54 protein-coding genes, 2 pseudogenes and 1 riboswitch (2 of these 57 cut by a window edge) are annotated in these 56069 nt (G+C 62.9%); of the genes and pseudogenes, 22 read left to right on the top strand and 34 right to left on the bottom strand.

Translation table 11 applies throughout. The features are described from left to right. Together F759_RS0107750 and pdxR are read right to left on the bottom strand one after the other, a co-directional pair. Positions 1 to 87: the beginning of a polysaccharide biosynthesis tyrosine autokinase gene (locus F759_RS0107750; protein WP_027799341.1), read on the bottom strand. The gene continues 2157 nt to the left of window position 1, outside the view; 87 of the gene's 2244 nt are visible here — the first part of the coding sequence; the start codon lies at positions 85 to 87; its stop codon lies off the left edge, out of view. Between the two features lie 311 nt (positions 88 to 398). Next, positions 399 to 1973, bottom strand: a complete 1575-nt coding sequence (gene pdxR / locus F759_RS37435; RefSeq protein ID WP_063829651.1) for a MocR-like pyridoxine biosynthesis transcription factor PdxR — start codon at positions 1971 to 1973, stop codon at positions 399 to 401. A gap of 89 nt (positions 1974 to 2062) precedes the next feature. Between pdxR and F759_RS0107760 the strand changes: the two genes are divergently transcribed. From F759_RS0107760 to F759_RS43990, 3 genes are all read left to right on the top strand, one after another. Further along, complete coding sequence (locus tag F759_RS0107760) at positions 2063 to 2695, top strand: FMN-binding negative transcriptional regulator (RefSeq protein ID WP_027799342.1); 633 nt, start codon at positions 2063 to 2065, stop codon at positions 2693 to 2695. Between the two features lie 113 nt (positions 2696 to 2808). Beyond that, positions 2809 to 3030 carry a hypothetical protein gene (locus F759_RS42045; RefSeq protein ID WP_152530607.1) on the top strand — a complete coding sequence of 74 codons (222 nt, stop codon included), beginning with the start codon at positions 2809 to 2811 and terminating at the stop codon, positions 3028 to 3030. Further along, complete coding sequence (locus F759_RS43990; protein ID WP_027799343.1) at positions 3006 to 3626, top strand: hypothetical protein; 621 nt, start codon at positions 3006 to 3008, stop codon at positions 3624 to 3626. The genes F759_RS42045 and F759_RS43990 overlap by 25 nt, the downstream gene beginning before the upstream one ends. A gap of 333 nt (positions 3627 to 3959) precedes the next feature. Here the strand turns inward: F759_RS43990 and F759_RS0107770 are convergent, their stop codons facing one another. The 8 genes and pseudogenes from F759_RS0107770 to F759_RS0107805 form a co-directional block, all read right to left on the bottom strand. Further along, positions 3960 to 5099: a polysaccharide biosynthesis/export family protein gene (locus tag F759_RS0107770; protein WP_027799344.1), complete on the bottom strand. Its 1140-nt coding sequence runs from the start codon at positions 5097 to 5099 to the stop codon at positions 3960 to 3962. 68 nt (positions 5100 to 5167) lie between these two features. Beyond that, positions 5168 to 5400 (bottom strand): annotated as a pseudogene (locus F759_RS0107775) (sugar transferase); the annotation flags it as partial. A 139-nt stretch (positions 5401 to 5539) separates the two neighbouring features. Continuing rightward, complete coding sequence (locus F759_RS0107780) at positions 5540 to 7108, bottom strand: mannose-1-phosphate guanylyltransferase/mannose-6-phosphate isomerase (RefSeq protein ID WP_027799346.1); 1569 nt, start codon at positions 7106 to 7108, stop codon at positions 5540 to 5542. An 87-nt stretch (positions 7109 to 7195) separates the two neighbouring features. Continuing rightward, complete coding sequence (locus tag F759_RS0107785; protein WP_027799347.1) at positions 7196 to 8176, bottom strand: helix-turn-helix domain-containing protein; 981 nt, start codon at positions 8174 to 8176, stop codon at positions 7196 to 7198. Positions 8177 to 9035: 859 nt separating this feature from the next. Next, positions 9036 to 10517, bottom strand: coding sequence for an MFS transporter (locus F759_RS0107790; protein ID WP_027799348.1), 1482 nt, complete (start codon positions 10515 to 10517; stop codon positions 9036 to 9038). Positions 10518 to 10665: 148 nt separating this feature from the next. Continuing rightward, a complete protein-coding gene (locus F759_RS0107795; protein ID WP_027799349.1) occupies positions 10666 to 11904 on the bottom strand; it encodes a CaiB/BaiF CoA transferase family protein in 1239 nt (412 codons plus the stop codon). Continuing rightward, complete coding sequence (locus tag F759_RS0107800) at positions 11901 to 12884, bottom strand: hydroxymethylglutaryl-CoA lyase (protein ID WP_027799350.1); 984 nt, start codon at positions 12882 to 12884, stop codon at positions 11901 to 11903. The genes F759_RS0107795 and F759_RS0107800 overlap by 4 nt, the downstream gene beginning before the upstream one ends. 306 nt (positions 12885 to 13190) lie before the next feature. After that, entirely contained in the window at positions 13191 to 14084 is an 894-nt protein-coding gene (locus F759_RS0107805; RefSeq protein WP_027799351.1) for a LysR substrate-binding domain-containing protein, read from the bottom strand. Positions 14085 to 14420: 336 nt separating this feature from the next. Here F759_RS0107805 and F759_RS0107810 point away from each other — a divergent pair, with 336 nt between their 5' ends. Both F759_RS0107810 and F759_RS0107815 read left to right on the top strand, forming a co-directional pair. Continuing rightward, positions 14421 to 15086: a LysE family translocator gene (locus F759_RS0107810; protein WP_027799352.1), complete on the top strand. Its 666-nt coding sequence runs from the start codon at positions 14421 to 14423 to the stop codon at positions 15084 to 15086. A gap of 203 nt (positions 15087 to 15289) precedes the next feature. Then, positions 15290 to 16078, top strand: a complete 789-nt coding sequence (locus F759_RS0107815) for a sulfite exporter TauE/SafE family protein (protein ID WP_027799353.1) — start codon at positions 15290 to 15292, stop codon at positions 16076 to 16078. Between the two features lie 77 nt (positions 16079 to 16155). Here F759_RS0107815 and F759_RS0107820 read toward each other — a convergent pair whose 3' ends face one another. The 6 genes from F759_RS0107820 to F759_RS0107850 all read right to left on the bottom strand — a co-directional run bounded on the left by F759_RS0107820 (position 16156) and on the right by F759_RS0107850 (position 20315). After that, positions 16156 to 16404 (bottom strand): hypothetical protein, encoded by a 249-nt coding sequence (locus tag F759_RS0107820; protein ID WP_027799354.1) that lies wholly within the window; start codon positions 16402 to 16404, stop codon positions 16156 to 16158. A gap of 401 nt (positions 16405 to 16805) precedes the next feature. After that, positions 16806 to 17600 (bottom strand): ArsC/Spx/MgsR family protein, encoded by a 795-nt coding sequence (locus tag F759_RS44815; protein ID WP_274533469.1) that lies wholly within the window; start codon positions 17598 to 17600, stop codon positions 16806 to 16808. A gap of 58 nt (positions 17601 to 17658) precedes the next feature. After that, positions 17659 to 18729 (bottom strand): ACR3 family arsenite efflux transporter, encoded by a 1071-nt coding sequence (gene arsB, locus F759_RS0107835; protein WP_027799355.1) that lies wholly within the window; start codon positions 18727 to 18729, stop codon positions 17659 to 17661. Beyond that, on the bottom strand, positions 18726 to 19184 hold the full coding sequence (locus F759_RS0107840) for an ArsI/CadI family heavy metal resistance metalloenzyme (RefSeq protein ID WP_027799356.1): 459 nt from the start codon (positions 19182 to 19184) through the stop codon (positions 18726 to 18728). The genes arsB and F759_RS0107840 overlap by 4 nt, the downstream gene beginning before the upstream one ends. Then, the gene (locus tag F759_RS0107845) at positions 19181 to 19513 is read right to left on the bottom strand and encodes an ArsR/SmtB family transcription factor (protein WP_027799357.1); all 333 of its coding nucleotides are present in this window, start codon (positions 19511 to 19513) and stop codon (positions 19181 to 19183) included. The genes F759_RS0107840 and F759_RS0107845 overlap by 4 nt, the downstream gene beginning before the upstream one ends. 448 nt (positions 19514 to 19961) lie before the next feature. After that, on the bottom strand, positions 19962 to 20315 hold the full coding sequence (locus F759_RS0107850; RefSeq protein WP_027799358.1) for a BON domain-containing protein: 354 nt from the start codon (positions 20313 to 20315) through the stop codon (positions 19962 to 19964). 756 nt (positions 20316 to 21071) lie between these two features. Between F759_RS0107850 and F759_RS0107855 the strand changes: the two genes are divergently transcribed. The 3 genes from F759_RS0107855 (at position 21072) to F759_RS0107865 (ending at position 24487) form a co-directional block, all read left to right on the top strand. Continuing rightward, positions 21072 to 22571 carry a TAXI family TRAP transporter solute-binding subunit gene (locus F759_RS0107855; protein WP_027799359.1) on the top strand — a complete coding sequence of 500 codons (1500 nt, stop codon included), beginning with the start codon at positions 21072 to 21074 and terminating at the stop codon, positions 22569 to 22571. Between the two features lie 99 nt (positions 22572 to 22670). Then, positions 22671 to 23315: a 2-hydroxychromene-2-carboxylate isomerase gene (locus F759_RS0107860; RefSeq protein WP_027799360.1), complete on the top strand. Its 645-nt coding sequence runs from the start codon at positions 22671 to 22673 to the stop codon at positions 23313 to 23315. Positions 23316 to 23521: 206 nt separating this feature from the next. After that, a complete protein-coding gene (locus F759_RS0107865) occupies positions 23522 to 24487 on the top strand; it encodes a LysR substrate-binding domain-containing protein (RefSeq protein WP_027799361.1) in 966 nt (321 codons plus the stop codon). A gap of 120 nt (positions 24488 to 24607) precedes the next feature. Here F759_RS0107865 and xdhC read toward each other — a convergent pair whose 3' ends face one another. Genes xdhC through xdhA form a run of 3 tightly spaced genes read right to left on the bottom strand, consistent with a single transcriptional unit; the run spans position 24608 to position 29174 of the window. Next, positions 24608 to 25231, bottom strand: coding sequence for a xanthine dehydrogenase accessory protein XdhC (gene xdhC / locus F759_RS0107870; protein WP_244438803.1), 624 nt, complete (start codon positions 25229 to 25231; stop codon positions 24608 to 24610). Continuing rightward, positions 25204 to 27579, bottom strand: coding sequence for a xanthine dehydrogenase molybdopterin binding subunit (gene xdhB / locus F759_RS0107875; protein WP_027799363.1), 2376 nt, complete (start codon positions 27577 to 27579; stop codon positions 25204 to 25206). The genes xdhC and xdhB overlap by 28 nt, the downstream gene beginning before the upstream one ends. 41 nt (positions 27580 to 27620) lie before the next feature. After that, entirely contained in the window at positions 27621 to 29174 is a 1554-nt protein-coding gene (xdhA, locus tag F759_RS0107880) for a xanthine dehydrogenase small subunit (RefSeq protein WP_027799364.1), read from the bottom strand. 376 nt (positions 29175 to 29550) lie between these two features. Between xdhA and F759_RS0107885 the strand changes: the two genes are divergently transcribed. After that, the gene (locus F759_RS0107885; RefSeq protein ID WP_027799365.1) at positions 29551 to 30762 is read left to right on the top strand and encodes an MFS transporter; all 1212 of its coding nucleotides are present in this window, start codon (positions 29551 to 29553) and stop codon (positions 30760 to 30762) included. Between the two features lie 215 nt (positions 30763 to 30977). Here F759_RS0107885 and F759_RS0107890 read toward each other — a convergent pair whose 3' ends face one another. Both F759_RS0107890 and F759_RS0107895 read right to left on the bottom strand, forming a co-directional pair. Next, positions 30978 to 32201, bottom strand: coding sequence for a pyridoxal-phosphate-dependent aminotransferase family protein (locus tag F759_RS0107890; protein WP_027799366.1), 1224 nt, complete (start codon positions 32199 to 32201; stop codon positions 30978 to 30980). A 158-nt stretch (positions 32202 to 32359) separates the two neighbouring features. Next, positions 32360 to 32704 (bottom strand): annotated as a pseudogene (locus F759_RS0107895) (bifunctional aspartate transaminase/aspartate 4-decarboxylase); the annotation flags it as partial. 79 nt (positions 32705 to 32783) lie between these two features. Here F759_RS0107895 and F759_RS0107900 point away from each other — a divergent pair. Next, positions 32784 to 33788, top strand: coding sequence for a 2-hydroxyacid dehydrogenase (locus F759_RS0107900; protein WP_027799368.1), 1005 nt, complete (start codon positions 32784 to 32786; stop codon positions 33786 to 33788). Here the strand turns inward: F759_RS0107900 and F759_RS0107905 are convergent. Continuing rightward, complete coding sequence (locus F759_RS0107905) at positions 33785 to 34399, bottom strand: plasmid fertility inhibition factor family protein (protein ID WP_027799369.1); 615 nt, start codon at positions 34397 to 34399, stop codon at positions 33785 to 33787. The two genes, F759_RS0107900 and F759_RS0107905, sit on opposite strands and share 4 nt — an antisense overlap. A gap of 111 nt (positions 34400 to 34510) precedes the next feature. Here F759_RS0107905 and F759_RS0107910 point away from each other — a divergent pair, with 111 nt between their 5' ends. Together F759_RS0107910 and F759_RS0107915 are read left to right on the top strand one after the other, a co-directional pair. Beyond that, positions 34511 to 35335 carry a crotonase/enoyl-CoA hydratase family protein gene (locus tag F759_RS0107910; RefSeq protein ID WP_027799370.1) on the top strand — a complete coding sequence of 275 codons (825 nt, stop codon included), beginning with the start codon at positions 34511 to 34513 and terminating at the stop codon, positions 35333 to 35335. Positions 35336 to 35588: 253 nt separating this feature from the next. Beyond that, complete coding sequence (locus F759_RS0107915) at positions 35589 to 36755, top strand: MFS transporter (RefSeq protein ID WP_027799371.1); 1167 nt, start codon at positions 35589 to 35591, stop codon at positions 36753 to 36755. 156 nt (positions 36756 to 36911) lie between these two features. Here F759_RS0107915 and fahA read toward each other — a convergent pair whose 3' ends face one another. The 3 genes from fahA to F759_RS0107930 are packed head-to-tail and all read right to left on the bottom strand — an operon-like array spanning position 36912 to position 40950. Then, positions 36912 to 38213: a fumarylacetoacetase gene (gene fahA / locus F759_RS0107920; RefSeq protein ID WP_027799372.1), complete on the bottom strand. Its 1302-nt coding sequence runs from the start codon at positions 38211 to 38213 to the stop codon at positions 36912 to 36914. After that, the gene (gene hmgA, locus F759_RS0107925; protein WP_036023843.1) at positions 38210 to 39556 is read right to left on the bottom strand and encodes a homogentisate 1,2-dioxygenase; all 1347 of its coding nucleotides are present in this window, start codon (positions 39554 to 39556) and stop codon (positions 38210 to 38212) included. Before hmgA ends, fahA begins: the two co-directional genes overlap by 4 nt. Positions 39557 to 39585: 29 nt before the next feature. Further along, positions 39586 to 40950 (bottom strand): MFS transporter, encoded by a 1365-nt coding sequence (locus F759_RS0107930; protein WP_027799374.1) that lies wholly within the window; start codon positions 40948 to 40950, stop codon positions 39586 to 39588. Positions 40951 to 41280: 330 nt separating this feature from the next. On the opposite strand from F759_RS0107930, the gene F759_RS0107940 reads away from it, so the two are divergent. Further along, positions 41281 to 42114 (top strand): EAL domain-containing protein, encoded by an 834-nt coding sequence (locus F759_RS0107940; RefSeq protein ID WP_027799375.1) that lies wholly within the window; start codon positions 41281 to 41283, stop codon positions 42112 to 42114. 422 nt (positions 42115 to 42536) lie between these two features. On the opposite strand, the gene F759_RS0107945 is transcribed toward F759_RS0107940, so the two are convergent. Further along, the gene (locus F759_RS0107945) at positions 42537 to 43322 is read right to left on the bottom strand and encodes an IclR family transcriptional regulator (RefSeq protein WP_027799376.1); all 786 of its coding nucleotides are present in this window, start codon (positions 43320 to 43322) and stop codon (positions 42537 to 42539) included. 94 nt (positions 43323 to 43416) lie between these two features. On the opposite strand from F759_RS0107945, the gene F759_RS0107950 reads away from it, so the two are divergent. Beyond that, a complete protein-coding gene (locus tag F759_RS0107950; RefSeq protein WP_027799377.1) occupies positions 43417 to 44607 on the top strand; it encodes an acyl-CoA dehydrogenase in 1191 nt (396 codons plus the stop codon). A gap of 172 nt (positions 44608 to 44779) precedes the next feature. On the opposite strand, the gene F759_RS0107955 is transcribed toward F759_RS0107950, so the two are convergent. Next, entirely contained in the window at positions 44780 to 45418 is a 639-nt protein-coding gene (locus F759_RS0107955; RefSeq protein ID WP_027799378.1) for a peroxiredoxin, read from the bottom strand. A 341-nt stretch (positions 45419 to 45759) separates the two neighbouring features. On the opposite strand from F759_RS0107955, the gene F759_RS0107960 reads away from it, so the two are divergent. The 3 genes from F759_RS0107960 to F759_RS0107970 all read left to right on the top strand — a co-directional run bounded on the left by F759_RS0107960 (position 45760) and on the right by F759_RS0107970 (position 47204). Beyond that, positions 45760 to 46062 carry a DUF883 family protein gene (locus F759_RS0107960; protein ID WP_027799379.1) on the top strand — a complete coding sequence of 101 codons (303 nt, stop codon included), beginning with the start codon at positions 45760 to 45762 and terminating at the stop codon, positions 46060 to 46062. Positions 46063 to 46201: 139 nt separating this feature from the next. Next, complete coding sequence (locus F759_RS0107965) at positions 46202 to 46588, top strand: phage holin family protein (protein WP_027799380.1); 387 nt, start codon at positions 46202 to 46204, stop codon at positions 46586 to 46588. Between the two features lie 151 nt (positions 46589 to 46739). Then, positions 46740 to 47204, top strand: coding sequence for a DUF3318 domain-containing protein (locus F759_RS0107970; RefSeq protein ID WP_027799381.1), 465 nt, complete (start codon positions 46740 to 46742; stop codon positions 47202 to 47204). 97 nt (positions 47205 to 47301) lie between these two features. Here F759_RS0107970 and F759_RS0107975 read toward each other — a convergent pair whose 3' ends face one another. From F759_RS0107975 to glyA, 7 genes are all read right to left on the bottom strand, one after another. Continuing rightward, a complete protein-coding gene (locus F759_RS0107975) occupies positions 47302 to 47733 on the bottom strand; it encodes a type IV pilin protein (RefSeq protein WP_027799382.1) in 432 nt (143 codons plus the stop codon). 10 nt (positions 47734 to 47743) lie between these two features. Then, a complete protein-coding gene (locus F759_RS0107980) occupies positions 47744 to 48190 on the bottom strand; it encodes a pilus assembly PilX family protein (protein WP_209440479.1) in 447 nt (148 codons plus the stop codon). A 173-nt stretch (positions 48191 to 48363) separates the two neighbouring features. Continuing rightward, on the bottom strand, positions 48364 to 49176 hold the full coding sequence (locus F759_RS0107985) for a type IV pilus assembly protein (protein ID WP_027799384.1): 813 nt from the start codon (positions 49174 to 49176) through the stop codon (positions 48364 to 48366). Beyond that, positions 49173 to 49544 carry a type IV pilus modification PilV family protein gene (locus tag F759_RS0107990; RefSeq protein WP_209440480.1) on the bottom strand — a complete coding sequence of 124 codons (372 nt, stop codon included), beginning with the start codon at positions 49542 to 49544 and terminating at the stop codon, positions 49173 to 49175. The genes F759_RS0107985 and F759_RS0107990 overlap by 4 nt, the downstream gene beginning before the upstream one ends. A gap of 83 nt (positions 49545 to 49627) precedes the next feature. After that, positions 49628 to 50188: a GspH/FimT family pseudopilin gene (locus F759_RS0107995; protein ID WP_027799386.1), complete on the bottom strand. Its 561-nt coding sequence runs from the start codon at positions 50186 to 50188 to the stop codon at positions 49628 to 49630. Positions 50189 to 50392: 204 nt separating this feature from the next. Next, positions 50393 to 50875: a transcriptional regulator NrdR gene (gene nrdR, locus F759_RS0108000; RefSeq protein ID WP_027799387.1), complete on the bottom strand. Its 483-nt coding sequence runs from the start codon at positions 50873 to 50875 to the stop codon at positions 50393 to 50395. Positions 50876 to 50881: 6 nt separating this feature from the next. Continuing rightward, a complete protein-coding gene (gene glyA / locus F759_RS0108005; RefSeq protein WP_027799388.1) occupies positions 50882 to 52129 on the bottom strand; it encodes a serine hydroxymethyltransferase in 1248 nt (415 codons plus the stop codon). A 166-nt stretch (positions 52130 to 52295) separates the two neighbouring features. Beyond that, a riboswitch (ZMP/ZTP riboswitch) is annotated at positions 52296 to 52404 on the bottom strand. A gap of 238 nt (positions 52405 to 52642) precedes the next feature. On the opposite strand from glyA, the gene ydfG reads away from it, so the two are divergent. The 5 genes from ydfG to tolA form a co-directional block, all read left to right on the top strand. Further along, complete coding sequence (ydfG, locus tag F759_RS0108010) at positions 52643 to 53389, top strand: bifunctional NADP-dependent 3-hydroxy acid dehydrogenase/3-hydroxypropionate dehydrogenase YdfG (protein ID WP_027799389.1); 747 nt, start codon at positions 52643 to 52645, stop codon at positions 53387 to 53389. A 59-nt stretch (positions 53390 to 53448) separates the two neighbouring features. Beyond that, complete coding sequence (gene ybgC, locus F759_RS0108015; RefSeq protein WP_027799390.1) at positions 53449 to 53928, top strand: tol-pal system-associated acyl-CoA thioesterase; 480 nt, start codon at positions 53449 to 53451, stop codon at positions 53926 to 53928. 157 nt (positions 53929 to 54085) lie between these two features. Next, the gene (gene tolQ, locus F759_RS0108020) at positions 54086 to 54763 is read left to right on the top strand and encodes a protein TolQ (protein ID WP_006047860.1); all 678 of its coding nucleotides are present in this window, start codon (positions 54086 to 54088) and stop codon (positions 54761 to 54763) included. A 10-nt stretch (positions 54764 to 54773) separates the two neighbouring features. Continuing rightward, entirely contained in the window at positions 54774 to 55220 is a 447-nt protein-coding gene (gene tolR / locus F759_RS0108025; protein ID WP_025601528.1) for a protein TolR, read from the top strand. Next, on the top strand, positions 55217 to 56069 hold the 5' portion of the coding sequence (gene tolA / locus F759_RS0108030) for a cell envelope integrity protein TolA (protein ID WP_027799391.1). Its footprint extends 149 nt past the window's final position; only the first 853 of its 1002 coding nucleotides appear in the window; the start codon lies at positions 55217 to 55219; the stop codon falls past the right edge of the window. The genes tolR and tolA overlap by 4 nt, the downstream gene beginning before the upstream one ends.

Here is a 56069-nt window from a genome sequence, read left to right on the forward strand (position 1 = left end):
ATTGATTAACGTGTCGATAATCGATCCGAGATCGAATTCATCGTTACGTTCAAATGATCTCTCTAGCGCTAGATTTTTGTGTTTCATATGCACGTCTCGTCATCAGGTTTCTTTGACTGCGTAGGCACTGGAATGCGAACGAGCGGGAACGTGCGATTTAGTTTTTAATCGTCCTTTTCCCTGGGTGCAACAGTACGTCACGAGGGCGCGCCAGGTATGCGCGCTAGTGCACACAAATGATCCGCGCTCTATTCGTTGCGAGCGGGCAGGGTCTGTGGCGGTGAAAGGGCCGGCCACGATATGTGATTGGCGAAAGACTGAAAGCTCGATGAATATGTCGATATCTGCGGTGCGCGAGGCCCGGATTGTCCGGCCGGCAATGCGGCCGTGCTAATCGATCAACGGCCGCCTTGTAGCCGCTTCCTGCCTTTCTGTGCTGCTGCGGCGGCGGGCTTTTCGGCGTCCGTCCTCATGCCCGAGTGCGCCGCCTCAACGATGGCGGCCGCGAGACGCCGCGCCGCATCTTCCATCTGATCGTTGCTGAACCCGCCGAACCCGAGGACGAGCCCAGGCCGCCCGTTCCCCGCCGAAAACATCGGCGACACTGCGCGCGCCGCAACGCCGGCTTTCGCAGCCGACGCGACGATTTCACGATCGTCGAGATTCCCGGCGAGCCAGAGGACGATATGCATGCCCTGGTCGCCGGGCTGCACCCATGCGATTTCTCGTGGCAGTAGCCTCTCGAGCGCGGCGATCAACTGCGTCCGATGATTGGCATAGACATTTCTGACCCGTCTGATGTGCCGTTCGAGATGCCCCTCTGCCATGAACGCCGCGAGCACGTGCTGATCTGCGCTCGGTGGATGCCGGTCCATCAGCACACGTGCGCCGCAAAACGCATCGGCCAGATCTTTCGGCGGGATCACATAACCGAGCCGCAACGACGGAAACAGAATCTTGCTGAAGGTGCCGAGATAGATCACGCGGTCGGCGTCCGAACTCTGCAGCGACGGAAACGGATAGCCCTCATAGCGAAACTCGCTGTCGTAGTCATCCTCCACGACTCTTGCGTCGTTGCTGCGCGCCCAGTTCAGGAGCGCGCCGCGTCTCGCCATGCTGAGCGGCATGCCGAGCGGATATTGATGCGACGGCGTGACGAACGCTACTTTCGCGTGGGGCGCCTTGCGGATTCCGGCTTCCACATCCAGTCCCTCGGCGTCCACCGGCACGCGAATCATTGCACTGCCCCGCCCGTTATTCTCGAGGATGGCGGTAATGCCGCGGTACGCGGGATCTTCGACCCATGCCTGATCTTCCGCGCCGAGCAATACCTGACTCGCGAGATACAAGCCCTGCTGCGTCCCACTGGTGATGATCACCTGGTCGGCCTCGCAATGGACCGAGCGCGACTTGCGCACGTACGCAGCAATCGCCTGACGAAGCGGCAGCGCGCCTTTTGGATCGTCGTAACCGGCGGGCGCGCCCGGGCCTCTTGCGCGCAGACGATTGCCGAGCCGCCGCCAGACGTCGGCAGGCGCCGTCAGGCCGAGAGGAACCGAGATGGCAAACGGCACAGGCGGCAGCGGACTGAATTCGCTCGCCAGCCTTGCGAAGCGCGCGGCCGGTTCCGGCAAGCCAGTCCCCGACGATTGGCGGCGGACGGCGGCTGCCTTGCGAACTCGCGTGACGGCCCTGGCGCTCGACAACGCCTCTGCAACCCGCGTGGCCGCGCCTCGTTGCGACGTGAGAAAGCCTTCGGCGATCAGTTGCTCGTAAGCCTCCACCACCGTTCCCCGTGCGATCTGCAACGAAGCGGCGAGAAGCCGCGTCGACGGCAACGCGTCACCGGGTGCGAGTTCTCTGCTGCGCACCGCCTCCCGGAGCAACTCGGCCAGGCGGGCAGACACGTTTCCTGCCCCACGGTCGAGTGTGCCGAGCGCGGGGATGTTCAATACGCGGGCGGTTCTCGCCATGATTCTGGTTCAATGAAAATTGTTCAAACTGGCTCTACAGAATAAACCAGTTTCGGCGCACACTGCGCGCAGAAACAATCGGAGCAACCATGTACGTAGCCGCCCATTTCAACGAGCCGCACAAAGACGTGCTGCATTCGCTCATCGTGCAAAATCCTTTCGGCACGCTGATTACCTGTGGCAAGAGCGGCCTGGACGCGAATCACATTCCGCTCGAGCTGGCACCGGACGAAGGCGACCTCGGCGTGCTGCACGCGCATGTCGCACGGAGCAATCCGTTGTGGCAGGACGTGGTCGACGGCGACGAAGTGCTCGTCGTCTTCCGTGCGGGCGACGCCTACATTTCTCCGACGTGGTATCCGAGCAAGCACGAAACGCACAGGCAGGTGCCGACGTGGAATTACGTCGTGGTTCACGCGCATGGGCGAATCAGGATTCGCGACGATGAAAAATATGTGCGTGGCGTGATCGCACGTCTCACCCGGACGCATGAGGCAACGCAGCCCGCGCCCTGGAAGATGGGGGATGCGCCGGGCGAGTACATCGACACGCTGGTCAAATCGATTGTCGGCGTGCAGATCGACATCACTCGCCTCGTCGGCAAGAGCAAGCTCAGCCAGAACAAGGATGCCCGCGATATGCAGGGCGCAGGAGAAGCGCTGAAAGCGCGCGGCAACCGCATCGGCGATGCCATGCTCGAGCGCGCAGCGCAGAAGTCGTAGTGGAGCCCAGCCGACGCGGTTGCTGGGGCAAGGCGAGCGCGGATCGCCGGCGCCCTTCAATCGCACGGCAGCCGCAGTTTTCTACGGCGCGTTGGGTTGCACAGGTGTCCGGCATGTCCTCATTCGACGGCATGATGGCGTTTTCTCGCGTTACGCAGCGCACTGAACTCAATAGCCGCAGTGGTACGCTGGAGAGAGCAGCCTTCGCGGGCAGTGAGCCGCCGCTTTGCGGCGCAATCAAAGCGATCAGAATGCACCGCGAAGCACAATTGCCGGCGAACGGCTCAACATCGCTGCGGGAGCGACTGCGATGGGATACAAAACCTATACCCTGATGACCTTGATGGCGGTTAGCAACGTGGCATTCGCGTGGCAGCCGCTCGCCTATCCGATTCGAAGCCAAGGACCTTACCAGCGCAGCATCGACAGCGCGATGTGCTACGCGACGGCCAACAGGCAAACGAAGATCAACATCGCGCGCGAACCGCAAATACCACCGCGTAAGCCGGCCGGGACTAAAACGTCCTCGACCGGCGCGCCGTCACGCCCGCCACTGCCGCCCAGCACTTTCTCCGCGGCTCCGGTCGGCGCAAGCATGCCTGGAGGCGCGGCTCCGGCAGCGCCCAACCCGGCGTCGGCAGGAAAGCCCGCCACCGCCGCTGCAAGCAATGCGGCGTCAACGACACCCGCTACCGGAACAGCGGCACCGACGGCCAATGCAGGACATGCAGCTTCGGCAACGCTGCCGGCGTCCGCGGCGATCGCCGACCAAAGCGCCTCTGAGCCGACGACGGCGGCAAGCGCGGCCGGCGCCTCACAGGCGGGTATGGCGGCATTGCCGCCACTGCCTGCACCGGAGCCGCCAATGACACAGTATTGGGCCGCATGGGGCGCCTGCATGCAGGCGCGGGGTTACGTCGTCGCGCAGTAGCGCGGCCGTTGGCCGTTGGTAGTCTCGCTGCGGCGCCTGCGGTCTCGCTGCGGCGCCGCGCGCTTTTGCTACGTCGACGACATGGGACGCCGTCTGCTGCTTGAGAATGGCGACGTCGATCCACGCTGCGGCGACTTGAAGCCGCCAGGCCGCTTCACAAGTGCACGACGAAGCGGCCGAGAACCGCCATATCATGCGGTCGGCCGTCATCTCGGGAACGAAGCTTCTTGACGGTTTGTGTCCGTCACCAGAGCCACGTTCGTCAGCTCGGAATTCCGCCGCCGTCGCCGGTGCCGCCACCGGACATGCCGGCGAGCGGCGGCAGGAAATCCGCTATTTCGCCAGCACCGCGCCGGTCACAGCCGCGTTGATCGCCGGCAGCAGCAGGTTCAACACACGGTTGAAGCGAACCAGTCCGCCCTGACCCACGTACACGACGTCCTTCGGCTGCAACTCGAATTGATTCGCGAGAATCATCGAGACCGGCGACGTCGCGTCGAGGTGGAAGACCTGCGGCGACTCGCCGGTCGAATTGCGAATCACGAACAGTTGACGCGCTTCGGCTGTGCTCTGGTCGAAACTGCCGCTGTCCGAAATGGCCTGCGAGAGGGTCAACGAGCCGTTGCGCATCGGCAGGATGGTTGCCGGCTTGTTCACCTCGCCCATCACATAGACACCGCTATCTTCTCGCGAGGCCACACGCACGATGTCGCCCGATTGCAGATAGATGTTGGACGGATTCTGGCCGCGTTTGAGCAGGTCGTCGATGTTGAGCGGGTACGTGACGCCATTACGGATCAACTCGACGCGACTGCGGTCGGCGTTCGGGCTGAAGCCGCCGCCCTGATTGATCGCGCTCATGAGCGACATCGAGATGTCATTGAGCGACTGCGCACCAGGCGTTCTGACTTCGCCGTCCAGATACACCTGCGAGTTGCGGAAAGACGCCACCCGCACCGTCACTTCCGGCTTCTGATAGACGACGCTCAGCTTGCGGTGCAATTCCTTCTGGATCGCGCTGACATCCTTGCCGGCTACGTGCAAATTGCCCGCATACGGAAACTGAATGTCACCGCTTTCGTCGATCAGAAAGCCCGGCGCCGCATCGGTTGCCTTCCCGCCGGCCGCGGGCTGACCGAGCGCCGCTGCGAGTTCGGGGTGATCCCATACGACGATCTGCAGCACGTCGCCGGGGCCGACCTTATAGGGCGTCGGCTTGCCGAAGAGCGCGAGCGTCTGCGGGGGCAGCGGCGCACTTGCCTGCTCCGTATGCATCTTGCGCAGTAGTTGCAGATTGATATCAGTAATCGGAATCGTCTGCTGTTGCGATGCCTCAGTGCTGAAATCCCCCCCCGTCTCCTGAACCGTGGCCGGCGTGACCATCCGCTGGCCGGGCGCGGCAGCGCAGCCCGCCAGCAATGCGGCGATAGCGAAAACCGTGAGACTTCCCGTGCGTGTACCAAGCGAGTTCATAGCGTTTCCTCCTTGCGCGAAAGCGAATGTCCTCGGACGAGGCAACGCCTTGCGTGTTTTGTTAACAACTAGTAAGCGTTTCGATGCACTGATCCGGAAACGATCGTCGCGCCGATAATCCGCATGACGAGCGCAAACGACCCATGCTCCATGTCATACAGGTCATGTTCGACGCCGCGCCCATCTTCCCGATGCGGTCCATCTCGCCACGAAAGCCCTTGAACTGCGCCCAACCCGTGACGCCCGGCTTGATCCGATAGCGATTGATGCAGCTCGCGACCCCTTTCCGACGGAGATCGTCGAAGCGATTTTGCGACACCGCCGCAGCACCCGAGAGCACCGACGCGGCATCGACGATTCGCGCGTGTAAATCCTGAAACTTGCGCATTCTGCTTACCTCGTAATGGCCGTTCCCGTCCCGAACCGGTTCGACATACGGCCTATGTGCATCGGCCGTAGTTGTCGTCGAATCGCACGATGTCGTCTTCGCCGAGATAGGAGCCTGACTGGATTTCAATAATCTCGAGCGGGACCTTCCCCGGGTTCTCCAGGCGGTGCCGGATGCCGAGCGGGATATAAGTCGACTCGTTCTCGCTCAGCAGGAACTGCTCTTCGCCTCGGGTGACGAGGGCTGTACCGCGCACCACGACCCAATGTTCCGCGCGATGGTGATGCAGTTGCAGCGAAAGTTGCGCGCCCGGCGTAACGACGATGCGCTTGACCTGAAACCGGTCGCCGCGGTCGATGGAATCGTAAAAGCCCCACGGACGGCGCACCTTGCGATGCGCGTCGGCCTCCGGCGCGTGTTGCGCCTTCATGCGCGACACGAGTCCCTTCACGTCCTGCACATGGGAGCGATCGACCACGAGCACGGCGTCGGCGGTTTCGACGACCATGACGTTCGTCGTGCCGACACACGCGACGAGACGCCCTTCCGAATGCGCATAGCTCGACGTTGCGCGCTCGAACGTCACGCGGCCACGCCCAGCGTTGCCACTGGCGTCTTTTTCCACCGCGGCCCACACCGCGTCCCACGAACCGAGGTCGGACCAGCCGGCTTCCAGTCGGACAACCACACCTGTTGCCAATGTCCCGTTCGTGCGGCTGACCGCATGCCCGGCATCGGCGGAGCTAACGTCATGCGTGGCCGGCGTTTCGCTCAGGCGCTCCATCACGGCATAGTCGATCGAATCCGCCGGCGCGCTGAGGAACGCCTCGTCGAGCGGGCGGAAATGCGCGCCTTGCGTGCGGCCGCTGCTGAACGCGCGTTCGCACGCGGCATGCATCTCAGGTTGCAGCCGCTTCAGCGTATCCAGCCACACGCTCGCGCGCACGATGAAGATGCCGCTGTTCCACCAATACGTCCCTGCCGCAACATACCGCGCGGCGACTTCTTCCACAGGCTTTTCGACGAACCCGTCGATCGCATGTGCACCGTCCGGCAACGCGGCGCCAATTCGGATATAACCAAAGCCCGTATCCGGACGCGTAGGCGGCACACCTAGCGTCGCGATCGCGCCTTGTTCGGCGTAGTGTGCCGCGGTTGCCACCGCGCACTGCAACGCTCCTACGTCCGCGATAGAGTGATCGGCCGGCATCACGACGAGAATCGCGTCTTCTCCGTCCGCGCAAGCAAGCGATGCCGCGAGCGTGAGCGCGGGCGCGGTATCGCGGCGCGCAGGCTCCACGATCAGGCGTGCTTCGGTGCCGTTCTGATGAAGCTGTTCGGCAATCACGAAGCGGTGCTCCTCCCCGCATACGATGATCGGAGACGCATCGACTTTCCAGTTCGCGGAAAAGCCGTCCATACGGCGCGCGGTGGCCTGCAGCAGAGAATCGGAGCCCACCACATCGATAAGTTGCTTAGGATAGTTCTCGCGCGACACGGGCCACAGCCGCGAACCGGAGCCGCCGGCGAGAATCACCGGGACAATGCGCGTACAACGCGCGCCGACCGCCTCGTCAGCCGAATCGGACGACGCGTCGCTTGATGCTCCCTTAGTCAGCATACTCATCTTCCTTCTGATTCTTCAGCCGGTGAAAACGGACGCCGCTGGCGGCATGGAGGCAGCGGCCTTCAACCGACCCTCTCGTGGCTATTGCCCTACCATGCGGCGGCTTTGTATCCGGAACTCGGTGGGCGAAATTCGCATCCGCTTCCGAAATACTTTGGCGAGCCGGTCACCGTTGCCCATGCCGGTGCGGCGCGCAATTTTGTCGACCGGCAATTCCGAGTCGGTCAGCAGGCTGCACGTGGCAGCAAGACGTTCGTGCAACAAAAAATTCGACGGCGTGATGCCCATTTCCATCTTGAAGCGCCGCAGAAAGTTGCGCTCGCTCATTGCCACGAACTGCGCGGCGTCCGCAATCGAAATCGACTGCTGGCAGTTTTCCTGCAGCCAACGGGCAGCCGCGCGCACCTTGTCGCCCGGTGTCAGCGCGCCGTCGTCGTGGAGCAGTGGCGCAAGATTCGAGCACGGATCGGCGAGCAGACGCTCGGCTACTGCACGCGCGGTGGCCGCACCGAGATCGCGCTTGATCATCGCGAGCGAACTCCTCATCGATTCGAGACGATCGCCTGTGTCGGCGGCCTGCCCGGGTTCGTGCGACGGTGTCGACGGATTGCGCAGTGCAGTGCCGTTGATCGTGTCAGGCACGTAGGCCGCGTCGAGCAAAGCTCGCCCTTCGGCGATCGGCCGGATCGTGCCGGTGTTGCGTCGAATCCGCCGTAGCCAGGCGAGGAGCCGCTCGTCTTTCGCGGCGGCCACGGCGCCCTTGCCGCCCGCCACATACAACGCGTCGAAGCCGCCGTAATGTCTTGCGTCCAGTCCATCGGTCCACACGCGCAGCGACGACGACGACGTCACCATGCCGCCATCGGCCGACAGGAAACATATGTCGTAAGAGCAGCCGCCGGAGCCCGAAGCCAGTTCATTCGCTGCCTGAAACACTTCCGCGACGACGCCCGCCCCTGGCAGCGAGCAGTCGTTGAACAGCAGTATCGCAATGCGACGCATTGCGCCGTTCGGTGCGTGCGCCCAACGCAGCATTGCAGACTCGAGATTTGCGCAGGTCATAGCTATCCTCAACTAGAACGGATCCACTTCACCCGAACCGCAGCGCAGGCACCGCTCTGTGCAGTGCATCATAGCCACCACGCCTCAAGCATTTAGCCGCCATGACCGATAGTGCTGACATGTTGGCGCGTTGCTAGGGGTCGGCGTCCCGGCGAACTTCTGAAATCCAGGCCAGAACCGCGGATCACAGAGAATGAATTGCCGATTCGGCATATCAATGAATTGGCATTGTGCGAATATTAGTGGAAACGAAAAGCCCAATTCGTTCGGAAGCGCACATTCGATTTGCTATTCACAAAGGGCCATTCGTCCTGCTGGGTCGACTAGCGGCAAACGAGGTGATTTCTGCCAAAAATGGTGCCATCACCAAACCAGTTTTCCGCCGTGCGCCGCTTACAGCGTGAAGTGTCGCCGCAGTCCGTCGACGGTCAACACTGCGTACTCAAAAAAGCAAAGCCTTATCTAATGTATCCGCCTGCCGCAGCGAAACAATTAATTACGTTTACTCTTATTCGTTACATCTGTGCCGATTAATGTTTCAGACGTGAAACACGCCAATCGCATTCATTAAGATTTTGGAAGGCAATTGACAGACCCTCTCTCCTGGCAACGGCCCGAAGATCGCCGGAATCGGCCACCACACCCGGAAATGCGCTATGCGGTTTCCGCAATGGATGGCAACGAAAACTAGACCGAAGCGTCTCTGACCTGGTGATCTAGCAATTTGCCGACGCGCGCGCACTCGATTTCGACAGGGCAATGCATGCAGGCCGGATGCAAAACAAACACCGTCAGCCGGCTCACGGGCCGGCTGTCGGTGTCGTTGCGGTTCGTCCGCCTCGCAATGCGCGAAGCGACGCTACTTCGAAATATCTTCCAACGCGACATCGCGCGTTTTCGGTCCCAATGTGCCGATAGCGAGCATCACGATTGCCATTGCACCGGAAATAAACACGAACACACCATTCACGCCGAAGCGGCTCAGGCATCCAGCGATTACGAATGCGGAGAACATCGCCGACAGTCGGCTCCACGAATAAACGAAGCCCACTGCACGTGCACGGATACTCGTTGGAAAGAGCTCTGCCTGATACGCGTGATAGCTGTATGAAATGATGTTGCCGGCGAGCACGAGACACACGCCGAGACTCACGAGCAGCACCGTCTCGCGTGCCTGGCTGAACAGCAGCCCGCACACCACGTTCACCGCCGCCATGCAGATGATCACCGTCTTGCGCTCGAAACGGTCGGCAATCAGCAAGCCGAGCAAGGGCCCAAGCGGCGCCGCGACCGCGATGATGCTTGCGTACATCAGGCTCGTCGTCACCGTGATGCCTTGCTTGATCAGCAGCGTGGGAATCCAGTTGGCGAAGCCGTAATAGCCCATCGTCTGGAATACGTGAAAGATGATGAGCATCAGCGTGCGCTTGCGATAGGGCGGCACCAGCAGATCGCGGAACGCCGCGCGTGCGCGAACCGGCTCTGGTAATACGGGCTGCGGCAGCGGCCGTCCGTATTCGCGTTCGACTCGCGCCTCGAGCCGCGTCATGATCGCGTCCGCTTCGTCGATCCGGCCTTTTTGCGCGAGCCAACGTGGACTCTCCGGCAAACCAAGGCGGATCCACCACACGACAATAGCGCCTACTACGCCGGTCAACACCACGAGGCGCCAGCCGTCGAGACCGAAATACCGATGCGGCACCAGCAGATACGAGAGAAACGCAACAATTGGCACCGCGCAGAAGCCAACCGCCTGCGAACACGCGGACGCACGGCCGCGCACATGCCTCGGCACGAGTTCGGAGATATAGGTGCCGATCGTCACTATCTCCACGCCTATGCCGATGCCCGCGATGAAACGCCACAGATTGAGCCCGAGCGCCGTGTCCTGAAACGCCATGATGACGTTAGCGGCCGTGTACCACAGCAACGACCACGTGAAAATGGCGCGCCGCCCGAAGCGGTCGGCGAGAAAGCCGCATGCCGCCGTGCCGATGAAAAGTCCCGCGAACAACGCCGCGATGAAGCTCGCCACACCGCTCGTGCCAAAGAGGCCATGCGTGGTCGCCGTGAGAATGCCGCTGCGTACGAGTCCCGGTGCGATATAGCCCGAGAACATCAGATCGTACAGTTCGAAGAAGAGCCCCAGGCTCAACAGCATCACCAGCTTCCAGATGGAGCGCGTGGCCGGCAAACGGTCGAGCCGCGCCGAAATGCGCGCACCGCCTAGCGCTATCTCTTCGGCACGGCTACCCGCCGATGCACCCGCGCCTGAAGGCAAGCCGAGGGCGCCGGCATCGCCGACCGCTGTCGCATACACCGCCTGATTCGACGATTTCATCGTCTGTCTCCTTGAATGCCGGTCTGCGCCGGATAAGCCTGATTGACTAGCCGCGCCGCATTGAAGCAGCACGAATGACCTGCATCGATGAACTTCGGCATGCTTATGATTATGGCAACGTTGAACGAAGCATCGCGTGAATAGCAGATTACGCGGCCTCGCGCGGCGCCTGGTTCGAGCCGCTGTTCAACTGCGCGATCTGCGCTTCGTCATAACCCAGCGCGCGTAACACTTCGGCCGTGTGCTCGCCGATCTTCGCGATGGGCTGGCGCGGCTGCAAACGCGCGCCGTCGATTGAAATCGGCAGCAGGGGCATTGCGGTCTCGCTGCCGTCGTCGAGCGTAAGGCGCGCAAGGCCGCCGCTTTCGTTCAGATGCGGATCGTCGAATAGTTCTTCGGGCTTCACAATCGACGCGAACGGAATGTGGTCGCGTTCGAATTGCGGCACGAGCGCCGTGCCTTCGAAACGGCTCAAGGTTTCGCCAAGCGTCTGCAGCAGCCACGAGCGCGCGAGTACGCGGTCGTTGTTGGTCGCGAGGCGCGGGTCGGAGAGCAGATCGCCGCGACCGAGAATCCCGCACAACGCGCGCCATTGACCGTCGCCGGTCGCGGCAATGAACATCTGCTCATTGTTCGCGAGCGTGAAGACGTCGTAGACGGCCCATGCGCTGATGCGCTCCGGCATCGGCGCTGGCGGCACGCCGGTCGCCGCGTACTGCTGCATGTGCTGCGCGGACAGCAGCACACAGTTCTCGAAGAGCGCACTTTGCACTTCCTTGCCGCGCCCGCTCGCATGCCGTTCGTGCAATGCGGCGAGCACGCCGATCGCGCCGAACATGCCGCCCATGATGTCGTTGACCGAGCTGCCCGCCCGCAGCGGACGACCTACCGGACCTGTCATGTACGCGAGACCGGCCATCATCTGGACGACTTCGTCGAGGGCAAGGCGGTGCTCATAGGGGCCATTCAGAAAGCCTTTATGCGAAACGTAGATCAGCTTCCGGTTGCGCTCGTGCAGCGACGCATAGTCGAGACCCAGGCTCGCCATGCGGCCCGGCTTGAAGTTTTCGACGAACACATCGGCGGTATCGACGAGCTTGTGCAGCGCGGCCAGCCCCGCTTCGCTATCGAGATCGAGCGCGACGCTCTTCTTGTTGCGATTGAACGTGCGGAAAAAGCCCGCGCCGGTGCCGAGCAAACGGCGCGTGCCGTCGCCACGCGGCGGCTCGACTTTGATGACTTCTGCGCCGAGGTCGCCGAGAATCATCCCGCACGTCGGGCCCATCACCATATGCGACAACTCGACCACCCGAATGCCCGCGAGCGGCAATGCGCTCTGCTGCGGCGACTCATTGGCGCAACGGGTGGTAGACGAATAGGCGTTCATTGCAGCACCTGTGAGCAAAACGATTGTGAAGATTCGATGCATCGGGAAGCCGCGAACTGCTTCGGCAAACCGGCGCGCGCGAGATAGCCGTAAAGCGGCTCACCAGGCAATGCATCGGCGAGCACTGCACGCGACGCGATCAAACGCGTGAGATCGATGCCGGTCTCATAGCCCATGCTGTCGAGCATGAACACGAGGTCTTCGGTGTTGACGTTGCCGGTCGCGCCAGGCGCATGCGGGCAACCGCCCAGTCCGCCGAGCGACGCGTCGAATTCGCGGATGCCGTGTTGCAGCGCGATCAGCGTATTCGCGAGCGCAAGGCCGCGCGTGTCGTGCAGATGCAGCGAGCGCAGCGTGTCGCCCGCCACGCCGCGCACGAGTTCGATGATCTCGCCGACCTGGCGCGGTGTGGCTTCGCCGGTCGTATCGCCGAGTGCGATCACATCGGCGCCTGCACGCACGGCGTCGCGCGCAATTGCCGCGACGTCCGCATAAGGCACCGCGCCTTGCAGCGTGCAGCCGAACACCGTCGACAAACCGGCGATCAACTCGACGCGCCGCGTGCTTGCGCCCGGCGCGCTGTCGATCGCCTCGCGCATCGCCGCGAATGCGTCGATCATTTCGGCTGGCGTCTTGCGCACGTTCGCGAGGCTGTGCGCGGCGCTCACCGAGATCGGCGCTACGATCCGATGCACACCCGATTCGAGCGCACGCAGCGCGCCCTTCAGGTTCGGCACGAGCGCGGTCACGATCAGATCGTCATAACTGAGCGCGTGGGCGATGACCTCGTCGGCGTCGGCCATTTGCGGCAGCAGCTTCGCCGGCACGAAAGAAGCCACCTCCATATGCCGCACACCGGCGGCATACGCGGCATCGATCCAGCGGCGTTTGAATTTGGTAGGCATGGTTCGCGCGATGCTTTGCAGACCGTCGCGCATGCCGACTTCGGTCACCACGACGCGCTCCCTGATATCACTCATGTTCTGAATCCTGCGGAAAATGCGGGGAAATGAAGCACGGATCAGAGCGTGCCTGCGCGAAGCCGCGAGGCAAAGTCTGCGTTGACGAAGCACTCCATCGCCGTTGACGATGGCCGGTGAGGCAAGCGGGACGGGCGTGCGCCGTTGCAAAGGGGAAACCCTTAAGGGCTTTTCAGAGGATGGGCGGCACGGACTCGCGCGGGCCTGCGCGTCGTTTGCATCGCATATTGAGCAGTGCTTGCCCGGCAGCACGCGGTTGAGATCGAGCGCCAGACCTGGCCTTGATGCCTGGCGTCGATCCTTGCCTTAGACCGTGCGCAGCAAATGCTCCAGCAGATGCGACGCGGCAAGCGTCAGCGCAGTGCGGTCGCGCACACAGATCACGAAGCGGCGCTCAGCCCATGCTTCGCGCAGCGGCACGGCGACGATGCCGTATTCGTCGGCGGCATGACGGGGGAGCGCCTCGCCCGGCAGAATGGCTACCGCGAGGCCGGCCTGGATGAAACGGTAAGCGGCGTCGAACGTCGACACGTAAGTGCGGTAGTTGAGCTCACGCCCTTTCCCGGCCGCGATACGCTGCATCAGCGCATTGACCGACGCGTTCGACGAGAGCCCGAGGTGGTCGAACGCAAGCGTCTGCTCGAAGCCGATGCCTGCCTCGCCGGCAAGCGGATGACCGCGCGGCACGATCAGCGCGAGGTGATCCGCGCGATACGGCAGCGCGTCGAGACTGCCCATCGGCACGACATCGCGGCAGATGCCGAGATCGGCCACGCCTTCCTCGAGGCCGCGCACGATCTCCGCGCTCACGCGCTCTTCCACATCCACGCGAATCTGCGGATTGGCCTTGAGAAACTCGGATAACGCCTCGGGCAGAAACTCGACCATCGACGACACGTTCGCCAGCACGCGCACATGGCCGCGCGCGCCGGCCGCATATTGGCTGAGCTCGGCCTGCATGCGTTCATGGCCTCGCATGATGAGCCGTGCATGGCGCAACAGCGCCTCGCCCGCGGCAGTGGCGCGCACACCGCGTTGACTGCGCGAAAGCAGCGCCACGTCGACGAGCGCTTCGAGATCGGCGAGCCGCTTGCTGACCGCCGACGGCGCGATGAACTCGCGTTCGGCGGCGCGCGCAATCGTGCCTTCCTCGCAAACGGCAATGAACAAGCGCAACGTCACCTGATCGATCTGCCACATGCGGGACGGCTCCCCAAGTTAGAGTGGGGAAAATTATGCCCGAGGAAGACGGCGTCCGAGTTGGTTCCTGGGGTATCTACGGTTAAGTCTTGGGCGGCGCTTGGGTGAGTGTGTTCCGCTGCTTGCCGCCTTGCCTCATCGCCTCCTTGCCTCATCGCCTTCTTGCTCGCTTGCCCCCGTCGTCGCTTCCTTGCTCCCTTGCTCGCCGCCTGGCGTCTCGCTATGCTGAGCGTTGCTCGCGCCCGCTGTCGCTTTGCATCGACGCATTTCAAATGCACGCGGCCCGCAACGCGGTACTCACCGTTATCGGCCACAAAAAACCCAACGGAAATAATCATGTCCATGACCAGCCTTTTCGTCACCGCCGCCGGCGTCGGCCTTGCGATTGCCGCGCCGGTCGGGCCAATGGGCATGCTTTGCATTCGCCGCACGCTGACGGGCGGCCCGCGAGCCGGGCTCGCCATCGGCCTCGGCATTGCGAGCGGCGATGCGTTCTATGGTCTGATCGCGGCGCTCGGCCTCGTCGGCATCTCGCAGTTCATGCTGGCGTATGACCGGCCGTTGCATCTGCTTGCCGGCTTGTTTCTGCTTTATCTCGGCGTACGCACGCTGCTGCAAAAACCTCCCGCCGACGCGGCCAACGGCGAAAACAACGGCAACGGCGACGGCGACGGCGACGGCAAGCTCGCGCAAGTGGGCCGCGCCGGTGCGCTGCGCGCGTACGCCAGTTCCTTGCTGCTCACGCTCACCAACCCGCAAACGGTCATCATGTTCGCCGCACTGTTCACGACGCTTGCGCCGCGCGGCCAGTTCTCGTCGGCGATTGCGCTGACGACGGTCGGCGGCGTGTTCTGCGGCTCGATCGCGTGGTGGTGCTTTCTCGTGACGGTCGTATCGCTCGCGCGGCATGCGATCGGCAGCAAGTTGCGGCTTGCAATCGACCGGCTCGTCGGGATCATGCTCGCCGCCTTCGGCGTCGTCGAAATTCGCCGCGCGCTCTGAGCGCCGCGCCGCGCCCGCGCGGTCGCGGCATTCACCTTTCCCTGGATTCCGTACGCTCGCGCGTCAGTTTTGCGACAATAGCGGCTTTCGCTGCGCCGAGCGTTGTCTGCTGTCCAATTTGCCGACCTGCGTCGGCGGTGGAGGGCACGCGCGCGCCGGCCGCGCCCCAACTGTCAATCCACCGACCGCCAGCGGTCTTCTCAATGGCTCTTCCCCATATCGATCTGCTGTACTCCGCCTCCGGCCTCTTTGTCGGTTTTCTGGTCGGACTGACGGGCGTCGGCGGCGGCTCCCTGATGACGCCGATTCTGGTGCTGCTATTCAACGTGCATCCGGCGACGGCGGTCGGCACCGACCTGCTGTACGCGGCCGCCACCAAGGCGACCGGCACGCTGGTGCACGGCCTGAAGGGTTCCGTCGACTGGCAGATAACGCTGCGGCTCGCCGCCGGTAGCGTGCCGGCCGCGACCGTCACGCTGCTGCTGTTGCACCGCTACGGCATGGACACGCCGGGCGCCAGCCGGCTGATCCAGATCGTGCTCGGCGCCGCATTGCTGGTGACGGCGGTCGCGCTTGTGTTCCGTCCGCAACTCGCGGCGTTCGCCGCGCGCCGTCAGCGCACCCCGAGCCAGGGACGCACGCTCGCCCTCACCATGCTGACCGGCGTGGTGCTCGGCGTGCTCGTGTCGCTGACTTCGGTGGGCGCTGGCGCGATCGGCGTGACCGTGTTGCTGCTGCTTTATCCGCTGCTGCCGACGATGCGCATTGTCGGCTCCGACATCGCGCATGCGGTGCCGCTCACGCTTCTGGCGGGCGCGGGCCATTGGCTGCTCGGCTCGGTCGACTGGTCGATGCTGCTGTCGCTGCTGGTGGGTTCCCTGCCGGGCATCGCGGCGGGCAGCATGCTGTCCGCGCGCGCGCCGGATGCGCTGCTGCGCAATCTGCTTGCCGCGACGCTGACACTGGTCGGCGTGCGGCTCGTGCTCGCCTGATGATGGCCTGACGTCCTCTGACGTCCTCTGACGCTCGTCTGATATCTGCCTGACGCCGGTGACTGTGCCCGCCGCGCTCACCTGAAAAAGCGGCAAGTCAGGTCGGCCTCGAATCGTCTTACCCATTGACCCTGGCGCTCGCAATAGGTTTGCGTCCAGCCGCCGCGCCGCACCGTAACGAGGCGCTCGTGGGCGGCATCGGCCGGATCGGCGCAAATGCTGACGTCGAAATGCGCGGGCGCGAAGCCGTGCCGCGCGCACACCAGTTCGAAGGCGGCCCGGTCAGTAATGGGCAGGTCGGTATAGCGCAGGAGCGTGGTTTGCATGGCGTTGACTCCGGTTCTTCATGCACACACTACGCTTCGCGCGGCGTCGGAAATGTGTCATCGCCCACAGTTGGACGACGACGCCGGACTTGCCGCGCAGCTTCTGATGGAACCATCATCGCCGCTTCAATAATGGCGTGGCACAAAACAAAATGCTCCGGCATCGTCGAACCGACCGCAAGAAGTTGGGAACGTCCAACGTCTTTGGGTTTTTTTGACTCAAATCGGTGGTTCGCCGCAAAAAGGTATAGAGCCTACGGAGGTCGGGTCTGAGTCATTCCCTCAACTTGCTCGACCGCCAATTCACAGGTAGCGAAAACGAATAGCGAACAGAGTCCCACGAGACGAGTTGCGCGAGTGCCAGCGTCCAGATAGCCAGCGCCTCTGATGGCCCGGGGATGCTACTCGACCTCACTCTCGTCCGTGTCGGCGATTTGTGCGCTGTGCTCATGGCTCATCGCCGCATTGGCAAGCGCACTTACGTTTGCCGGGGCGCGCTCCTTGCGCTCACTGTATCTGTCGGTGAGGTAGTCCGAACGGTCGCGCACGAGCAGAGTGAATTTGTAAAGCTCTTCCATGACGTCGACGAGCCGGTCGTAGTACGACGACGGCTTCATCCTCCCGTTCTCGTCAAACTCCTGAAATGCCTTGGCGACCGAACTCTGGTTTGGGATTGTCACCATGCGCATCCAGCGGCCTAATATGCGTAGCGCGTTGACTGCGTTAAACGACTGCGAGCCGCCGGACACTTGCATGACAGCCAGCGTGCGGCCTTGTGTGGGACGGATGCTGCCAGAATCAAGCGGCAGCCAGTCGATCTGGTTCTTGAAGACCCCTGTGAGCGCGCCATGACGTTCCCCTTCGTCCTTCAGGATCTCGCGCTCGGGCATGATCGCGAGCAGGCCGGCCACCGCATCGGAAGGCCGGCACAGGCGTGTGCCCCGCGGTGTGACGACGATCGGCCGGTTGATCAGGATCGGATGGGCGAGCATTGCCTCGATCAGTTGAGCGTCGCTCGATGCTGGATCGTCGAGTCCGAATTCCTTGTACGTCGTGTCCTTCGTCCGCAGCACGTCGCGGACCGCCATTCCGCTGTCCGCTATCAGGCGCTCGAGCGTTGCACGATCGGGCGGATTCTCCAAATACTCGATTACGAGCGGGTTCTCGCCCGGCGCCGCGCAGCAGTGCGAGCACATTGCGCGACGTGCCGCAGTCGGGGTTGTGATAGATCATCACACTCATCGTCGTCTGTCCTTAATGTGTTCGGGTTTCATACCAATGCTGCGACCGGTTCACGACGCCGACGACCAGCAGCATGACGGGCACCTCGATCAGTACACCGACAACCGTTGCGAGCGCCGCGCCGGACTGGAAGCCAAACAGGCTGATGGCGGTCGCCACTGCGAGTTCGAAGAAGTTGCTGGCACCGATCAGGCTAGATGGACCGGCTACGCAATGCGCGACACCGAGCTTCCGGTTCAGCAGATAGGCCAGACCTGAGTTCAGCAACACCTGGATCAGGATCGGTACGGCGAGCATCGCGATCACTAGCGGCTCACCGACAATGGCCTGCCCCTGAAACGCGAATAGCAGCACGAGAGTCGCAAGGAGCGCGCCGATCGAATAGGGGCTCAGTCGAGCGACGGTGCGTTGGAAGCGGGCTGCGCCAAGTCGAAGCAGCCGGCGACGCATCGTCTGTGCGATGGCGACGGGGATGACGATGTAGAGGCCCACCGAAGTGAGCAGCGTGTCCCAAGGCACCGCAATCGCCGACAGGCCGAGCAACAGCGCAACGATCGGCGCAAAACCGACAATCATGATGGCGTCGTTCAGAGCAACCTGTGACAGTGTGAAGTACGGGTCGCCCTTGCAAAGCTGCGACCAGACAAACACCATCGCCGTACATGGCGCCGCGGCAAGCAGGATCAGTCCCGCAACGTAGCTGTCCAGCTGCGCCGACGGCAACCATGCTGCGAATACATGACGCACGAAAATCCAGCCGAGTAGCGCCATCGAGAAAGGCTTGATGAGCCAGTTCACGAACAGCGTCACGCCAATGCCACGCCATTGCCCCTTGACCTGCGCCATCGCACCGAAGTCGATCTTCACGAGCATCGGCACGATCATGATCCAGATAAGTACGCCGACCGGAATGTTGGCCTGCGCCAGTTGCATGCGACCGATTGCCTGGAAGGCCGGCGGTAGCCAGTGTCCGAGCACAATGCCCGTAAAGATGCAAAGCGTGACCCACACCGTCAGATTCCGTTCGAAGAAACCAATTCGGGGCGCCCGAGAATCGCCTGCCGTTCGATCCAGACTGCTCATGTGTGATCCCGCAATGCGCTCGTCGCGGGCGCTCGAGCGCAACATGCATCCGAATCAAGCGCGCCGCCCTGCCGCGACTGCCCGTAAGTCGGCGCGGCTTCCACGGTGCGGAAAGTCTCCCAGGCTACCCCCTGTGGATCGACGGCCCAGGACTTGTTTGACTTCGCATAGCAGCAGGTCGTCGCCGTCTGATCTATCACCTGCGACTCCGCGCTCGCGAAACGCTCCCGCATCTCAGCAAGCTCTTCATCAGTTTCCACCTGGATACCAAGGTGATCGATTCCGGGCTGTACGCCTCGCTGCGAGATGGCGAAGTTAACCTTCGGATCGCTCAATTCCCATTTGCGATAGTCGTGCTTCGACACGGTCGGCTCTGCGCCCCCGAACACAGATGTGTAGAAGCGGGTGCTCGCTTGAAGGTCTTCGACAGCGATGTGGATATGCATGCGTTTCATGTCGACGCTCCTGGACATTGCGGCGCTGCTTCAACTCCACAGGCTGCGCCCGCGCAACAATTCTCGGTGAGGAACGCGATGAGTCCATTCGTCGCGTCGAAGTTGGCCGAGTAATAGATAAAGCGCCCTTGCTGCTGGCCCGTAACGAGTCCGGCGTGCGAAAGGTCCTTCAGGTGAAACGACAGGCTCGATGGAGACAGCCCTATTTGCTGGGCAATCTCACCTGCGGACATACCCTCAGGACCAGCGACAACTAGCGCACGGAAGATCGCGAGCCGGGATTCATGAGCCAGCGCGCCAAGCGCGCGTACAACGAGGTTGGAGTCCATGAGAGCATCGTAGAATGGTCAATTCGATATTTCAAGTATTGTCGAAATTATGCATGAGCCAACGACGTGGGGCGAATCGATCACCGTTGCATGATTGCTGCGAAAAGGTGAGCGCAATCGCGATATCGGCCCCCTCATTGCACACGCCCTCACTGCACACGATATAGCTCGGTACGTCGCCTACAGCCGCACCCGACCGACTCGTCAAGCCGTGGTTACACGGTCCAACTTCCGGAAGTCGGTTCGCGCTTTCAGCGCCTTTTTGTTCGCATGCGTCGAAATGGCGCGTGGGAGCTGCGAGATGCGGCGCCGCCTGCTTATAAGCGGCGCCGCTTCCTGACAAGCCGCGAAGTGTGAGGCGTGCTGATTGCCGCGCTGCTTCTACTCCTCGGTGCGCGCTATCAGTACGCCGTCACGGCGGACTCACCGATGCGCCGGCTCGCCGCGTTTATTGCTGCATCACGTTCAGCTTGTTCGACACCGAGGTCACACCGGCGACACCCTTCGCTGCGTTGCCGGCCGCCTCAATCTGCCCCTGGTCGGGCACCGAACCCGTCAGCGTCACGGCGCCGCCGCGTGCACGCACGGCGATGTTCGACACGTCGACGCCTTGCGTCTTCGAGATCGCGGCGCGCACCTTGCGGCCCAGCTGGCTATTGGCCTTCTTGCTCGCCTTCGCGCTAGCGGCGGGGGCGGCTGTCGTGCCCGTTGCCGTTGCATCGCTTGCCTGAGCATAGACGTTGCATGCCACCACCATTGCCACCACCGAGCCCAGCGTCTTCAGAAAACCGACCGATTTCATATTTCTTCTCTCCTTAGCTTCACATTGGACCGCTTGATCAAGCGGCTTCGTTACGACTACCTGCGGCCATGCGCAAGGCGCGACGAGGCGCGCGGCGAGCCAATGGCCGGCTATGGCTGCAACACAAGATGCGAGAGGCAAGAGAGGCCGGCTGCCATGTGCCGCATGCGATGACGAGGACGCGCATGCGATGCGGTACGGAAACTGGCAAGCCGCGATCTTCGCGGACGCGCCCGGTTCTTGTGTGTCGTGCCGGGTCGTGTCGCGCGAAACATGTGTTCGCGGCAGCGATGCACAATTTAATCTAGCCACGCCGGAAGCGCAAAGGGTTTAGTCATGCGGGATGCGAGCGAGCCGGTTTGGCCGCGCGTTTTCGCACGCATTCATATCCGGTTCATATGCTTTCGCTAGGGTCTCACATGCTGGACGGTTATTCGCTGCGGCGGCTCTTTCTTCCTTTTCCTTCGCCACGCAAGCCCCGCTTACTGGTGGCGCGCGAGGCGTTCAAGCGCGGTTCGCTCGGCGTTCAAGCCGCGTCCGTCGCCAGGCGCGCGCCGCTCATTTGCCACTCAGTCGCCGCTTACTCGCCACCCATTCCTCCCTCGCTCCCCGCCTCACACGCAGTCACTTTTTGTTACGCGTTTCTCGGCGCCCGCCGCGGCAAGGCATGCCGCGACCGCGACAATCAGGTACCATCGGCGCCACGCGCAGCGCCACCATCCAGTTCACTCCCGACCGTAGCCGTTCCGTCATCCGATGAAGCCCGCCACCGGCCGCAAACGCCCTCCCCGTCTCGTTGCCCGTTTCGTTGCGATTTCGTGGCGCGATCTCGCCGTCTCTTTCGGGCCGATTCTGCTGATTGCCATCGTCGCGATCTGGGTCGCCGTGCGCCTGATCCAGCCGGCGCCGCCCAGCACGCTCACCATCAGCGCCGGCCCACAAGGCAGCACCTTCTGGACCGCGGCGCAGAAGTACAAGGACATTCTGGCGCGCAACCGAATCACGTTGAACGTGCTGCCGTCGGAAGGCTCTCTGCAAAACCTGAAACGGCTGTCGGACCCGAACTCGAACGTCGACGTGGGCTTTGTACAGGACGGTGTCGCCCCCGGCGCGGCGAGTAGCGGCCTGATGTCACTTGGCAGCGTGTCGTACGTACCGCTCGCGATCTTCTATCACGGGCCGACGGTCGCGCGGCTCTCCGAATTCAAGGGCCAGCGGCTCGCGGTCGGTGCCGAAGGCAGCGGCACGCGCGAACTGGCGCTCGCGCTTCTGAAGGCGAACGGCATCGAGCCGGGCGGCTCGACCAGACTGCTGCCGCTTTCCGGCGACGACGCCGCGCAAGCGCTCGTCTCCGGCAAGGTGGACGCGGCTTTCCTCGCCGGTGACTCCGCACAACCCGCAGTCATGGGCAAGCTTTATCGCACGCCGAACGTGCAGTTCTACGATTTCTCGCAGGCCGACGCATACACACGCCGCTTTCCGTACCTGACACAGCTCGAATTACCGATGGGCGCTTTCGATCTCGGCAAGAATCTGCCGTCGGCGCCGGTCCACATGGTTGCGCCGACCGCCGAACTGGTAGCGCGCGACTCGCTGCATCCCGCGCTGTCGGACCTGCTGATCGAGGCCGCGCGCGAAGTGCACGGCAAGGCGAACATCATGCAGCGCGCCGGCGAATTCCCCGCGCCGCTTGCGCATGACTTCCCGATCAGCGACGACGCCGCGCGCTACTACAAGTCGGGCAAGAGCTTCCTCTACCGCCTGTTGCCGTTCTGGCTCGCGAGCCTCGCCGACCGGTTGCTGGTGGTGGTCGTGCCGCTCGTCGTGCTGCTGATTCCGGCGCTGCGCCTCGTGCCGTCGCTGTATGCGTGGCGCGTGAAGTCGCGCATCTATCGCTGGTATGGCGCGCTGATCGCAATCGAGCGCAGCGCGCTCAGCGACCATTCGGCGGCCGAGCGGGCCTCGTTGATGCAACGGCTCGATGCGATCGAAGATTCGGTGAATGGTCTGAAGATGCCGCTCGCGTATGCCGACCAGTTTTATGTGCTGCGCGAGCACATCGGCTTTGTGCGGGCGAGGCTCACGCAAAGCCGCGATGCCCAACGCGACATGTCCACGGAAGACGCAGACGAAAGCGCGGACGGGGACCGGACCGCCGTACCCCAGGCAGGCGACGCCGACATCGCGCCCCCCGCGCCGAACGAAGCCGCCGAGATCGGCGAAACGCGCGCCGACGACCGCCCCAAACCAGATTGACGGTGCAAGGCGCGACCGCACCGCGTAAGATCATTACAATTCCGACGATCTAGCAGACGCATCCGCCGATCTGTCGGACAGGCAATTCGGGAGACATATATGACCGTTGGCATCGACGCCGCGCAGCCGCTGTGGTTTTACGATTTCGTCTCGCCGTTCACGTATCTGCTGCTGGAGCAACACGATAAATGGCCCGGCTTCGACTTCGTATTCACGCCCGTGGTGCTGAACGACCTGTATCGTCACTGGGGCCAGCGGCCCGCCTACAGCGTGCCGGCCAAGCGCACCTTCCTGTATCGGCACGCGCTCTTTCGCGCGGAACAACTAGGCATACCGTACAAGATGCCGCCGGCTCATCCTTTCGACTCGATGAAACCGCTGTTACTCGCCACGGCCGCTCGGGCAGATGTGGTTTGCGTGCGCGAGATTTTCCGCTTCATCTGGCGCGAAGGCCGCGATCCGTCGACTGAGAACGCATTCGCCGAACTGTGCGAACGCGTGGGCATGCCCGATGGTCCGGATCTCATCAGGAGCGAAGAAGTGAAGGCCCAGTTGCAGCGCAATACCGCCGACGCGATCCGCCTGGGCGTCTACGGCGTGCCGACCTTCCGCCTGAACGACCAGTTGTTCTGGGGTGAAGACGCATTGCCGATGGTGCTGTACTGCGCACGCACGCCGAACTGGCTGGAATCGAGCGAAGTGAAGCGGATCAGCGCGCTGCCGTCGGGTTTGGCCGAGATCTGAGTGTTCAGCGCGCTGGCGTGCGCGCGGCGCGCCGAGTGCTGCTGATGCCGGTCATACCGCGCCCGCTATGGCGGCCGAAGTGCAATCGGCCCTAAGGTTATAACCTTTGCGCCGTGCATGATCCGCGCGCTGATTGCCTCTCGCGCGAGGCTGTCTCCCGGGCGGTTCGACACGTCGTCCGATCGACTTCGCCTCGCCTCCTTATCATGGATGACACCGCCGCCTCCCTCGATATCTGGCTTGTGCGCGTGCTGCGCACGCTGCTCGTCGAGCGCAGCGTCACGCAAACCGCGCTGCGTCTGAACCAGACCCAGCCGGCAATCAGCACCGCGCTGCGCAAGCTGCGCGAGACGCTGAACGACCCGATTCTCGTGCGCGGCAAGTCGGGCATGGTGCCGACCGAATATGGCGAATCGCTGCTCGCTTCAGCGCAACGAGTGCTGCGCGAGGTGGATTTCGTCGCCACGCCGCACGGCGATTTCGATCCCGGCCGTTCGCGCCGCACCTTCCGCGTAGCCGCGCCGGATTATCTGAACGACTTCTTCATGCCGACCGTGATCGCGCAGTTTCGCGAGGCGGCGCCGCACGCGCGGCTCGAAATCGATTCGCTGAGCCCGATGCTCGACCATTCCGCCGCACTCGATGCGGGCGAGCTCGACCTTGTGATCGGCAACTGGCCGAAGCCCGATTCGCGTTTCGAGCGCATCGATCTATTCTCCGACACCGTTGTGTGTTTGATGCGTGCCGACCATCCGTTGACGCGCTCGCCGCTCACGCGCGACGCATATCTCGCGGCGCCGCATCTCGCGCCGACTCCGTATAGCGGCGCGCGCGGGGGCGCCATCGACATTGGGTTCGCGCGCGCACGCGCTGAGCGGCGCATCGTTGCTACGCTGCCGTACTTCGGCCTTGTACCGCAAACGCTGCTGCAATCGGATCTGATCTTCACGACGACGCGGCGCTTTGCGACTCACTACGCGAGCATTCTGCCGCTAGCGGTCGTCGAGGCGCCGATTCCGTTTCCGCGTATCAAGTGCTACCAGATGTGGCATCCGCAGCCGGATCGGCCTAGTGATCTCGGCTGGCTGCGCGCGTTGATGTCGCAGGTGTCGGACGGGTTGGTCGCGCAGAAGGTTAGGCGCGCGAAGCGCGTGCGGTACGGGTCGGGTTGAGGGTGTGGGGGACGCTGGCGGCGAGTACGCTTCGGGCGCTCAACGCGGCACAGGTGATCGGCGTGATTGGTGTAATTGGTGTGGTTCACGCAGCTAAGGTGGCCCAGTGATTAAGGCATCTCAGACGTTTGTCGCTACACGTTCAAATACAGCTTGCTTTCCACTGCGCGCCGCGGCCTCTGCCGTCGCTTGCCGCCCGCGAACCTGCAGCAATTCGGCGCACACCGCCACGGCGATCATCGCGGGCGCTTTATCGACGATGCCCGACACACCGATCGGACACGTCATCTGCTGCAACCGTTCCAGTTCCACGCCACGCGCGAGCAAACGCCGCTCGAACTTCACGCGTTTCGTCTTCGAACCGATCATGCCGAAGTAGCTGAAATCGCGCCGTCGCATGATGCGTTCAGCGAGCGAAAAATCGAGCGCATGGTTATGCGTCATCACCAGAAACCAGGCGCCGGGCGGCGCTGTATCGACGATCGCGTCGGGCGTGTCGGTCGCTTCGATCTGCACGTTCGCGGGCGTTTCGTCGGGGAACAGTTCGTCGCGCCCGTCGACCCACTGAACCACGCACGGCAGATTGCCGAGCAACTGGATAAGCGCATGACCCACATGCCCCGCGCCGAACAGCACGATATGCATGGGCGCGGGATGCGGTGCGCCGATTGCGCTGCGCCGGCCGATCTTGATCGAAGAGCAGTGGTTCATCGCGTTCATTTCTCCGAATACTTCGCCGCTGATGCCGCAGCTCGCACCGAACCGATCGCTTTGAGGATTTCTTCGCTGGTGGCGGGTGCATTGAGCGGCGGATTCACACGATGATCGCCCACTGCGGACACCGCATCGCGAATCGCAAAGAACACCGAGAACGGCAAGAGCAACGGCGGCTCGCCAGTCGCTTTTGAGCGATGGATGCTGTCCTCCGCATTACGGTTCTTAAACAGACGCACATTGAAAACGGGCGGCGTATCGTTGACCGTGGGAATCTTGTAGGTGGACGGCGCGTGAGTCATCAGCTTGCCGCCGGCGTTCCACCACAGTTCCTCGGTGGTGAGCCAACCCATGCCCTGAATGAAGGCGCCTTCCACCTGGCCGATATCGAGCGCCGGATTCAGCGACGCGCCCACATCATGCAGCCCGTCGGCGCGCAGCACGCGCATCTCGCCGGTCAGCGTGTCGATCACCACCTCGGACACGGCTGCGCCATACGAGTAGTAGTAGAACGGCCGGCCTTGCAGCTTCGCCTGATCCCAGTAGAGTTTCGGCGTCGCGTAAAAACCGTCGGACCACAGCTGGATTCGCGCAAGGTAAGCCTTGGCGATTACTTCCTCGAACGGCACTACCGCCTCCCCGACCATCACGCGACCATGCGCGAAGCGCACATCACACGCGTTGACTTCGCCCACGCCGAAACGCTCGGCGGCAAACGCCGCGAGCCGTTCGCGCAACTGACGCGCGGCGTCCTGCGCGGCCTTGCCATTCAGATCGGAACCCGTCGAAGCTGCTGTCGCCGACGTATTGGCAACCTTGCTCGTATCGGTTGCGGTCACGCGAATCCGATTGAAACCCACACCCAGTTCATGCGCGACGACCTGTGCGACTTTCGTGTTCAGGCCCTGGCCCATTTCGGTGCCGCCGTGATTCACGAGCACGGAACCGTCGGTATAGATATGCACGAGCGCGCCGGCCTGATTGAAGTGCGTGACGTTGAACGCAATGCCGAACTTCACTGGCGTGAGTGCGAGGCCTTTCTTCAGCACCTCGTTGTTCGCGTTGAATTCATTGATCGCCACGCGGCGCGCGCGATATTCGCTGGTCGCTTCGAGTTCGTCGATCAGTTCGTGAATCACGTTGTCTTCGACGATCTGGCCATACGGCGTCTGATTGCGCTCGGTCTTGCCATACAGATTGCGGCGGCGTACGTCGAGCGAATCCTCGCCGATCGAGCGCGCCACGTTGTCCATGATGTATTCGATCGCGAACGCGCCTTGCGGACCGCCGAAGCCGCGAAACGCGGTGTTCGATTGCGTGTTGGTCTTGCCGCAAAAACCGTCGATCGTCACATCCGAAAGCCAGTATGCGTTATCGAAGTGGCACAGCGCGCGCGTCATCACCGGGCCGGACAGGTCGGCTGAAAAACCGCAGCGCGAGGTCATGTCGACGGCAACGCCTTCAATGACACCCTTGTCGTCGAAGCCCACTTCATACGTGTAGTGGAAATCGTGGCGCTTGCCCGTGACCATCATGTCGTCGTCGCGGTCCGGACGCAGTTTGACGGGGCACAGCAGCTTCCATGCGGCGAGCGCCGCGCAGCACGCGAAGAGCCCCGACTGCGACTCCTTGCCGCCGAAGCCGCCACCCATTCTCCGGCATTCGATCAGCACGTTATGCGACGCAATGCCCAACGCGTGAGCAACGAGGTGCTGCATTTCAGTTGGATGCTGCGTCGAACAATAGACGTGCATCCCGTCGTCGTCCTTTGGCACCGCATACGAAATCTGCCCTTCCAGATAGAACTGCTCCTGACCGCCGAGCAGCATCTCGCCAGCCTCACGATGCGCGGCGCGTGCGATCTTCGTGCCGGCCTCGCCGCGCGCGAGCTTCATCGGCGGCAACACATGCTGGTTGGCGGCACGCGCCTGCTGCGCGGTCAGAATTGCAGGCAATTCCTCGTAGACGATCTCCGCGCGGCGTGCGGCAAGCCGTGCAGTCTCGTGCGACGTCGCGACCACGATGAATACCGGCTGGCCGACGTACTGCACAGTGCCGTCGGCGAGAATCGGATCGTCGCCGTGGACGATGGGCGCGACATCGTTGGCGCCGGGAATATCGTCCGCGGTAAAAATAGCGACCACGCCAGACGTCGCACGCACTTTATCGAGCGACATGGAAACGATCCTGGCATGCGCCTTGGTCGACAGGCCGAGTGCGGCGTGCAACGTGCCCGCGACTGTCGGGATGTCGTCGGTGTAAGTGGCGCGGCCGCTCACATGCAAATGCGCGGATTCATGCGGACGCGAGACGTGGACCTGCGTGAAGTCGTCGAGCGCCTGAGCGTCTTTCAGGAATGGTTCGGCGTGCTGATTCATTGTGTTCTCCGTATTCTTCGTGCGCTTTGCGCTCTCGCGCGTCAGGCGTTGGCTGCGGCGTGGCCACTGACCCCAAAATCGGCTGGCGCGCAGGCTGCGGCCACCGCGCGCACATCCAGCGCGCTTTTCGGCAACGGATTGTCTGGACGCGTTTCGAGCCAGAAGCGGTACAACGTGTTCTTCGCAGCTTCAAGACGATAGTTGCTGGTCGCGCGCATATCGGAGAGCGGCGCATAGTCGTTGCCGAGCGCGAGCATCGCGGCCTGCGCGGTGGCTTGGTGCCACTCGGCGTCGCGCAGCACGGCTTCTGCATGCGTTGCGCGCTTCGGTGTCGCCGCCATGCCGCCGAACGCGATGCGCGGCTCGCGAACCGCGCTGCCGTCCGCGATAAACGAGAACGCGGCACAGACCGCGGAGATGTCCGAGTCGAAACGCTTGGACAGCTTGTACGTGCGGAATTGCAGGTTCTCGCGCGCGCCTGTGCGAGTCGGCACCTTCAAACCGACGACGAACTCGTGCTCCGCCATATCCTTCTTCTGATATGCGAGGTACAGGTCTTCGAGCGGCATTTCGCGTTCAGTCGAGCCGCCGCGCACGATCACGCGCGCGCCGAGCACGATGAGGCCGGGCATCGAATCGCCGATCGGCGAGCCGTTGGCGATATTGCCGCCGAGCGTGCCCGCGTTGCGAATGGGCAGCGATGCAAAGCGTTGCCACATTTCGGTGAGCTCGGGATACTGTTTCGCGAGCTCCGCGTAGGCGTTTTCGACGGTCACACCCGCGCCGATCTCGATCCAGTCGCCCCGCGTTTCGAGCTTCTGCAACTCGCCGATCCGCCCGACGTAGACCACATTGCCGAGTTCGCGCATCTGCTTGGTGACCCACAGGCCAATGTCCGTGCTGCCCGCGAGAATGCGCGTGGCCGGCTCCGCTTCCTTGATTTGCGCGAGGGCTTCGACGGTGCGCGGTGCGTCGAAATGCTGACCGGCGTGCTCGTAGCGAAACGTGTCGTCGCGCTCCAGTGTGGCGAGTGTGCCTGCGAGCGCCGCCACGTCCACCGGTGCTTTCGGCGCGGGCGCTTCGAACATGCGTACCGCTGCATCCACGATCGGCCGATAGCCGGTACAGCGGCACAGATTGCCCGTCAGCGCATTGCTGATCGCTTCGCGCGAGGGCACCGTCCGATTCGCGCAGCTATGCTCGTGACCGTGCTTTTCGTAGAGCGACCACATCGACATCACGAAGCCCGGCGTGCAGAAACCGCATTGCGAGCCGTGGCATTCCACCATCGCCTGCTGGACGGGATGCAGCGAACCATCCGGCTGGCGCAGATCTTCGACTGTGAAGAGCGCCTTGCCGTCGAGCGTCGCCATGAACTGGATGCATGCATTGACCGCCTTGAAGTCGACGCCGCCAGCGTCATTGCGCTCGCCAATGACGACCGTGCAGGCGCCGCAATCGCCCTCGGCGCAGCCTTCCTTGGTGCCGGTGCAGTGCGCGTCCTCACGCAGATACTGCAAGACCGTGCGGGTGACGGGCGCGTCCTTGATCTCGCGGATCGCGTTGCGGTGGTAGAAGCGAATCGGCTCAGTCATGTCTCGTTGCTCTCGGATGTTCTTGGTGCCGCGGGGATGGTTCGAAAACTATCACCGTCAATAAATACAACCCATAGCGTGGATCGCATGCGGGACATACTCACAAAGCGATATTGAGATGGATTTCGCGCGATGTTGGCTTATGTTGGGCTGACTGTTTTGAGTTGTTTTGTAGCCAATTAACGATATCTCGCCATTTTTTCGGAGCCTGCGGACCGTTCTGCACAGGCAAAAACATTCCTTGAAGCCCTGAACGCCTCACTATGCGGGCGCCCGAACCCACTTTAGTCCCGTGAATTATTAAGCAGATCCTGCAAGAGAATCGGTTCCGTGGGAAAATCACGGCTTTCCGCCGTTTTCAAGTCTCGTTTTCCCCATGTCCACCGACTCAGCGACACCAAGCAGCGAATTTTCGACCACTTTGCAGATTATCCCGGTCGTCTTTTTTACCTTTCTTTGCTACCTGACGATCGGCATTCCGCTGGCCGTGCTGCCGGGCTACGTCCACGATGACCTCGGCTACAGCGCCGTACTCGCGGGCGCCGCAATCAGCGTTCAATATCTCGCGACGCTGGCCTCGCGGCCACTCGCGGGACGCTCGGCGGATACCTTGGGGCCGAAGCGCACGGTCTCGATTGGCTTGCTCGGTTGCGGCGCGAGCGGGATTCTTCTGTTGCTGGCCGTTTTATGCGGACGCTGGCCCGCGCCGAGCCTTGCGCTCCTCGTGTGCAGCCGGCTCGTGCTCGGATTCGGCGAAAGCCTGTGCGGCACCGGCGCGATTCTGTGGGGAATCGGTCGGGTGGGCACGAGCAACAACGCCCGCGTGATCTCGTGGAACGGGATTGCCACATATGGCGCGTTGGCAGTCGGCGCGCCGCTCGGCGTTGCGATTGAGCGCACGGTAGGCTTTGCGGCGCTGGGCATTCTAGTCATTCTGCTGGCGGCGCTCGGCTTTTATCTCGCGCGGCCGATGGCGCCTGTGCCGATCGTGCACGGCGAGCGGATGTCGTATCGAAGCGTATTCACACGCGTCCTGCCGCACGGCATTGGCCTCGCGCTCGGCTCGGCCGGTTTTGGATCGATTGCAACGTTCATCACGTTGTTCTATGCGGCGAAGCAGTGGCCGAACGCGGCGCTGTCGCTGACGGTGTTCGGCACGCTGTTTATCGGCGCGCGGCTGCTGTTTGCCAACACGATCAAGACGTATGGTGGCTTCCGCGTCGCGATTGCCTCGTTCTCGTTTGAGTGTGTCGGCTTGTTGATGCTGTGGCTCGCGCCTGAGCCGCATATTGCGCTCGCGGGAGCAGCCTTGACCGGATTCGGGTTTGCGTTGGTGTTTCCGGCGCTTGGTGTCGAGGCGGTGGGTCTTGTGCCACCGGCTAGCCGCGGCGCGGCTTTGTCGGCTTATTCGGTATTTCTGGATTTGTCTCTCGGGATTACAGGTCCGTTGGCCGGGTACATTGCCGGCGAGTTTGGATATGGGTCGGTGTTTCTGTTTGCGGCGATTGCCGCTGCCGCGGCTGTGGGGCTTTCTGCTTTTCTTTATCTTCGGGATGTGAAGGTCGGGAAGATGCCTGCGGCGCTTTGAGCTGTTTTTCGGCTTAGCGCGCTAGCTTATAAGTGAGTTCACTGGCTCGGGCAAGGCACTGGTATAGCCCGAGCCGTTCCTACGGCGAGCGTGCAAACGCCCGAGCTTGCCCGCCAGCCAACGTCACCGACGGTTCGAAGAGCGACGGCTGCGCGCAGCACACAAGCGCAACGCTAGCAGCCCGCCCTGACTTCGAAAAACCGGCAGCGAGAAACTTACTTCCCGCCCGACAATCCCCTCTCCAACGCGGCCACCCCAGCAGGCAAATCCACCTTAACCCCGAGGTCCACCATCGTGCGCCCCAACGCGTGCACGGTCCGGAAAAGATTGTGCTCGCGGCACTGCTCGCCCATCTGCCCGATCCGAACGATTGGCAATCCGAACGACCCCGAAATCTCCACCTGATGCTGCCGCGAAATATGTGCGCACACATCGCCTGGACTCAGCCCGGCGGGCACCTCTATTCCCACCACCGAATTCAACCGGCAAGCAAGCGGCGCATACAACTGCAAACCGAGCGCGGTCACGCCTTCCTGCAACGCGACGGAACACTTCAGGTGCCGCGCGAAACGCTTTTCCAGCGTCTCTGCGCACACGAGCCGCAGCGCCTCGTGCAAGGCGAGCACCCCCGACACCGGCGCCGTGTAGTGATACCCCGCGTTATGCCAGAAGTTCTCCGCGAGCGAAGCATCCAGGCACCAATGCGCATTCGGCGCGGTACGTCCCTTCACGCGCGCCCAAGCCGCATCGGAGAATGCAATCAGCGAGACGCCCGGAATCGACGACAAGCCCTTCTGCCCGCCCGTGATCACCGCGTCGATACCCCAGGCGTCCATCGCGAGCGGCATCGTGCTCAATGTGCAGACTGCATCGACGATCACCAGCGCGCCCGCCGCCTTCGCCAGCGCCGCAATGTCCTTCAGTTGATAGTTCCACACCGTATTCGACGTCTCGCCCTGCACGACCGTGACGATCTCCGGACGCTCGCGGCGGATCGCCTCGGCGATCTCATCGAGAGTCGCCACGGAGCGGTCGGCCACGTCGAGTTCGCTCACGCGCGCGCCGACGCGGCGGCCCATCTCGGCCATCCGTCCGCTGAAAAAGCCGTTCTTGACGCTCAACACGCGCGTGCCTTCCCACGCGAGATTGGAGATCGCCATTTCCATCGCGGCCGAGCCCGGTCCCGCGACCCCCAGCACCCATTTCGAATTCGTTTGGAACACATATCGCGCCATCGTCTTCACCTGGCCGATCACCTTGACCATCGTGGCGCCCAGATGATTGATCACGATCGTGTTGGCCTTGGCGACCGCCGCGGGAATCGGCACAGGCCCCGCGCCCATCATCAATAACGGCTCTTCGGGGAGAATGGCGTCGAGCGATTCGACAACCGGACACGGCACAACAGTAGACGCAACGTTAGATAATGGAGTCGGCATGATCGGTACTTGAAGAAAAGCGCAAAGATGGAATGCACAGGAGCCAACGGCCGATCATTCACCGATCCGCGCAATTGCGCAAGTTCTTTGACCATGCTTACCAAAGCGGCGCTGCAAGCGTGCGTCGGCGGCCCGTCCGGCCAAGCTAGGGCAAGCCGCTACTTCACCTTCGTCTTATCGAGCTTCTTGCCGGTCTCTGCATTAAAACGCTCGACGTATTCTTCGATCAGCCGCCGCATCGCGCGTCCGATCTGCCGGTAGTCGGACTCGTTGAGATTGGCAAGCGACACGCGCCCCGACGCATGCTGCGTGCCGAAACCGAGCCCCGGCAGCAGCACCACGCGCGCCTCGCGCGCGAGGCGGAACAGCAGTTCAGTAGGCTGAGTGTTTTTCAATTGCCAATCGACGAACTCGCGCCCGAACATCCGCTCGCCGAGGAAATCCGCGTCGAGAATCGTGTAGTAATCGACCTGGTTTGGATCCTTATCGTCGAATGAAATGCCATTCGCTCTGCATAGCCCGACGGGTTCAGATTAAGCAGGGAATTTGTCGAACGCCGTTATACGTTTTCCGGAGTACGCGATGCGCGTCATTCTATTCAGCAGCCGCCAATACGACATCGAAACTTTCACCGAAGCGAACAGCGCGCATCGCTATGAACTGCATTTCCAGGAATCGCATCTGGACAGCGAAACCGCCGTTCTCGCGCAGGGCTACGAAGTGGTGTGCCCATTCGTCAACGATCGCGTCGACGCGGCCGTGCTGGAGCGGCTATATGCAGGCGGCACGCGCATGCTCGCATTGCGCTCGGCGGGCTTCAATCACGTCGACCTGGCAACGGCCGAACGTCTCGGCATTGCAGTTGCCCGAGTGCCCGCCTATTCGCCGCATGCGGTGGCCGAGCATGCGGTAGGCCTCATCCTCTCGCTGAACCGGCGCATTCCGCGCGCCGTCGCCCGCACACGCGAGGGCGATTTCTCGCTGCATGGGCTGCTCGGCTTCGAACTGCATGGCAAGACGGTAGGCGTGATCGGCACCGGCACGATCGGCCGCGTGTTCGGCCGCATCATGGCGGGCTTCGGCGTGCGCGTGCTCGCGCACGATCCCGGCGCGCCCGCCAGCGACCTGCTCGCGCTCGGCGCACGCTACGTCGCACTCGACACGCTTCTGGCGGAGTCGGACATCGTCAGCCTGCATTGTCCGTTGGTGCCGGCCACCTACCATCTGATCGACGCCGCCGCGCTCGCCAACATGAAGCGTGGCGCGATGCTGATCAACACGGGGCGCGGCGGGCTCGTCGAAAGCAATGCGCTGATCGGCGCGCTGAAAGACGGTCAACTCGGCCATCTCGGCCTCGATGTGTACGAGGAAGGCGGCCTCTTCTTCGAGGACCATTCGAATCTGCCGTTGCAGGACGACGTGCTCGCGCGCCTCTTGATGTTCCCGAACGTCATCGTGACTGCGCATCAGGCGTTTTTTACCCGCGAGGCGATGAACGAGATCGCGCAGACCACGCTCGGTAACGTTGCCGCCTGGCACTCGGGCGCGCCTCGCAACGCGGTGTGCGCAACCGGCATAGCGGGCTAGACTCCGCCGGCCTTCAGCGAGACCGGGCGGATCGCGGTGCGGGCGTCGTCCGGCGCGCCGCACATTTCACGCAGCAACGCCGCCTCGCGCTCGTGCACCTCCACCGGAAACCAGCGCGCGCCGGCATCGGCGAGATAGCGCGCGCGATGCTGGCCATTGCGAAACGCCACCACGCCCTCACGCTCGAAACCCAGCCAGCCGAAGAGACCCGGCGCGCGGCGCGTCGAAATCGTCACGTAGGGCATCTGCGGAATACGCGGATTGTCCGGATCGAGGAATTCACGGATGCCGCGCACCTTCCCCGCATGCCACTCGGCGATGGGCTTCAACACATAATCGGTATTGTCGCGATCCGCGCATGCGAGCAGCTTGCGCACGTCGACCAGCACGACCTGATGCCGCGTGCCGTCGGCGACGAAGACACGTTTCAGGCGCACATGGTCGTACCATGAATGCTGATTAAGCGGCACGATCCAGACCGTCTCCGCGCAGGCCGGCGCAGCCGCGGACGATGAATTGGTGAGAGGCAAAGGCAGGCTCGATGAGCCGGCGAAAATCCGCCAGCGCGTTAAGAGAGCGCTAACGCTACGAGTCGATTGTGAAAGAAGCATGTCAAGCCACGGTATTAAGTGCTGTGCATGAGTGCGGACGAGCGCTGAATGAGCGGTGCACGAGCGCTCAGGCAAACGAACGGGCGAATGCGGCCCTTCAAGGACACGACGATGATAAGCACCCAAAATTTCAATCAATATGTGCGCATCGAAGCTAACGACGATGACGGCGTAGCAACGATCGTGCTTGAGCGCCCCGAGCGTCGCAATGCCGTCGACCGCGCTGTCGCCGACGCATTGAGCGCCGCGTTCCGCTGCTTCGAAGCGCAACCCGCCTGGCGCGCCGCGGTGCTGTTCGGCGCGGGCGGCACGTTTTGCGCGGGCGCGGATCTGAGCGCGCTCGCCGACGAAAGTTGCCGCAATGAACTGCACGCGGACGGCAACGGACCTGGGCCGATGGGACCGACGCGTATGAACTTCGCGAAGCCGGTCATCGCGGCAATTGCAGGCTATGCGGTCGCCGGCGGCCTGGAACTGGCGGCAATGTGCGATCTGCGCGTCGTCGAGGAGGATGCCCTGCTCGGTGTGTTCTGCCGACGCGTGGGCATTCCGTTGATCGACGGCGGAACGATCCGCTTGCCGCGGCTGATCGGCATCTCGCGCGCGCTCGATCTCATCCTGACGGGCCGTGCCGTGAGCGCGCAGGAAGCGCTCAGCTTCGGCCTCGCCAACCGCGTGGTCGCGAGGGGCGAAGCGCGCGCGGCGGCGGAGCAACTGGCCGCCGAACTCGCAGCGTTCCCGCAGGCGGCGCTGCTGGCCGACCGCCGTTCAGTGCTGGAAAACAGCATGCTCGACGATCTTGCTGAGGCACTTCGGCGCGAAGGCGCTGGCGGCTATCGCGCGGTGTTCGACGAAGGCGTCGCGGGCGCCGCGCGTTTTGCCGGAGGCGCTGGACGCCACGGCGAGACGCTGAACTCGCAGGAAGGCAACGGCTAGCGGGCAGCTAGCAGACATCAGGCGGGGCGCGGGGTAGTTGCACAACCGGCGCGGCGCCTTGCAGACACTTCCGCCGCCGCCCTGCCCGGCGGGTTTCAGTCAAAACAACATCCGCATCGGCGCGCAGCACTATCGTTTTGACTTAGGTAGAATCCCTGACTGTTCTGCTTCCGCACGGCGCATGCGCTCTCGTCCCGAAAACGCGCGCCGGCCGCGCGACGCTTCGCGCCGCGCCGATCCACAGTCTGCTGCCATGCCTTTGCCCCTGCTTGCTCTCGCCGTTGCCGCGTTTGGCATCGGCACTACCGAATTCGTCATCATGGGGCTGCTGCCCGATGTCGCCCGCGATCTGTCCGTCTCCATCCCGGCGGCCGGCATGCTGGTGTCGGCTTACGCGCTCGGCGTGACCATCGGCGCGCCGATCGTGGCAATCGCGGTTGCGAACATGCCGCGCAAGAAGGCGTTGATGAGCCTGATCGGCGTATTCATCGTCGGCAATCTGCTGTGTGCTGTGGCGCCGGGCTATGCGGTGCTGATGGCCGCGCGGATCGTCACGGCGTTCTGCCACGGCGCGTTTTTTGGTATCGGCTCGGTGGTGGCCGCGGGCCTCGTCGCGCCGAACCGCCGCGCGCAGGCTATCGCGCTGATGTTTACAGGCCTCACGCTCGCCAATGTGTTGGGCGTGCCGCTTGGCACGGCGCTCGGCCAGGCTGTCGGCTGGCGCGCGACCTTCTGGGCAGTGACGGGTATCGGCATTGCCGCGGCCGCAGCGCTCGCGCTTTGCCTGCCGGCGCGGATCGAGATGCAGAAGGCGAGCCTCGTGCGCGAATTCAGCGTGCTGAAGAACCCGCAAGTGGTGATGGTGCTCGGCATCAGCGTGCTGGCCTCGGCGAGCCTCTTCTCCACTTTCACCTACATCACGCCGATTCTCGAAGACGTGACCGGCTTCACCCCGCATGCTGTGACGCTCGTGCTGCTGCTGTTCGGCCTCGGTCTGACGGTCGGCAGCACGCTTGGCGGCAAGCTCGCCGACTGGCGATTGATGCCGTCGCTGGTGGCGTTTCTGCTCGCCATCGTCGTGATTCTCACGATTTTTGCGGGCACCATGCATGCCGAGATTCCGGCGATGATCACCATCTTCGCGTGGGGTGTTCTGGCGTTTGCAATCGTGCCGCCGTTGCAGATGCTGATCGTCGATCGCGCGAGCCACGCGCCGAACCTTGCATCGACGCTGAACCAGGGTGCGTTCAATCTCGGCAACGCGACGGGCGCATGGCTCGGGGGCATGGCGATCGGTGCGGGCGCGCCGTTGACCACGCTGCCGTGGGTGGGCATGGCGACGTCGATCGGGGCGCTCGTGCTTACGCTATGGTCGGTGTCTATCGAGCGGCGCGCGCAGCGTGTGGCGGTGGCTGGCTAAGCGCGATAGGCGGAGGCCGCGGCCGTCCTGATGGACCCACGGCGGTGCACGCCGGCCCGCACCGGTTGGCGCCGATCCACCTTGGTCCACGCCGATCGACGCCGGTTCGCACCGGCTCAGACTGGCTCCCGCCGCGCTGCGGCCAGCGCATGCGTGTCACCCGCGCGCCGGCAGAATCTCGCCGACACACGAGCCAAAGCCGACGCGATAGCCATCGCCCTGACACCAGCCCGCCAGTGTCAACTCGTCGCCGTCCTCTATAAAGCTGCGCGTGCCGCCTTCTTTCAGCTCCAGCGGCTTCTTGCCGTTCCACGTCAACTCGAGCAGGCTGCCGTACGAATCATCGGTCGGGCCGCTGATCGTGCCCGAGCCCATCAGATCGCCCACTCGGGTATTGCAGCCCGACACTGTGTGATGCGCGAGTTGCTGCGCCATCGTCCAGTACATGTGCCTGAAGTTGGTCCGCGCGATCGTCGTGGCCTCTTTCGCGCCTTGCGGACGCAGCGCCACTTCCAGCGCGATGTCGAACGCATGCTCGCCGTCGTGCCGCAGGTACGCAAGCGGCCGCGGCTCCTGCTGCGGTTGAGCGACACGAAAAGGCTCCAGCGCATCGAGCGTCACGATCCACGGCGAAATGGTGGTCGCGAATGTCTTCGCGTTGAACGGGCCGAGCGGCACGTATTCCCATTGCTGAATGTCGCGCGCGCTCCAGTCGTTCAGCAAGACCATGCCGAAGATATGCGCTTCGGCATCGGCACACGCAATCGGCTCGCCCAATGCATTGCCGCCGCCGATCACAAAACCCGTCTCCAGTTCGATGTCGAGCTTGCGGCACGCGCCAAACACCGGCCGCTCCTGATCGGGCAACTTCAATTGACCATTCGGCCGGCGCACAGGCGTGCCGCTCACCACCACCGACGACGCGCGTCCGTTATAGCCGATCGGCATCTCCGACCAGTTCGGCAGCAACGCATTCTTCAGATCGCGGAACATCGAGCCGACATTCGTTGCATGCTCTTTCGACGAATAGAAGTCGGTATAGCCTGGAATCTGCACCGGCAGATGCAACCGTGCATCGGCCCGACGCACCAAAGCCTTCCCGCGCAATGCAGCGTTGTCGCGCAAGGTCGAGGTATCGCGTGCAAGCAGATTGCTCAACTGGATTCGCACGCTGCGCCACGCGTCGCGGCCGAGCGCGATGAAATCGTTCAAGCTGTCGCGCGCAAACACGTCGGCCTTCGCGGGCACCGTCAGCAATCCAGCGGCATGCAACACTGACAAGTCGACGATCTCATCACCAATCGCCACGCCTGCGCGCCGCGCGTCGTCGTGGCTATCGCTGAAAATACCGAACGGCAAATTCTGGATCGAAAAATCGTGGCGCGGTTCGTTGGCCGACTCGACCCAACTCTTGCGCGACGGATCGCGCGTCGCCTGAAGATCGCTCAGTGCGCTCATCGTTGCTCCGGATTGAAGTGTTTCTTAAGACCTTGCCAGCACTCGTAGTAATGCGCCTGAAGCTGCGCGGTTTCGAGCGCGAAGCGGGTCGGCTTGATCAGCGTGCGCGTTTCGAACATGAAAGCCATCGTGTCGCCAACCTTGGCCGGCTTGGACGTATCGCTGTGCGACGCTTTTTCGAAGGTGTCAGCGTCGGGCCCGTGGCCCGACATGCAGTTATGCAGGCTCGCGCCGCCCGGCACGAAACCCTCGGCTTTCGCGTCGTAGGCGCCGTGCACGAGGCCCATGAATTCGCTTGCGACATTGCGATGAAACCACGGCGGACGGAACGTATCTTCAGCAGCAAGCCAGCGCGGCGGAAAGATCACGAAGTCGATCGAGTCGACGCCCGGCGTGTCGCTTTGCGATTGCAGCACCAGAAAAATCGACGGGTCCGGATGGTCGAAACTGATCGAGCCAATCGTGTTGAAGCGCCGCAAATCGTATTTGTAGGGTGCGTAATTGCCGTGCCACGCGACCACGTCGAGCGGCGAATGGCCAATGTCCGCGCGCCACAAATTGCCGTTCATCTTCGCGACGAGCTCAAAGTCGCCCTCGCGGTCTTCGTAAGCCGCATGCGGCGTGAGGAAGTCGCGCGGATTGGCGAGACCGTTCGAGCCAATCGGACCAAGATCGGGCAAGCGCAGCAACGCGCCAAAGTTCTCGCAGATGTAGCCGCGCGCCCGGCCGTCAGGCAGGCTCACCGTGAAGCGCACGCCGCGCGGAATCACCGCGATCTCGAACGGCTCGACTTCGAGCCGGCCGAGTTCGGTCGCGATATCGAGGCGCCCTTCCTGCGGCACGATTAGCAGTTCGCCGTCCGCGCTATAGAAGAAACGGTCCGTCATCGAGCGATTGGCTGCGTACAGGTGGATCGCGCAGCCGCTCATCGATTCCGCCGCGCCGTTGCCGGCCATCGTCACCCAACCGTCGATGAAATCGGTCGGCTCGGCCGGCATCGGCAACGCGTCCCAGCGCAACTGGTTCGGCGGCGTCGGCGGCACTTCGGCGAAGTTGGCAACGAGCCGGTCCGATGGCAGCGGCGTGAACGGCTTGTGCACGGCCGCCGGACGAATGCGGTACAGCCACGTGCGTCGATTGTGGCCGCGCGGCGCGGTGAACGCGGTGCCGGACAACTGTTCGGCGTACAAACCATAGGCCACGCGTTGCGGCGAATTGCGCCCTTCAGGCAGTGCGCCCGGCAGAGCCTCTGTCGCGAATTCGTTTGCGAATCCGGACTGATAGCCGGGCTCGATCTCGAGCCGCGATCTGACGGTATTCGGCTGACCTGTTGAGGTATCCATGCAAATTCTCCGTTGATTCCCGATTCACTTCACGCCGTTTGCGGTTCGGACGGCCGGCTGCGTTGCCGCGTGGTCGCCGCCAGAGCGATGACCAGCAACGCGGAACACAGCACCGGCAGCGCGGCCGCATGGAACAGCGATTCGTTCGACCAGTTCAGCGCAATCAGCTGACCGCCGACCAGCGGCCCGATGACCGAACCGATACGCCCGATGCCGAGGCTCCAGCCGATGCCCGTCGAGCGCAGCGTGGTCGGATAGAAATGGCCGGCAAGCGCGTTCACCGCCGGTTGCCCGCCGACCACGCAGAAGCCGCCCGCGAACACGACGATCAGAAGCCACGGCAGTGCGTGCGCCACCGTGCCGATGGTGCCGACAGCGAGCGCCGCTCCCGCAAAGCATACGAACAGCACGCGCACAAAACCAAAGCGTTCGATAAACCAGCCGAGCAGCAACGTGCCCACCACGCCGCCGGTCTGCAACACCGTGCCGACGATCACCGCCGTGCCCGGCGAATAGCCGGCGTCGCGCATGACGGTCGGCAGCCAGTTCGACAGGAAGTACAGATCGATCAGGTTCATGAAGCTGATCGCCCACAGGATCAGCGTGACCGGAGTGCGGCCCGCGCGGAACAGTTCCGCGACGGGCGCGCCGTCATTGCCCTTCTCGCGGACGACGACGCGTGTGTTCGCATCGATCGGCAGAGCGGGATTGAACTTCGCGAGCCAGCGCAACGCGCGCTCGCTGCGGCCCTTGAGCACGAGAAATTGCAGCGACTCGGGCAACGCGGCGAGCATAGCCAGCGCGAGCATCAGCGGCACTGTGCCGCCGACCCAGAACACCGCGCGCCAGCCGTAGGCCGGAATCAGCGCGGCGCTGATGAAACCGCCGAGCGCCGCGCCCAATGTGAAGCCGCACGACACGAGCATCATGCGCTTGACGCGATGTGCGGGCGTCGAAAATTCGCCGACGAGCGCCATCGCGTTGGGCATGATGCAACCGAGGCCAAGCCCCGTGATGAAGCGCAGTGCGATCAAAGCGGGAATGGTTGCGACAAAGGGCGTGGCCAGCATCGACAACGCGAAGAAAAACGTCGCGCCGATCAGCACCGGACGACGGCCGATGCGGTCTGCCAGCACCGACAGTCCCAACGCGCCCAACAGCATGCCGAAGAGGCTCGCGCTGAAAACCGGACCGAGCGCTGCCTTCGATACATGCCATTCGCCGATTACGCTGGGTGCGACATAGCCCATTGCCTGCGCGTCGAAGCCGTCGATCACGAGGCATAGCCCGCACAACGCGAGCAGCATGAACTGGAATGCTGGGTGATGGGTTTCGCCGAGAACCTGCTCGACTTCGATCACATTCGCGGCGACTGGGGCCGGCTGGGCGCTCATAGGTGCTGTCTCCACAACTGATTGTTGGACTGTTGAAATGTCTGCGGCTGCGGGCCGATGCGAAAGCGTTGCGAGATGGCATGGGTTCGCCGTTCTCAGTCGCACGTCAATTTACGCATGGTAAAACGAATTACGTTAAGTGAAATTAACGTATACCCTGAAAACGTGAATGGCAGCGCGCGACGGGCCCGCCGGGCAAGCGTTGGCCGGATATCGTTATCAGCATTTTGTTCATGTGGGCGCGGTGCAGGCTGCTACCATCGAAGGATGCGGCGCAGGCGCCGTGTGTTCACGCGCCGAGCGCACCACTCACCTGATCCACTCGCTTAAATGATTCCGCCGACCATCCCCAATCTCATTGTCCGCGCTTCTGAGCATCCTTTTCTCGGCAAACATCTGGCGATGGGGCACGGCGCGAGCGGCGACATTGCGCTCGCGCGGTTCAACGAACTCGAACTGACGAGTGCTTATGAACCGATCTTCGACATCAGCGTGCACGCGTTGGCGCAGTCGCTGTCGTCGGATGTGGAAAACGTCGACCGGTTCGGCGATGAACTGGGTTTTCAGGCGGTCACTCAGCGGCTCGACGCCGCGCCGTTCGATATGTTCGATGTGTTCGACCGCATCGCCGACGATCAGGAAGTCGTCGCGCTCGACCGCATGTCGCGCGCACTGCACGCGGTCAACTTTTTCGGCGCACAGCGGCACGGACTGCTTTTCCTGCGCGTGCACGAGCGGCTCCTGAAGAGCGTGAAATACGATCACGGGCGGCACTTCTCGAGTGTGCTGACGTCGTTCGGGCTGAATCCATCGAGGATAGTGATCGAACTGCCGGCAGCCGCGGTCGCGCACAAGACTTTTCTCGGCTATCTGACCAAGAGCTATCAGCATTACGGCTTCAAGGTGGCGGGCAATCTGTCGAACGCGGGGCAGATTCTGTCGGTGTCGGACACGGCGCGGCTCGATTTCATCAAGATGGACGCGGCAATCGCGCTGCGCGATGCGACTGTGAAGCCGCTAGTGGGTTACGCGAACCGGCTGCGGATTCCGCTCATCTTCAACCGCGTGGTGGACGAACCGCAATTCGAGGCGTTGCAGCAATACGATGTGCGCTTCGTGCAAGGGCCGCTGTTCAATGCTCATTATCACGACCGCGCGGCTTGATTGATGGGGTGTTGGGCGTGAGGTGATTTTTGCGTGAGCGGTTTGCTGGGTATGGGTTGTTTGGTTGGTTGGTCTGAGCCGTCGGACTGATTTGTGCGGTTTGGGTTGGTTCGCTCGGGTGGGTTCGTTTGCGTTGATTCGCTTGGGCCGGTTCGTTGGGTTGATTCGTTCGGGCTGGTCCGGTTGATCCGATTCGCCTAGTCTGATCCGCCCGGTTTCATCCGCTTGGTTTCATCCGCTTGGTCTGGTCGGCTTCGCCTGCTCCGCTTGACCTGCCCTGCTCCACTTGCTGCGTTCGCTTGGCCTGCTCCGCTTCGCCTAGTCCACTTGCTCCAGTCCGCTTGCCTGATCTGCTTGGCGTGGCTGATTTGCCGCGCCCGACGAACTCGACCTGATTAGCTCGGCTCGATCCATCCGGCGCCTCAGCCGACGTCGCCAAGGCGACGCGCGAGTGCCTTCAGCCGCGGCGCGACCTTCTCACGAAACACCTCTTCTCCCATCGACGAAGCCGGCCCGCTGCAACTCAGCACGAGCCAGCGCCCTTCGCGCGGCTCGCGAAACGGCACCGCGACTGCGTTGACATCGTCATGCCAGGCGCGAAACGAATAGCAGCAGCGCTCAGTCTCGAACGTGGCGATTTCCTCCACAGCGTCCGCGACCAGCGCCGCTGCACCCTTGCCCGCCGCTTTCCTCAACTCGGCAAGCAACGCGGCGCGCACGTCGGCCGGCTGCACGGCGAGATACGCGCGGCCCATCGAACTCGTCAACATAGACAGTTTGGAACCGGGCGCGAGGCCAAGCGTCAGCGCGGTTTCGCTGCGAATGGTGTCGAGATAGATCATGTCGAGGCCGTCGCGGCAGCCGAGCGAAACCGCCGCGCCGACCTCGCGCGCGAATGCGCGCATATGCGGGCGCGCAAGCTCCAGCGTGTCGGTGCCCGAGAGCAGCGCAAACCCGAGTGACAGCACGCCGGCATCGAGCGCATATTTGCCCAATGCCTCATCGAGCCGAAGATAGCCAAGCACGGTCAGCGTGTACGCAAGGCGGTTGACAGTCGCCTTCGGCAAACCCGTGCGTTCGACGAAGTCGCGGTTGCCGAGCATCGTCTCCCCTGGTTTGAAAGCGCGCAGCAAATCAAGCCCGCGCGCGAGGGCGACGACGAATTTGCGCTCGTCGAGCGGTTCGGACAAAGTGGATGCAGGCGTCATCGGGTGATACACTCGGGCGTGGTTTGCAAAACATTGTTTCGCATAGCGGAACTCAAGTCAAGCTGGAATCAAGCAAGGAATCAGGAGATACGTCATGGCAGAGGCCGCGCAGTTTCACTGGGAAGACCCGCTGCTGCTGGATCAGCAGCTCACCGAAGACGAACGCATGGTGCGCGACGCCGCCGCGGCGTATGTGCAGGACAAGCTGCAGCCGCGCGTGCTCGAAGCGTTCCGCCACGAGAAGACCGACATCGAGATCTTCCGCGAGATGGGCGAACTCGGATTGCTCGGCCCGACAATTCCCGAGCAATACGGCGGTCCGGGGCTCAACTACGTGGCGTATGGTTTGATTGCGCGTGAAGTGGAGCGCGTCGACTCCGGCTACCGGTCGATGATGTCAGTGCAGTCTTCGCTGGTCATGGTGCCGATCTACGAGTTCGGCTCCGAGGCGCAGAAGCAGAAGTACCTGCCGAAGCTCGCCACCGGTGAATGGATCGGCTGCTTCGGGCTGACCGAGCCGAATCACGGCTCCGACCCGGGCAGCATGGGGACGCGCGCGAAGAAAGTGGACGGCGGCTACTCGCTATCGGGCTCGAAAATGTGGATCACCAATTCGCCGATCGCCGATGTTTTCGTCGTATGGGCCAAGCTCGAGGAAAACGGCAAGGACGCGATTCGCGGCTTCATTCTCGAGAAGGGCTGGAAGGGCCTGTCGGCGCCGACCATCCATAGCAAGGTGGGCTTGCGTGCGTCCATCACGGGCGAGATCGTGCTCGACGAAGTGTTCGTGCCGGAAGAAAACCGCTTTCCGGAAGTGAGCGGCCTGCGCGGTCCGTTCACGTGCCTAAACTCGGCGCGCTACGGCATTGCGTGGGGCGCGCTCGGCGCGGCGGAAGCCTGCTGGCACACCGCGCGTCAGTACGTGCTCGACCGCAAGCAGTTCGGCCGGCCGCTCGCAGCGAACCAGTTGATCCAGAAAAAACTCGCCGACATGCAAACCGAGATCACACTCGGGCTGCAAGGCGTGCTTCGCCTTGGCCGCATGAAGGACGAAGGCACGGCCGCCGTCGAGATCACGTCGATCATGAAGCGTAATTCGTGCGGCAAGGCGCTCGATATTGCGCGGCTCGCGCGGGACATGCTAGGCGGCAACGGCATCTCGGACGAGTTCGGCATCGCGCGGCATCTGGTGAATCTGGAAGTGGTGAATACCTATGAAGGCACGCACGATATTCACGCGCTGATTCTCGGGCGCGCGCAAACGGGCATTCAGGCGTTTTTCTGAGACTTCTCTGAAGCACGGATTCCGTCGATGGCGGCGGGGTTCCGTGCGTTGTTAAAAAGAAGGCCGGTTCGAGATGAACCGGCCTTCTTTCGTTTATGACACCGCTTCTTGCTTTGGTGTTTGGGGTAACGCGGGTTCAACCCGCGCGTTCAACCGTGCGGGAACCGCCGGCTTACTTGTTCGGCTGCGGCGTCATGCGCAGATACGGACGCAGCGCCTTGTAACCCTTCGGGAATTTCTGTTTGATCACCTCTTCGTCCTTCAGCGACGGCACGATCACAACGTCGTCACCCTGCTTCCAGTTGCCCGGCGTTGCAACCGAATGGCTGTCGGTGAGTTGAAGCGAATCGATTACGCGCAGCACTTCGTCGAAGTTGCGCCCCGTGCTCGCCGGGTACGTGATGATCAGACGCACTTTCTTCTTCGGATCAATGACGAAGAGCGAGCGAACCGTGAGCGTTTCATTGGCGTTCGGGTGGATCATGTCGTACAACTCGGACACTTTGCGGTCGCCGTCGGCCAGAATCGGAAACCCGACGTTGGCGGCCTGCGTCTCGTTGATGTCCTTGATCCATTCCTTATGCGACTCGGCACTGTCAACCGACAACGCGATGGTTTTGACGTTGCGCTTCGCGAATTCTTCGGCGAGCTTGGCGGTGAGCCCGAGCTCGGTGGTGCAGACCGGCGTGAAGTCGGCCGGGTGCGAAAACAGCACGCCCCAACTGTCGCCGAGCCATTCATGGAACCTGATGCGGCCGATACTCGACTCCTGCTCGAAATCCGGTGCGATATCGCCAAGACGTAGACTCATGTGCATCTCCTAAAGTATTCGGACACCAGCGCGAGCATTTGCCCGCGGCGCTTCGCAAAGATAAAGCATACGGCAGCGACCGTACACGCCGAACGAACATTGGCTCACTACCTTATGCCTTTTTGTAATTTTCGCCGATTTAGTGGAAACTTTGCGGGACAGATCAACTCCATCATGATCTAACATCATCTGCAAGGGGTCATGCAGTTGTTGTTCTCAAGCGTTTCGCCTCGTCAGGAACGGTTCGTGCGTTCGGCTCGGGCAAACTAGGCAGTGCGCTCGCCAGCCGCCGTTTCTTTGGATACGATTCACGCGTGGCGTGAGACGAAGGGGAGCTGTCAATGTCGGAAGTCAACAAGGAGAGATTGATGTCGGATATCAAAACCGTCCTCGCGGACGCGGAAGACCTGCTGAAACAGGCCGCAAGCGCAACGGGCGAGCGCGCTTCGGAACTGCGCGAAACGGCGCTGTCCCGTCTGAAGCAAGCCAGGGAAAAAGCGGCCGACGTGCAAGTCGTCGTGGTCGAAAAAGGCAAGAAGGCTGCTCGCGTAACCGACGACTACGTTCATGAGCATCCGTGGGCGTCCATCGGCATTGCCGCGGGCGCCGGCGTGCTGCTGGGCCTGCTGATCAACCGCAAGTAACACGACTGCACGTTGCCGGACAATCCATGTCCGGCATGCCAGCTAATCAAGTTGACCGGCGCATGCCTGGCCGGTCCACTTATCTTGGCGCGCACGTTTGCACGCGCCGCTTAGGCCAACACGCGCAACGCCCATAGCCATGACGACCGACACACAATCGCAGCGCGAACAACATAGCCCGTTACGCCGCATCATCAGTTCGGTGTCTGCCATTCTGCAAACCCGCCTTGAACTGATCGGCATTGAACTGGCCGAGGAAAAAGACCGCCTCCTAGGCGTGCTTTTCCTTGGCCTTGCCGCGATGATGCTGACCACTATGGCCCTGATCGCACTCACTGCGTTGATCGCCATTGCGTTCTGGGACACGTACCGATGGCAGGCGCTTGCCGGGATCACACTTGTCTACGCGATTGCAGGACTGACGTGCGGACTCAAAGCGCGTAGTGGATTGCGCCGTGCGCCGATGGTTTTCGAGGCCACCATCGCAGAGTTCGAAAAAGACCGCGACGTATTTCGTAGACCGTAGCACGGCGAGCGTATCGAACACACGACGCCTTTTTGCTGATCGTGAATTTGTGGACGCTCGCAAAGCGCTTGTGCACTCCACCAGTTGCCGCAACGCTTTCTGTACCGTCCGTTGCGCCGTTCCCCGCCCTCCCACACACTGCCGAAAAGCCATGAACCAGCGCCACTCGAGTTCCGCATTCCGTAACCTGCGCCAGCCGGCGAGAGACCTTAGCGCGCCGCATCTGCGAGCGCTACGCAAGGAATTGCTGCTCGTGCGCGCCGAGGTCGAGCGCATGGAACTCGCCGAGGCAACCATCGAATTGCGCGAGGCCGTCACGCACTTCAGTTGGCTCAGGTTCCTTGTGCCGGGTCTGGGCGGGCTGCGCATGGGCAGCGGTTCCAGGGCGAGCTTTCTCAACGCCGGGACAATTGGCGCTCTGCTCAAGCAATATCCGCTAGTCAGCTCGATCGCCTCGCTGGTTCTTGCCAAGCCGCTGCGCGCTACCGTTGCCTCCGGCGCCAAGCCCGCACTGAAATGGGGCAGCTTGGCGTTTGCCGCGTGGGAAGCGTACCGCGTGTGGCAGCAGATCAAGAGTGAGTCCGGTCGTTCGAAAGATTCGGGCAATGAGGAATGAAGTGCTGTTTTAGGGTACTCGAGGTCAGTGCTTCGTGGTTTCGTGGTTTTCTGCCGGTCTTTGAGCGCACCGCACCATGCCAGGTTTTGGCTGCCTGCTAGCCCGTGCCCCAGCATTGCGCGGTGAGCGGTGCCGAACCAACCGCGACATTCTTGTTACTTCGCATGCCGGTCGCGTCGAGCGTGAAAATGCCGCAAGCGTCATCGCGCATCGGACCCAACTCGTCAGGTGCTGCTTCAATCGAATAGCCGCCGTTAGCATCGTCCGCCGCAAGAACACGCAGCCGATAAACAGCCGAGCCGAATTGAGGAGCCTGATCGAGCCCCGGCGGCAGAGCGGCAATGCCGTCGCTGGCCACACCCTCGACGAATTGCGCTGCCCGAAACAGCGCCGATGCCGCGTCGACGCGATGCGTTCGGGCAACGTGGCTGCGATATGAGGGCACGGCAAACACGGCCAGCACCGCGACTATCGCGAGCGTGATCATCAGCTCGAGCAAGGTGAATGCGGATACGTACGGCCTTTTCATCCATGCCTCGTCAAAAGGGCCGCGCAGCGACGCGCCGCCAATGGCGTTCGATCCTGTCGCCGTCGTCGATCACCAGTTCCATCTGCAGCCATGCTTGCGACTCCTCCTTCTCGCCAAAACCGCGCGATGTAATCAAATACGCTCGTGCGTCAGGGCGAGCGGCGAGGCGCCATCCTTCGACCACGCATTGAGGAACGCGCACCGACCCCGGCCACCTGGCGACAGGTGTCGCGGCCGCGCCTCCGAACACCGCTTCGAGTTTCCATTGCGCCGGCTCGCGGGCGGCTGGCGGAACTGCTACCGCGCCTATACCCGTGGAGACCACGACGCCGCGGGCGCATAAACTCAATGCCGAATCGGCAGCGTGGAATGCCTGCAAATAGTCGCGCACATTGACGGTGCTACGCGCCGCCGCGATAGATGCCTCGAACCACGCCGCCGATGTCGCCAACAGCATCGCCGAAATCAGCAGAACGATCGGCAGCACGGCGCCGCGGCAGCGCCTGCGTGAAGCACGGCAACCCAAGCGTGAAGCGCCGCGCCCCTGTCCGCCTGGCACCAGCAATTGCTGTGTGCAGCCGCGCTGTGCCAGACCGACGCAGCGGCACGCCGCCCTGCTTTGTCTGTCGATCACGAGACGCCCTCCGCGTAATTGCGCAGCGCGACGCGCCGCCAGAATGCCTGCCGCGGATGTAAGTCGGTCGCAATTCCGCTTATGCCGTCGCAATCGATATAGCGCGACCGCTGCCCTTGCGGCGCACCGCGCACGAGCACGCAAAGATCGACCGCGAGGACGCTCGCCCACTGATCAGTCATCACCGCCGACGCGTCGATTGCGTTCGCCGCGCCGGCCAGCCAGTACCTGATCCGCAGGCGTTCGACGCCTTCAACCAGCGGCTGCGCGGAGCCCGTTTTGCCATTGCCTTCGCAGTAAAGCTCCGGCTCGCCGGTCGAACTGCTCACCTTGGCGTAGAAGCGATTGACCACCGGCACACCCAGGTCGCCAAGCGCCGCACTGTTGTTTGTCACGGCTTGTCCGAGACAGTCCGTTGTCTGTCCCGTCGATGACGGCCACGTCGACACGCTGTCGCCGACGTACCGCACCGCAACGCCGTCAGACTTGCCAGGCAATGTCTCGCAGCTCAAGCGGCTATCATCCGTGCCTGCGGGATGGCCGCCCGAGCAGCCGAACAAAGGCGCCGGTGCGTGATATTGCGCCGCGTCGGCCGGGACAAACCCCGCCATCTGCAATTGCTGCCCAACGATAGTGAGCGCGGTCAAGCCGGCTTCGCGGATACGCAGCACATTGTTTGCGCGTTCGAAGGCTGCGCGTTGCGTCGTATAAAGCGACACCACAGCTGCGGTCACCAGAAGTCCCAACGCAACCGCGATCACGAACTCGAGCAGCGTATGGCCGCGCGAACGATGCCAAGGCGACATCATTTGACGAACGCCAACGCGACGCATGAAAAGCCCACGGGCGCATCGACTGCGCCGCAACGCTCGGGCTTGTCGATCATGTCGTCGGCGCGCGGCGAGTTATGCGAAGCCGCCCATGTCACCCGGGCCGCCGACACACCATCTATTGCGACGACCGACACGTCGCCCCGCGGCAAAACGGTCGCCGCTCGTGCACTCCATGCACTGAGCGCGGCCTCGTTGGCGTATGGCGCAGACATCGCTTCGGCGACGGAATCGGCTATCCATGCGGCCTGTTCGCGCATCGACATCGCTCGGGCCTCACGCGCTGTCCACAATTGCCCGGCAATCAGGCCGAGCGCCGTTACCGCCATCACCGTGACGGCTAGCATCACTTCGATCAACGAGCTACCGCTGCACTGCCTGCAGCAGCGTTGCGCCGGCGTTTGCGCCGGAGATGACCCGATCGACGGCCTCACGACGCCGCTCCACATCCGCCTTCAACGATCCGCGTGCGGCCGCCCGCGGCAATACGAATACAGCGCCGCCACTTATTGCCCTGCGTCGCTTTAGATGGCGCTCGCGGTGCGATGTCGAAGCTGCGGAAGGTGCCGATCAACTGGCCTGCGGGTGGCGTGAATGTCAGGTTCGTCTGAGTGCCGACAATGCTCACTGAGGGGAGCGAGGAATGTGCGCGCAGCAGCGTAACGGTGCCGGCGCGGTCGGCCAGTACCGCCCAGCCGCACGACCAGTCGGCCACGCCATTGCCGCACGGTTGGCCGGCGGCAAGGCAGTGCCGCGCCGCATCGGTCCGGCACACGGTAACGCGAGCGCCGCGACGCACTGCTTCACTGCGTGCATAGGCGAAGGTCGACACGAGCGCCTTGCCGCGTGCGTCGACCTGATCCCGCACATGCCACGCTACGAACGACGGGGTCACCATCACCGCGACCACCGCCAGCAGCGCGACCACCACGAGCGTTTCGGCAAGCGTAAATCCGCCGCGCGGCGGGGAAGCGATTGCATGCTGTTTCATCTGCATCCCTGAATGTTTTCACAGAATGCAGACAATCTAGCGATTCGCGGACGACTCGACAATCGGCCGAACGGCCAGGTGGCATTCAGACGCTAGTGCGCGCAAGAATTCACGCGACGAACCATAACGGAGCGGCAAATGCAGAGACGTAGAGCCACACGGCAAAACACGAATAGTCGGACGCGACGCGAGGTGCGTCCGCGCTCAGCGCTTGCGGGAAGGCTTCGGAGGAGAGGAGGCGCGGCGAAACTCTTCGATCACGTCTTCAAATTCGGAGACGTCTTCGAAGCGCCGGTAAACAGACGCAAAACGAACATAGGCAATCGTGTCGAGCGCGCGCAACTCATTCATCACGAGCTCGCCGAGGCGCTCGCTGCGCACTTCGCGCTCGCCGCTGCCGAGCAGTTGATATTCGATTCGGGCGACGGCGGCGTCGATCGCGTCCGCTGCAACCGGGCGCTTGCGCAGCGCCAGTTGCATGCTCGCGACAATTTTGCGGCGGTCGAACTCGGTACGGCTGCCATCTTTCTTGACGACCGACGGCAACGCCAGCTCGACCCGCTCATACGTCGTGAAACGTTTGTCGCAGGCCGGGCAGCGGCGGCGCCGGCGAATCGTCGCGCCGTCTTCGGAGACACGCGAGTCGACGACCTGCGTATCGGCGTGACGGCAGAAAGGGCAATGCATGGCGGCTTAGCGGTAGACCGGGAAACGCTGCGTCAACTCGGCAACTTGCCCGCGCACACGTTCGATCGTGGCTGTGTCTTCCGGGTTTTCGAGCACGTCGGCAATCAGATTGCCCACCTGCTCTGCTTCCTTGACGCCGAAGCCACGCGTAGTCATAGCCGGCGAGCCGAGACGGATGCCGCTTGTCACGAACGGCTTTTCCGGGTCGTTCGGAATCGCGTTCTTGTTGACCGTGATGTGAGCGGCGCCCAGCGCGGCCTCCGCGGCCTTGCCGGTAATCTTCTTCGCGCGCAGGTCGACCAGCATTACGTGGCTTTCGGTACGGCCGGAGACAATGCGCAGACCGCGCTTGACCAGCGTTTCCGCCAGCACACGGGCATTTTCGACGACCTGTTGCTGGTAAGCCTTGAATTCCGGCGACAGCGCTTCCTTGAACGCAACGGCCTTACCGGCGATCACGTGCATCAGCGGGCCACCTTGAATGCCCGGGAAGATTGCCGAGTTGATCTGCTTTTCGAATTCGGCCTTCATCAGAATCACGCCGCCGCGCGGGCCGCGCAGGCTCTTGTGCGTGGTAGTGGTGACGAAATCCGCGTGCGGCACCGGGTTCGGATACACGCCCGCCGCAATCAGCCCCGCGTAGTGCGCCATATCGACCATGAAGTACGCGCCGACCGACTTCGCGATTCGGGACATACGTTCGAAGTCGATGCGCAGCGCGAATGCGGACGCGCCAGCAACGATCAGCTTCGGCTTGTGTTCCTGCGCGAGCTTTTCGGCAGCGTCGTAGTCGATGTCTTCAGCTTCGTTCAGGCCGTAGCTCACCACGTTGAACCACTTGCCCGACATGTTGACGGGCGATCCGTGAGTCAGGTGGCCGCCGTGCGCGAGGCTCATGCCCATGATCGTGTCGCCCGGCTTGAGCATCGCGAAGAACACGCCCTGGTTTGCCTGCGAGCCCGAGTTCGGCTGTACGTTGGCAGCTTCCGCGCCGAACAGCTGCTTCACCCGGTCGATGGCCAGTTGCTCCGCCACGTCGACATATTCGCAGCCGCCGTAGTAGCGCTTGCCCGGATACCCTTCGGCGTACTTGTTCGTGAGTTGCGAGCCTTGCGCAGCCATCACAGCGGGGCTCGTGTAGTTTTCCGACGCGATCAATTCGATGTGCTCTTCCTGACGGCGGTTTTCCTGCTCGATCACCTTCCAGAGTTCAGGGTCGACGTTGGCGATGGTGCTTTGGGCTCTGTCAAACATACGGATTCCGTTGAGTGTGTTCAGGTTGACCGGATCGTGCGCCGAATTTTGCGTAGAGGGTACGCGGCGCTGCTGGCGGCTGGGCCAGCCCTGACGTGGCGGAGGGAGAATCGCCGCACACGCGAGGCAGGACAGCCACCGTCAGCGCAAATCGATGCGCGCGGTTCACGGCTGCCCAGGCGAACGGCAAAACGGCACCCTGCGCTTCACGGTGGGTTTTTCCACCTTGAACCCGATTGGTTGGATCGGTTCTATCGCCAGTCACGCAGGGATGAGCGCGTTAGTTTATTGGAAGAGGATCGAATAGGCAACCGCGTTTGCGCCGCCGCGCGGGGCGCGAGCGGGGAGGCGATCCACGGCGCGCAGTCGAGTGCCGAGCCGAGCCGCAAAAGCCCGCAGGAAGGCGGCTGCGCGCGTCACACGACGCAACCGACCCGGCTCGTCTATCCTTGCCGCAGCGCCGCATTGGAAGTAGGCTTGCGGCCTTTCTCTCCTACCGACCAGGGAACTGCAATGATCGTGTTCGTCACCGGGGCGTCCGCAGGATTCGGCGCCGCCATCGCTCGCGCCTTCGTTAAGGGCGGCCATCGCGTCGTCGCCACCGCCCGCCGCAAAGACCGCCTCGAGGCGCTCGCGGACGAACTCGGCGACGCGCTTCTGCCGTACGAACTCGACGTCCGGGACCGCGCGGCCGTGGAGGCGGTTCCGGCAGCCTTGCCCGCCGGATTCGCCGCCATCGACGTGCTCGTGAACAACGCCGGCCTCGCACTCGGCGTCGAGCCGGCGCATCAGGCCAGCGTCGACGAATGGCAGACGATGATCGAAACCAACTGCACCGGCCTCGTCCAGGTCACACATGCGTTGTTGCCCGGCATGGTGGAGCGCAAGCGCGGCCATATTTTTAACCTCGGATCGGCCGCCGGCCGCTGGCCTTATGCGGGCGGTAACGTCTACGGCGCCACCAAGGCGTTCGTGCGCCAGTTCAGCCTGAATCTGCGCGCGGACCTGGCGGGCACCGCGCTTCGCGTGACCGACATCGAGCCGGGCCTGTGCGGCGGCACGGAGTTTTCGAACGTGCGCTTTCGGGGCGACGACGAAAAAGCCGGCAAGGTCTACGAAAACGTCCAGCCGCTGACGGCCGAAGATATCGCCGATTCGATCTACTGGATCGCCACTCGCCCGGCTCACGTCAACATCAACACGATCGAACTGATGCCGGTGGCGCAATCGTTCGCCGGTTTGACCATTCATCGCGGCTAAAGGCCCGCCAAACGGCGCGCACATCTTGAAACAGACCTCGCGGTGTGCGTTCCGGTAAAATGCGCCGCATGAATATGTCGACCAGCCAGCCAGGCACGGAAATCGGCCACACGTGGGGCATCCGCGTGTACTACGAAGATACCGACGCCGGCGGCATCGTGTTTTACGCGAACTATCTGAAGTTTTTTGAACGCGCGCGCACCGAATGGCTGCGCGCGTGCGGGATCGACCAGAACCGGCTCGCCGATGAAACGGGCGCGATCTTCATCGTCCGCAGCACCGCGGTCGACTATCGGGCGCCCGCGCGGCTCGATGACGTCGTCAAGGTGGTGAGCCGGATCGAGCGGCTCGGCAGAGCGTCCGTGGACTTCGCGCAGGAAGCGTGGCGCGACGGCACGTTGCTTGCTACCGGCTCGATCCGGGTCGGCTGCGTCGAGCGTACAGCGCTGCGCCCCGCCGCAATCCCGCCATCGGTTCTGGCCGCCCTGCGGCGTGGACCATGCGTGAGCGACGGCGGCGTGTCAACGAACGCATGCTGACTCTCGTTGTTACGGGGCCAGTGAACTCGCATCGATCAAGCAGCACAAAAGCATGGTTCGGCTTGCAGCACCGCCGATGCTTCCGTTTTGCTCACGGCAAGCTTCGTATGGCCTTGCAAAGCCGGACGCCCCTTTCGGGACGATAAAACGAACCTTTATGAACACTACACAAGATCTGTCGATCGTTTCTCTCGTACTCAATGCGAGCCTGCTGGCGCAGGCCGTCATGGCGCTCCTGTTGTTGTTGTCGCTGTTGTCGTGGACTTTCATCTTCCGCAAGTGGTTTGCGATCCGCCGCGCCCGCGCGCAAACTGAGCGTTTCGAACGCGATTTCTGGTCCGGCGGCGACCTGCAGGCGCTCTATCAAAGCGCGGCCAACAACCGTCACACCATCGGTGCACTGGAGCGGATTTTCGAATCCGGCATGCGCGAATTCCTCAAAGGCAAGGAAAAACGCCTGAACGATCCGGGCGCAATTCTCGACGGCGCGCGGCGTGCGATGCGTGCCGCGTTTCAGCGTGAAATGGACGTGCTGGAGGCGAACCTCGCGTTCCTCGCGTCGGTCGGTTCAGTCAGCCCGTATATCGGGCTGTTCGGCACCGTGTGGGGGATCATGAATGCGTTCCGCGGACTCGCCAACGTGCAGCAGGCCACGCTTGCGAACGTCGCGCCGGGCATTGCCGAGGCGCTGACCGCAACCGCGATCGGCCTGTTCGCCGCGATCCCGGCCGTGGTCGCGTACAACCGCTACGCACACGACATCGACCGTCTGGCGATCCGCTTCGAGACCTTCATCGAAGAGTTCTCGAACATCTTGCAGCGCCAGGCGCACTAAGGAGTCCACGATGGCAGGCTCTCGCTCCTCCAGCATGCGCGGCGGCCGCTCGCGCCGCGCGATGTCCGACATCAACGTCGTGCCGTATATCGACGTGATGCTCGTGCTGCTCGTCATCTTCATGGTGACAGCGCCGCTCGTCGCGCCGTCCATCGTCAATCTGCCGACCGTCGGCGGTGCAGCGCCGCAGCAACAAACCCCGCCCGTGATCGTGAACATTCGTGCGGACGGCAACATGAGCGTCAAATACAAGGACGACTCCGGCGCGCAGCAGCAGGAGGACATGACGAAAGCCGGCCTCAACGGATTCATCGCGGACCGTGCGCAGTCGCATCCTGATCAGCCCGTCGTGATCGCCGCCGACAAGACCGTCAAGTACGAAGCCGTGATGAACGTGATGTCCGAGTTGAAAGCACGGGGCGTCAAGCGCGTTGGATTGCTCGTCAAATCGCAATGATCCGCAAGAACACCGAATACCCGCTCCAGCCACCGCGTGAACGCGGAACCGGGCGAGCCTTTGTGTTCGCTCTGGCGATGCACGCGCTGCTTGGGTTCTTCCTGTATCACGGCATTCAGTGGCAAAACAGCACGCCCGAAGGCGCCGAAGCGGAACTGTGGACTGAAGTGCCGGACAGCGCGATCCCGCGCGTGGCTCCGCCGCCGCCCGCGCCCGTCGCGCCTGCCCCACCGGTGCCGGATGAACAGGCCGACATCGCGCTGCAGGAGAAGAAACGCAAGCAACAGGAAGCGGCTCGTCAGGCGCAACTTGCGGAACAGCAACGTCAGCAGAAGCTGCAGGCTCAGCAGGAGGCCGAGGCGAAACGTCAGCAGCAACTGGCCGAACAGGCGGCGCAACTGGCTGCTCAGAAAGCCGCAGCCGCGAAGCAAAAGCAACAACAGCAGCAGGCGGAAAAGCTCAAGCAGCAGCAACTGGCCGAGCAGCAAAAGCAGCAGTTGAAGGAACAGCAAGAGGAACAGAAGCAGGCCGAAGCCGAAGCGCAGAAAAAGGCGGACGCCCAGAAGGCAGCGAAGGCCAAAGCGCAAGCCGAAGCCGCGGCGCAGGCCAAGAAGGTCGACGCCGAACGCCGCGCGCGCCTCGCGCAGATGCAAGGCATGGCGGGGCCTCCGGGCTCGACCGGCAATGGCCTTGGCAAGAGCGGCACCGGCAGCGGCTCGGGCGGTAATGCGGCATCGCCGGGGTACGCCGACAAGGTGCGTCGCGTGGTGCGGCCAAACATTTCCTGGGGTGGCGAAACGGAGGGTCTCGAAACCGTGATCGCCGTTCGTTGTTCGCCGACGGGCACGC

Origin of the sequence: Paraburkholderia dilworthii, assembly GCF_000472525.1 — a bacterium.
Classification (GTDB): domain Bacteria; phylum Pseudomonadota; class Gammaproteobacteria; order Burkholderiales; family Burkholderiaceae; genus Paraburkholderia; species Paraburkholderia dilworthii.

Bases quoted from the DNA above. Each gene is read 5' to 3' on its own strand.
- pdxR (WP_063829651.1), bottom strand. From the start codon at position 1,973: ATGGCGAGAACCGCCCGCGTATTGAACATCCCCGCGCTCGGCACACTC.
- F759_RS0107760 (WP_027799342.1), top strand. From the start codon at position 2,063: ATGTACGTAGCCGCCCATTTCAACGAGCCGCACAAAGACGTGCTGCAT.
- F759_RS42045 (WP_152530607.1), top strand. From the start codon at position 2,809: ATGTCCTCATTCGACGGCATGATGGCGTTTTCTCGCGTTACGCAGCGC.
- F759_RS43990 (WP_027799343.1), top strand. From the start codon at position 3,006: ATGGGATACAAAACCTATACCCTGATGACCTTGATGGCGGTTAGCAAC.
- F759_RS0107770 (WP_027799344.1), bottom strand. From the start codon at position 5,099: ATGAACTCGCTTGGTACACGCACGGGAAGTCTCACGGTTTTCGCTATC.
- F759_RS0107780 (WP_027799346.1), bottom strand. From the start codon at position 7,108: ATGCTGACTAAGGGAGCATCAAGCGACGCGTCGTCCGATTCGGCTGAC.
- F759_RS0107785 (WP_027799347.1), bottom strand. From the start codon at position 8,176: ATGACCTGCGCAAATCTCGAGTCTGCAATGCTGCGTTGGGCGCACGCA.
- F759_RS0107790 (WP_027799348.1), bottom strand. From the start codon at position 10,517: ATGAAATCGTCGAATCAGGCGGTGTATGCGACAGCGGTCGGCGATGCC.
- F759_RS0107795 (WP_027799349.1), bottom strand. From the start codon at position 11,904: ATGAACGCCTATTCGTCTACCACCCGTTGCGCCAATGAGTCGCCGCAG.
- F759_RS0107800 (WP_027799350.1), bottom strand. From the start codon at position 12,884: ATGAGTGATATCAGGGAGCGCGTCGTGGTGACCGAAGTCGGCATGCGC.
- F759_RS0107805 (WP_027799351.1), bottom strand. From the start codon at position 14,084: ATGTGGCAGATCGATCAGGTGACGTTGCGCTTGTTCATTGCCGTTTGC.
- F759_RS0107810 (WP_027799352.1), top strand. From the start codon at position 14,421: ATGTCCATGACCAGCCTTTTCGTCACCGCCGCCGGCGTCGGCCTTGCG.
- F759_RS0107815 (WP_027799353.1), top strand. From the start codon at position 15,290: ATGGCTCTTCCCCATATCGATCTGCTGTACTCCGCCTCCGGCCTCTTT.
- F759_RS0107820 (WP_027799354.1), bottom strand. From the start codon at position 16,404: ATGCAAACCACGCTCCTGCGCTATACCGACCTGCCCATTACTGACCGG.
- F759_RS44815 (WP_274533469.1), bottom strand. From the start codon at position 17,600: ATGTGCTCGCACTGCTGCGCGGCGCCGGGCGAGAACCCGCTCGTAATC.
- arsB (WP_027799355.1), bottom strand. From the start codon at position 18,729: ATGAGCAGTCTGGATCGAACGGCAGGCGATTCTCGGGCGCCCCGAATT.
- F759_RS0107840 (WP_027799356.1), bottom strand. From the start codon at position 19,184: ATGAAACGCATGCATATCCACATCGCTGTCGAAGACCTTCAAGCGAGC.
- F759_RS0107845 (WP_027799357.1), bottom strand. From the start codon at position 19,513: ATGGACTCCAACCTCGTTGTACGCGCGCTTGGCGCGCTGGCTCATGAA.
- F759_RS0107850 (WP_027799358.1), bottom strand. From the start codon at position 20,315: ATGAAATCGGTCGGTTTTCTGAAGACGCTGGGCTCGGTGGTGGCAATG.
- F759_RS0107855 (WP_027799359.1), top strand. From the start codon at position 21,072: ATGAAGCCCGCCACCGGCCGCAAACGCCCTCCCCGTCTCGTTGCCCGT.
- F759_RS0107860 (WP_027799360.1), top strand. From the start codon at position 22,671: ATGACCGTTGGCATCGACGCCGCGCAGCCGCTGTGGTTTTACGATTTC.
- F759_RS0107865 (WP_027799361.1), top strand. From the start codon at position 23,522: ATGGATGACACCGCCGCCTCCCTCGATATCTGGCTTGTGCGCGTGCTG.
- xdhB (WP_027799363.1), bottom strand. From the start codon at position 27,579: ATGAATCAGCACGCCGAACCATTCCTGAAAGACGCTCAGGCGCTCGAC.
- xdhA (WP_027799364.1), bottom strand. From the start codon at position 29,174: ATGACTGAGCCGATTCGCTTCTACCACCGCAACGCGATCCGCGAGATC.
- F759_RS0107885 (WP_027799365.1), top strand. From the start codon at position 29,551: ATGTCCACCGACTCAGCGACACCAAGCAGCGAATTTTCGACCACTTTG.
- F759_RS0107890 (WP_027799366.1), bottom strand. From the start codon at position 32,201: ATGCCGACTCCATTATCTAACGTTGCGTCTACTGTTGTGCCGTGTCCG.
- F759_RS0107900 (WP_027799368.1), top strand. From the start codon at position 32,784: ATGCGCGTCATTCTATTCAGCAGCCGCCAATACGACATCGAAACTTTC.
- F759_RS0107905 (WP_027799369.1), bottom strand. From the start codon at position 34,399: ATGCTTCTTTCACAATCGACTCGTAGCGTTAGCGCTCTCTTAACGCGC.
- F759_RS0107910 (WP_027799370.1), top strand. From the start codon at position 34,511: ATGATAAGCACCCAAAATTTCAATCAATATGTGCGCATCGAAGCTAAC.
- F759_RS0107915 (WP_027799371.1), top strand. From the start codon at position 35,589: ATGCCTTTGCCCCTGCTTGCTCTCGCCGTTGCCGCGTTTGGCATCGGC.
- fahA (WP_027799372.1), bottom strand. From the start codon at position 38,213: ATGAGCGCACTGAGCGATCTTCAGGCGACGCGCGATCCGTCGCGCAAG.
- hmgA (WP_036023843.1), bottom strand. From the start codon at position 39,556: ATGGATACCTCAACAGGTCAGCCGAATACCGTCAGATCGCGGCTCGAG.
- F759_RS0107930 (WP_027799374.1), bottom strand. From the start codon at position 40,950: ATGAGCGCCCAGCCGGCCCCAGTCGCCGCGAATGTGATCGAAGTCGAG.
- F759_RS0107940 (WP_027799375.1), top strand. From the start codon at position 41,281: ATGATTCCGCCGACCATCCCCAATCTCATTGTCCGCGCTTCTGAGCAT.
- F759_RS0107945 (WP_027799376.1), bottom strand. From the start codon at position 43,322: ATGACGCCTGCATCCACTTTGTCCGAACCGCTCGACGAGCGCAAATTC.
- F759_RS0107950 (WP_027799377.1), top strand. From the start codon at position 43,417: ATGGCAGAGGCCGCGCAGTTTCACTGGGAAGACCCGCTGCTGCTGGAT.
- F759_RS0107955 (WP_027799378.1), bottom strand. From the start codon at position 45,418: ATGAGTCTACGTCTTGGCGATATCGCACCGGATTTCGAGCAGGAGTCG.
- F759_RS0107960 (WP_027799379.1), top strand. From the start codon at position 45,760: ATGTCGGAAGTCAACAAGGAGAGATTGATGTCGGATATCAAAACCGTC.
- F759_RS0107965 (WP_027799380.1), top strand. From the start codon at position 46,202: ATGACGACCGACACACAATCGCAGCGCGAACAACATAGCCCGTTACGC.
- F759_RS0107970 (WP_027799381.1), top strand. From the start codon at position 46,740: ATGAACCAGCGCCACTCGAGTTCCGCATTCCGTAACCTGCGCCAGCCG.
- F759_RS0107975 (WP_027799382.1), bottom strand. From the start codon at position 47,733: ATGAAAAGGCCGTACGTATCCGCATTCACCTTGCTCGAGCTGATGATC.
- F759_RS0107980 (WP_209440479.1), bottom strand. From the start codon at position 48,190: ATGCTGTTGGCGACATCGGCGGCGTGGTTCGAGGCATCTATCGCGGCG.
- F759_RS0107985 (WP_027799384.1), bottom strand. From the start codon at position 49,176: ATGATGTCGCCTTGGCATCGTTCGCGCGGCCATACGCTGCTCGAGTTC.
- F759_RS0107990 (WP_209440480.1), bottom strand. From the start codon at position 49,544: ATGCTAGCCGTCACGGTGATGGCGGTAACGGCGCTCGGCCTGATTGCC.
- F759_RS0107995 (WP_027799386.1), bottom strand. From the start codon at position 50,188: ATGAAACAGCATGCAATCGCTTCCCCGCCGCGCGGCGGATTTACGCTT.
- nrdR (WP_027799387.1), bottom strand. From the start codon at position 50,875: ATGCATTGCCCTTTCTGCCGTCACGCCGATACGCAGGTCGTCGACTCG.
- glyA (WP_027799388.1), bottom strand. From the start codon at position 52,129: ATGTTTGACAGAGCCCAAAGCACCATCGCCAACGTCGACCCTGAACTC.
- ydfG (WP_027799389.1), top strand. From the start codon at position 52,643: ATGATCGTGTTCGTCACCGGGGCGTCCGCAGGATTCGGCGCCGCCATC.
- ybgC (WP_027799390.1), top strand. From the start codon at position 53,449: ATGCGCCGCATGAATATGTCGACCAGCCAGCCAGGCACGGAAATCGGC.
- tolQ (WP_006047860.1), top strand. From the start codon at position 54,086: ATGAACACTACACAAGATCTGTCGATCGTTTCTCTCGTACTCAATGCG.
- tolR (WP_025601528.1), top strand. From the start codon at position 54,774: ATGGCAGGCTCTCGCTCCTCCAGCATGCGCGGCGGCCGCTCGCGCCGC.